Raw genomic sequence first — 57,671 nt, 5'->3', positions numbered from 1 at the left:
CTGATGCTGATTATATCGAGCACGGAATGAGCGATTTATTAGCTGATTCAGGTCCGGCGTATGATATCAATATTAAGATTTTCAATAAATTACAAAATACAATCACGGGTTGGCCAGGCGGAAAGCCAAATGCAGACGATTCTAACCGTCCTGAAAGAGCAGAACCGGCCAGAAAACGTGTATTAATTTTTAGCCCGCATCCTGATGATGATATCATTAGTATGGGAGGAACTTTTATGCGTTTGCAAGAGCAAGGACATGAAGTGCACGTGGCATACCAAACCTCAGGAAATATAGCTGTAGCAGATGATGAAGCATTGCGTTTTGCAAGATTCGTAATTGATTACAATGAAAAATTCGGAATCAAAAGTGCTGAGGCAGACAATATTTACCAAAAAGCACAAACCTTTTTAGAGAATAAAAAGAACAGTGAAATTGATATTCCTGAAGTTCGTTATATCAAAGGATTAATAAGAAAAGGTGAGGCGAGAGCAACAAGTCATTTTGTTGGTTTAACAGATGATCAGATTCATTTTATGGAATTGCCTTTCTACGAAACCGGAACAATCGAGAAAAAACCAATCGGACAGGAAGACATTCAACTAACGATGGATTTAATCGAAAAAATCAAACCACACCAAATATACGCGGCTGGAGATTTAGCAGATCCACACGGAACGCACAAAGTTTGTCTTGATGCTATTTTTGAAGCGGTAAAAGCTTTAAAACCAAAATCGTTTATGAATGATTGCTGGTTATGGTTGTACCGTGGAGCTTGGCAGGAATGGGGAATCGACGAAGTTGAAATGGCGGTACCAATGAGTCCTGATCAGGTTTTGGCAAAACGTCACGGAATCTTCAAACACCAATCGCAAAAAGATGGTGTTGTTTTTCAGGGAACTGATGCCCGGGAATTCTGGCAAAGAGCCGAAGACAGAAATGCCGAAACTGCCGCTTTGTACCAGGAATTAGGTCTGGCAACGTACGCGGCTATGGAAGCTTTTGTGAGATGGCATTACTAAGTCTCAGTTTTCAGTGCCAGTAAACAGTAAGTTGTAAACTGAAAACTGTGACTGAAAACTTTGTTTTAATCTGTGGCAAAAGAATAAAAATAATAATAGCTTTGCATTCAATAGAAGCAAGAAGAAAGAATGAGTCTATATTCTTTCCTCTTGCTTCTTTTTTTCTTTAAAAAAATGGAACCAGACAAAAAACTTCTCATAAAATTAGCCCACACCAAAATGCCTTTCGGGAAATACGAAGGACGATTTTTAATCGATTTACCGGAATATTATGTTGTTTGGTATCATAATAAAGGGTTTCCTAATGGTGAGTTAGGGCAACAGCTGGCACTTGTTTACGAATTGAAATTGAATGGGCTGGAGGAATTGATTCGAAACATTAAAAAGCAGTATCCTAAGCCTTTAAAATAAAATAGTAAGAAAAACCTTTTGGTATTTCGATTTTTTTATTTAAGTTTGATATATAAAAATATTACAATTTTTAAAAACTAATTGATACCACAGAATTCAAGACTGAATTTACAAATGTGTACAAGTCAATATTTTGAAATTATAATATTTACTAAATAAAAAATATTATAATTTTTAAAAACAAATTGGCACCACAGAATTCAAGACTGAATTTTTAAATGTGTACAAGCCGATGTTTTAAAATTATAATATTTTTTTTATGTCAAAAATTACTTCAATTGCAAGTATTCAGCAAGTTTTTATGCCTAATGTTCCAATCTTTTAAATAACTGGAAATCCTTTTTGATTTTTTTGTTAGTAATTTTCAAGTATTCTCTATTACTCCCCCTGAGTGTTTTTCTATTTTTGTAAAAATTAACATGAAGAACTAAATGGAAAACAGTTTTAAAACCTCAAACTCAGGTGAAAATTTTAGTATTGCGGCTTTAGTTTTAGGAATAATTTCTATTATAGTAGCTTTCATTCCTTGTATAAATGTGGTGGCGCTAGTTACTTCACTTCTAACTGTAATTTTTGCGGCAATTGGTTTGTTTAGGGCAAAAAATGCAAATTGTCCAACTTTATTAGCTAAAATAAGTTTGATTTTGGGAATCGTTGCATTGGTGTTCTCAGTAATTCTCGTATTAGTTTATGGTCTTATTATTGGAGCTTTGTCATTTTGGGATTAGTAAAAAGACTTTGATTATTAAAAATAACAAGAAATTCCTTTTTAATTTATTTGTTAATAACTTTGAAGTATTGTTCGTTGTTCGCATAAGTGTTTTTCTATTTTTGTAATAATTAACATAAAACACTATATGGAAGATTATAAACAACCGTCAAATGCAGGTCAGGGCATGGGTATTGCAGCCTTAGTTTTAGGAATCGTAGGTCTTATTGCAGCATTTATTCCTTGCTTTGGTTTTGTTGCCGTAATTTTTGGAGTACTTGCAATAATTTTTGGAGCAATTGGTCTGTCTCAGGCAAAAAGGGAACAAGCTTCAACTACAATGCCATTAGCAGGTTTGATTTTAGGGTGCGCAGCAACAGTTTTTGTTATTATATGGGTATTAGTTGTAGTAGGTTCTATAGGATCTGCTGTAATGTCTCATAAAGATGAAATTACTAATGCCATCGATTCTGCAACTATAGAGTCTGTAAAAATACAAGATTCACTAAATGATGTAGAAATAGCAACTGATACTATAAAAGTAGAAGAAACAAAATAACAAATCTCTTTTGTGGAAATAAAATCTTCTTACGAAATTGATTCTTATAAAAAGATAAACATGATTTTTATTGTAATAATCATGTTTATCTTTTTTTATTGCTTTACAATGCCATTTCTAAACTTTGGTTTCCATTCCACCTGCGAAGGAATGCCGTTGGCTTATTGTAAAAGCCGCGGTTTAACAAGAGCCTTTGCTCAAATATTAAGATTGAACTTTAATGAGGCAATCCTTTACAATCCTTATAGTATAAAAATCTTTTCATTTTTTCTGATTCAGTTAGTTATGCGTTTTGTTATCAATAAGATAATACGTTTGTCTAATTGTAAAAGAATACTGATTGGTGATATTTTCTTGAGTATTATGATGTTTATCTTTTCATTTTATAATCTTGTCATCATCTGAAAACTTAAAATTAACAGGGTAATATTCAAAAAAACATCCAATTCAAAGTTAAAATTATCGATTACGAAATCATCTAATCGTTCTAATTAAAATTTTGCAAATTATCTCATTCTCTAATTGGCAAAATATCTAATTAAATTTGTACTTTTGCCAAGTTTTTTACACAACTACATACAAACAACAACAGAATGAATCAAACAAAATATATTTTTGTTACAGGCGGTGTGACTTCTTCACTAGGAAAAGGAATTATCGCGGCATCTTTAGCAAAATTGTTACAAGGCAGAGGGTATCGTACAACTATTCAAAAATTTGATCCGTATATCAATGTGGATCCGGGTACGTTGAATCCGTACGAACACGGAGAATGTTATGTAACAGATGATGGTGCAGAAACAGATTTAGATTTAGGACACTACGAGCGTTTCCTGAATGTTCCTACTTCTCAGGCGAATAACGTTACTACAGGAAGAGTTTATCTTTCGGTAATTGAAAAAGAAAGAAGAGGAGAATTTTTAGGAAAAACGGTTCAGGTTGTTCCTCATATTACAAACGAAATCAAAGACAGAATGCAATTGTTGGGTAAATCCGGCGATTATGATATTGTAATTACTGAAATTGGTGGAACTGTAGGTGATATTGAATCTCTACCTTATATAGAGTCTGTTCGTCAGTTGGTTTGGGAATTAGGAGAAAATAACGGAATTGTTATTCATTTAACTTTAGTTCCTTATTTGGCTGCTGCAGGTGAGTTAAAAACAAAACCTACGCAACACTCTGTAAAAACATTGATGGAAAGCGGAATCAAAGCTGATATCTTGGTTTGTAGAACTGAGCATGAGCTTTCTGATGAATTGCGTAATAAATTAGCGTTGTTTTGCAACGTAAAAAGAGAAGCGGTCATTCAGTCTATTGATGCTTCAACAATATATGAAGTTCCAAATTTAATGCTTGAAGAAGGATTAGATGTTGTGGCTTTAAAGAAATTAGATTTACCTAAAAAAGCAGCGCCGGATTTGAAAAACTGGAATACTTTTTTACGCAGATTGAAAAATCCAAAACATACCGTAAATATTGGTTTGATTGGGAAATATGTAGAAATGCAGGATTGTTACAAATCTATTTTAGAAGCGTTTATTCATGCCGGAGCTTCAAACGAAACCAAAGTAAACGTAATTTCTATACATTCAGAGCATATTAACAGTGATAATGTTGAAGAGAAATTAGGACCTCTTGACGGAGTTTTAGTAGCCCCTGGTTTTGGAGAAAGAGGAATCGAAGGAAAAATCGAGGCAGTTCGTTTTGCACGTGAAAACAATATTCCGTTTTTCGGAATTTGTTTAGGAATGCAAATGTCAGTTATCGAATATTCCAGAAATATCTTAGGTTATGCTGATGCCAATTCTACAGAGATGAACGAGAAAACTCCTCATCCGGTGGTTAATTTAATGGAAGAGCAAAAAACAGTTACAGATAAAGGTGGAACAATGCGTCTTGGTGCTTGGAAATGTGATATTAAACCAAACACTTTAGCGCACAAAATATACGGACAAACGACTATTTCAGAGCGTCACCGTCACCGTTATGAGTACAATAATAAATATGCCGATGAATTGCAAAAAGCTGGATTAAAGGCTTCAGGAGTGAATCCGGATACAGGTTTGGTAGAAATTGTAGAACTTGAAAATCACCCGTTTTTTATTGGTGTACAATACCATCCTGAATATAAAAGTACAGTTGCAAACCCACATCCAATTTTTGTAAATTTTGTGGCTGCTGCGGTAAATACGCATAAAAAATAATAATTAATATTCTAAAGGCTGTAACTTTTGAGTTTAACTCATTACTAATAGCTTTAACGAATAACCTTTTTTAAATTATAATGGAAGAAAAAAAATTTGATCTTAATTCAATCATTGGTTTTGTATTGATATTTGGAATTTTGGTTTGGATTATGTACCAAAACCAACCTTCTGATAAAGAAATTGCTGCCGAAAAAGCCAAGAAAGAATTAGTTGCCAAACAAGAGGCACAAGCAAAAGGTAATAAAACTAAAACAGCTGTTTTGCCAGTTGCTGCAACAACTCCCGGAGACACGGTTCAATTAGCGCAATTGCAAAAAACATTAGGTGGTTTTGCTTATTCAGCTACACTTCCTTCTGCTAAAGAAGGCTTTACAATTATCGAAAACGATAAGATAAAACTAAAAATTGCTAACAAAGGTGGTTATATAGTTGAAGCTACTTTGAAAGAATTTAAAAGATTTGAGAAAAATTCCGGACAATTAGTAGAATTAATCAAAGACAATAATTCTAATTTAAACATTCAGTTACAAACGACAGATAACAGAACTTTAAATTCTAAAGATCTGTATTTTGAGCCAACGCTTACTAAAAACGGTACAGATCAGATATTGACTATGCGTTTGAAAGCTGGTGCTAACGAATTTTTAGAATATAAGTATGTATTAAAATCGAATGAATATTTGGTTGGTTTTGATATTCGTTCTCAAGGATTGAATAAAGTTTTGAATTCTTCTAAACCATTAGATTTACAATGGGATTTAAGAACTTTCAGAAATGAGAAAAGTATCTCTTATGAGAATCGTTATGCTGAAATTTATTACAGCTATCAGGATGGAAAAGAAAGTTATGTAGGTCAAGGTGCTCTTAAAGAAGAAACTCCTGAAAAAGTAGATTATGTTGCTTTTAAACAACATTTTTTCACTACAATTTTACAAACTAATACTTCTTTTGAAAAAGCACATTTGGTTTCTGAGAACTTAGTAAAAGATGAAAAAATTGATACTATTTTTACGAAACAATTTAAAGCAAATGTTCCTTTAGCATTTACTAATGGGGAAGTTGACTATAAAATGAGTTGGTATTTTGGACCTGCTGATTATAAAGTATTAAAATCATACGATAAAAATTTCGAAAAAATTATTCCATTAGGTTGGGGAATTTTCGGATGGATCAACAAATGGATCTTTATTCCTTTGTTTGGATTTTTAGCTTCATTTATACCTTACGGAATTGCGATTATCATCTTTACGATTATCATCAAAATTGCGATGTCGCCAATTACGTATAAATCATTCCTGTCTCAGGCAAAAATGAAAGTTTTACGTCCGGAGATTACAGAGTTGGGAGAAAAATTCAAAAAAGACCCGATGAAGAAACAGCAGGAAACGATGAAATTGTACAACAAAGCAGGGGTAAACCCAATGGCAGGATGTATTCCGGCATTGATTCAGCTTCCGTTTATGTATGCGTCATTCCAGTTCTTCCCGTCGGCTTTTGAGTTAAGACAAAAAAGTTTCCTTTGGGCAGACGATTTATCTTCTTTTGATGCTGTTGTAAAATTACCATTCCACATTCCTTTGTATGGAGATCACATCAGTTTGTTCCCAATTTTGGCAGCAATAGCAATTTTCTTCTATATGAAAATGACTTCGGGAGATCAGCAAATGGCAGCGCCTCAACAAGAAGGTATGCCGGATATGGCAAAAATGATGAAAATCATGATTTATGTTTCGCCATTGATGATGTTAATTTTCTTCAATAGTTACGGTGCAGGTTTGAGTTTGTATAACTTTATTTCCAACTTAATCACAATCGGAATTATGTTTGTAATCAAAAATTATATTGTTGATACAGATAAAATTCACGCTCAGATTCAGGAGAATAAATTAAAAGAGCCTAAAAAGCAAAGCAAGTTTCAGCAACGTCTTCAGGAAGTGATGGAACAACAGGAAGCTGCAAAAAAACAGAATAAAAAATAATAAGTTATTTATAAAAAAAATCTCGATTCGTCGGGATTTTTTTATTTTTGAAATATACTTTATTAAAGTGAATTTCGTTAAAGCTTAAAATTGAATTACAATGATTTATAAAAAAATAATAGTCGGACTACTTTTTTTAAACGCGGTTCTGGTATCTGCACAGGATTTTAATAAAACAGATGCTAACGGAAAAAAAGATGGTGTTTGGAAAGGTACTTACGAAGTTTCTAAACGTCCGCGTTATGAAGGAACTTTCGATCACGGAAAAGAAACCGGTGTATTCAAGTTTTTTGATGATACTAAAAAAGGTGATGTTGTAGCAACACGCGATTTTACTGCTAATGACGGAAGTTCGTATACTATTTTTTATGATCAGAATAAAAATAAAGTAAGCGAAGGAAAAGAAATTGGTAAATCCCGTGAAGGAGAGTGGAAGTACTATCATAAAGCTTCAAAAGTGCTTATGACACTTGAAAACTATAAAAAAGGCAAATTACAAGGTTTAAGAACCGTGTATTATCCGAACTCGAAAATTGCCGAAGAAACAAACTACGTAAATGGTTCGAAAGAAGGAATCTATAAAAAATACGGACAAAATGGAACTCTTTTAGAACAAACGACCTATAAAAATAATGAATACAACGGCGAAGCTGTTTTTTACGACGCAGATGGAGTTGTAGCATCAAAAGGAAAATTTGTAAACGGAAAAAAAGCAAACATGTGGCAGTTTTACTTAAAAGGTAAATTAACCAAAGAAGTCAACATGAGCGATCCAAAAAGTAGTTATCAGGTAGATTCTAAACCTAAAATGAATTAGTTTTTTTTATTTATAAACTTATTTTTTAATTTAAATACTTAAGTTTATGGCCTAAATATTAAAATCTATGAAACTTAAAACTTTACTATTATTTTTATTTATCTCAAGTGCTTATGCACAAAATCAGTCTGATGCAGAAAAACTAATAAATGAAGGTGTTGTCCTTCATGATAAAGGGGACTACAGCGCGGCAATTGATAAATATAGTAAAGCTTTAGAAGTAGATAAAGACAATTTGCTCGCATTATCTGAAAAAGCCATGTCACTAAACTCGGCAGGTAAGTATGTTGAATGTATAGAGGTTTCTAAACATGCTATTTTGACCCATTCGAACGAGGATCTTAAGAATGTATATGTTAGTTATGCTAATGCATTAGATCATCTTAAAAAGACTGATGAGGCACTAGCTATTTATCAGGAAGGAATTCAGAAATATCCAAATTATTATCAATTACAGTTTAATAAAGGAATCTGCTATACTAATAGTAATAGATATAATGAAGCAATTCTTTGTTTTCAAAAATCTCTTCTTATTAATCCCAGACATGCGGGTTCTTTAAATGCTATTGGAATTCTGGAAATGAAAGATAATAGAATTCCTGCAATCCTGGCTTTTTCAAGATTTTTAATAGTGGAACCTCAAACATCGCGATCTACGAAGAACCTTGAAAATATAAAAAAAATATTGGCACAGGGAATTCAACAAACTGGTAAAAAATCGATCACAATAAATATTAATTCTAATGTGCTATCTGATTCTACCAGTTCAAAGAAAGAAAATGATTTTTCACAAGCAGATTTGATTCTGTCAATGGCTTCAGGTTTAGATTTTGATAAAAAAAATGCTAAAAAAACTGAAGTTGAAAATTTTATCAGAAAGTTTGAGGTTATTTGTTCTTCACTTCAAGAGACAAAAAATGATAATTTTGGTTTTTACTGGGAAAATTTTGCGCCCTATTTTATAGAAATGAAAAATAAAAAATTCATTGAGGCCTTTGCTTATATCGCATATGTTGATTCAGGTAGTGAAGATGTTGTGAAATGGCATAAAAAAAAACAATCTGAATTAGATAAGTTTTATAATTGGTCTAAAGATTATAATTGGAAAAATTAATAGATAATATATTTTAGGTTAAAAAAAAGCTGGCAAGATCAATTCGTGAAAATTCGTGCAATTCGTGGCTAACTTTTTTCTAAATTTGATTGACCAATATTTTGATTAAATGGATCTAAACGAGCTTGTAGGACGGTTTTTATTATTGTTTTTCTCAATTCTGGTTTTGTATTTTTTCTCTAACAGAAAAGATAACGAAACCATAAATCCGTTGATGGTTATTGTTGGTCTTTGCACGTTTTCGCTTTGTTATTTATTTACCAAAATCGAAATAGGAGTGGGGATTGGATTTGGATTATTTGCGATTTTCTCCATATTAAGATTTAGGACACAATCATTTACTGTAAATGCTATCATTTTTCTCTTCGCAACGATTACACTTTCGATTTTAGATATCATGTATCCGTATGAAAAGATTGAAGTATTATTGTTTTTTCAATTAATTATTATCGGATTTTATATTGCTGCTTCTATTTTGGTCAGTAAAAAAATATCTAAATATTTGAATGTGGTTGATTTGAAGATTCCTTTAGAAGGCGACTTTTCTTTAAACAATCAAAATATTAGAAAAACTATTCAGCAAAAAATAAACGTAGAAGATTTTGATTTTAAAATTGTTCTGATCAATACAGTTTCTAATGAAATTGATCTTTTAGTTTACTTCTAATTATTCGTTGAAAGGTCTAGCCTGCTTGATGTATAAATCCCTGTTTTCGCCTACAATTTTAAATTCAATATCAACGGGATGAAAGCGGTTTTTTTTCCAGTAACGATACATCTTAGCTTCGATTTTTTGGCTTACAAGAAAAAGCCGGCTCATTTCTTTAAGGCTCAATAGAGGCTCGTTATTATTTAAATTAGAGTTCGAAGTATAATCGACATCAAAATCGTCATCATCAGTTCCCATATTAAAATGATACGCCACAAATTGCTCGCAGACTTCTCCTTTTTCTGGTTTTACAACTGAGTTTTCTCCTCTTTGAATGTTTACCGTAATACCCGGAAAGTTTTTACGGAAAATATTTTTCGTAATTATCACACCATTAGCAAGTTCATCGGGAAAAGAACGATGTACTAAAACTCCCATTGCAATATTTTTTTGATCAATACCAAAAAGTTCTCTTTCGCCATAAGAAGCATCATTCCAAACACTGGCCCAGACTTGTTTAATCGCTTTTTCGAAGGTTTTTATACTATCACCTACAATTCCGGTTTTTGAATCGTATAAACCCGCTCCATTAAAATCATCTAAATCTTCGGCATTGGTCGAAGAGCGAAATCTGAAGTTTTTAAAGGACGCATTTTTAAAAGTCTCATTTAGTTTTGCAATTAATTGAGGATTAATAGGTTGTTTTTTTATCGCATCCCTGATTTTTTTCAATTGTTGTTTTACCCATACAGCAGAATCTTTATGCGTATTCGCTAAAAGTTCATTAATCAAAGGCGAAATCGATTTGCTTTGAACATGTTTTATATAAAAATAAAAAGGAATTGCATGCGCATTTTCCGGTGTTTTGAATTGGATATCTTTAGAAATTGCAATTAAATACGCTAGGTTTTGTGCTTTTGAACCAATATAATTAATTCCGTTTTTAGGTATTTTACTTAAGTCGACAATAGTAGTTATAGTGGTATCAATAGTGAGCTTTTTCTTTTTTGTATTAGTTTTTTGGGTTATTTTTTTATTGGTTTCTTTGATGAAAAAGGTGTCAATTTCAATTTTTAGTTCAACTTTTTTACCCATTAATCTTTTAAGGTTATTGTCTTTTAAAGCATTGGTATAAGCCATAATCGGAATCTTTCTGTTTTTGCCCAAAAGTACCAAATGGCTTAACGGAGTCTGAAGTTCGTTTACAATTATCCCTCTTACGTTAGGCAAAATATCAGGCGTTCCGTCTACAATTATAATTTCGTCAGAATTTGGCTTTGTACTTTCGAGATCTTTCAGTTTGTATTGTTTCAGGATTCCGACATCATTTCCGGAAACGACTTCCTGATAGGTTATTTCATTAAAAATAAAATCAGATTTCACGCACGGAATTTTAAATTTATTCTGTTGAAACCATTCCATTTTTTCAGGATTATTCAAATAGAATTTCAAATTAGGACCTATAAAAGTCGATTGCACGATTAAATTATAAAATCGTTCAATCAGAGCAATTGGCATATGATCTGAAGCGGCCAATTCGAAAATCCATTTGTCGGTTCCTTTAATATGGTTTAGGTTACCTAATAAAAAGGTTCTGTTTTTATCTGTGTCACTGTAATTCTCATTATTGAAAATTTCGACATCCTGACTGTAGCTTAAGTAGTTGCTGACAAAATCATAATGTAGCGGAATCAAGGTACTATCGAAGTAGTACATTTTTTGTTTTTTTAGATCATAGACAATTTTTACCGATTCGATATTCGAAAATTTATCTGATAACGGTTTGCCTCTAAAGGCTTTATAAGCTTCATAATTAGACAAAGTAGCGCTATATCTTTGTGCGCTCAAAGAAGTTATGATAAATAAGAAAATAAAGCTACAGAGGTATCTTTGCATAAAATTTTTATTGATCATTAAAAGTAATTAAAAAAAGCAATAAGTTTTATCTACCACGTCATTATATAAACTAATCAAAACTACCGCTATTATCAAAAATAGGACTTATCTTTGCACTCTTGTAAAAATATAAACGATTTAGAATGAAACGTGTAGTTGTTGGACTTTCCGGTGGAGTAGATTCGAGTGTTGCTGCTTATTTATTGCAACAGCAAGGGTACGAAGTTATTGGCCTTTTTATGAAAAACTGGCATGATGATTCGGTTACTATTTCTAATGAATGTCCTTGGTTAGAAGATAGTAATGATGCTTTATTAGTAGCTGAAAAACTCGGAATACCGTTTCAAACTGTCGATTTAAGCGAAGAGTACAAAGAAAAAATCGTTGATTATATGTTCAACGAATACGAAAAAGGAAGAACTCCAAATCCTGACGTACTTTGTAACCGCGAGATCAAATTTGATGTTTTCATGAAAATTGCTTTAAGTCTTGGTGCAGATTATGTAGCAACAGGACATTATTGTCAAAAAAATGAAATTGAAGTTGACGGTAAACCAGTTTATCAATTGATTGCCGGAGCAGACAACAACAAAGATCAATCGTATTTTTTATGTCAATTGTCGCAAGATCAGTTGGCGAAATCTTTATTCCCAATTGGAGCTTTAACAAAACCTGAAGTGCGTGAAATCGCTGCTGAAATGGACTTGGTAACTGCCGAAAAGAAAGATTCACAAGGATTATGTTTTATCGGGAAAGTTCGTTTGCCGGAATTTCTGCAACAAAAATTGCAGCCAAAAGAGGGTAAAATTGTTCAGATCGATAAAAATGATCCTATTTATGCTATCGAAAAACCTGCCGGATTATCATTGCAGGAAGAATTAAAATTAGAAGCTAAAAAGCGTGATTATCTTCCAACAATGGGTAAAGTTGTTGGTAAACACCAAGGCGCACATTATTTTACGGTAGGACAACGAAAAGGTTTGAATGTAGGCGGAACAACTGATCCGTTATTTATTATCGCTACAGATGTTGTAACCAATACTATTTATAGCGGTCTAACAAGTCAGCATCCAGGTTTGTTTAAAAAAGCGTTGTTTATCGAAAAATCTGAAGTACACTGGATTCGTACTGATCTGGCTTTACAAGTTGGTGAAACTATGGAAGTAATGGCAAGAATTCGTTACCGTCAGCCTTTGCAAAAAGCAACCTTACACCAATTCGAAGACGGAATGTACGTTCAATTTGAGGAGCCACAATCAGCAATTACTGAAGGTCAGTTTGCGGCTTGGTATTTCGATAATGAATTAGTTGGTTCGGGAGTAATTTCATAGCTTTATACTTTTTTACGAAGGTTTTGCCTTTTAAAAAAGTAAATTATGAAATACTATTTTACGTTTCTTTTATTGGTGGTTTCTTCTGTGATGTTTTCGCAAGAAGATGCGTGGATATATTTTAAGGACAAGCCAAGTGCGCAAACGTATTTAGATAATCCATTAACGATGCTTACGCAACGTGCGCTGGATCGAAGAACCAATCAAAATATTCCTTTAAATCTTACCGATGTTCCTTTAGAATTATCCTATATAAATCAGGTAAAAATAAATGCAGGAATTACTGTAATGGCACAATCGAAATGGTTGAATGCGCTGCATATTCGCGGAACTCAAACCAATATTTTATCGCTAGAAGCATTATCATTTGTAGATAAAGTAGTCTTTGCGAATAAAAACCTCAATACGACATCTAAAAAAGTTTCAGAAAACCAGGTTGCTCAATCAAAAGAGAAGCTCAAAACAACGATTAACTATAACTACGGATCTTCTGCAAACCAGATTCAAATGCTCAATGGTCAGATTCTGCACCAGCAGAATTATACAGGTTCAGGAAAAATAATAGCTGTTTTGGATGCTGGTTTTCCGGGTGTAAATACTGCCCAGCCTTTCAAAAAACTTATTGATAATAATCAAATTTTAGGTGGTTATGATTTTGTGAATAGAAGTGTTAATTTCTACACAGGTGATGATCATGGCACAATGGTGCTTTCGACTATGGGAGGTTATCAGGAAAATGCATTAATAGGCACTGCTCCCGATGCGTCTTATTACTTATTTATTACAGAATATGATCCTACAGAAAATCCGGTAGAAGAATCATATTGGGTCGAAGCGGCCGAAGAAGCCGATCGTTTGGGAGTAGATATTATTACAACTTCATTAGGGTATTTTGAGTTTGATAACCCAAATTATAGCCATACATATAGCGATATGAATGGGACTACGAATTTTATTTCGCGTGGTGCAGAAATTGCCTTTAGCAAAGGAATAGTACTAGTGGCTTCGGCAGGAAATGAAGGAAATGCTTCAGAGCCTCATATTGGAGGTCCGGCCGATGCGGTTTCTGTAATTACTGTTGGATCGGTTACAGCTTCAAAAACAAAATCTACTTTTAGTTCTATAGGGCCAAGTTATGACGGAAGAATTAAACCAGATGTTATGGCGCAGGGAACTGGTGCTGTTGTTTCAGGTACTACGGGAAATATTACGACTACAAATGGTACCTCATTTTCTTGCCCGATCCTAGCAGGAATGATAGCTTGTTTGTGGCAGGCTTATCCATCAAAAACAAATAAACAAATTAGGGAAATGGTGCTGCAATCTTCAGATCGATATACCACTCCGGATAATAATTATGGTTACGGAATTCCAAATTTCGGATCGACATTAGGTGTAGAAAATTACCAAACTTCACTTTCTTTTTTTTCTGTATTTCCTAATCCGGCGCAAACTACAGTTTCGTTTTTGTTTGAAAGTAGTATGGCTTCCGTTTCAGTTTACTCTGTTTTAGGGCAGAAAATAATTGAGAAACAAATTACCGATCAAAATCCTATTCTTTCTGTAGAAGCCTTAAAAAGCGGACTCTATTTTTATACTTTTGATGCTGATGGCTTACATAGAACAGGAAAAATAATCAAACAATAATAGCATTTTTTAATGAATAAAATTATACAGCTTTTCAATATAAAATATCCAATTATTCAAGGCGGAATGATTTGGAATAGTGGTTACAAATTAGCTTCGGCAGTGAGTAATGCTGGAGGTTTAGGATTAATTGGCGCCGGATCAATGTATCCGGAAGTGTTAAGGGAACATATCCAAAAATGTAAAAAAGCGACTGATAAACCGTTTGGGGTTAACATTCCGATGTTATATCCCAATATCGAAGAGATCATGAATATTGTGGTCGAAGAAGGGGTGAAAATTGTTTTTACTTCGGCAGGAAATCCTAAAACCTGGACTTCTTTTTTAAAGGAAAAAGGAATTACAGTTATACACGTGGTGAGTAGTAGCGTTTTTGCTTTAAAAGCACAAGAAGCCGGAGTTGACGCCATTGTTGCAGAAGGTTTTGAAGCAGGCGGACACAATGGTCGTGATGAAACCACAACGCTGACTTTAATTCCGATGGTGAAAGAAAAAATCCAGATCCCGATTATTGCTGCCGGCGGAATTGCAACCGGACGCGGAATGCTTGCTACGATGATTTTAGGAGCAGATGGTGTTCAGGTAGGAAGCCGTTTTGCGGCATCGATAGAATCTTCATCACACAATAATTTCAAAGAAACGATAGTTAAGATAAAAGAAGGTGATACACAATTGACATTGAAAGAATTAGCTCCGGTTCGTTTGATTAAAAATAAGTTCTACAATGATATTCAGGAATTGTATGAAAAATGCCCATCCAAAGAAGATTTAGTACAGCTTTTAGGCAGAGCAAGAGCAAAAAAAGGAATGTTTGAAGGCGATCTTGAAGAAGGTGAACTCGAAATTGGACAAATTGCAGGATTAATTCATGAAATATTGCCTGTAGAAAAAATTATTCAACAAATGATCAACGAATTCGAAATTGCTCGTCAGGAAAAGGCTAAATTTGAGTTTTAATTATCTGCATCAAATACAATATGAATTCTATCCGCACCTATATATTACTATTATTTTTAGGACTTTGTTTGCAACAAGCTTACGGTCAGACTTATCAATTTAAAACTTCGGGATTTAGTGTTTTAGAAAAAAATGAAAGGGGAAAATGGGGCGAATGGTCAAATCTTGATCTGGTCAATTTATCAGTAGTTCTGGATACCAATAAACATAGAATTGTAGTATACTCGCAGGAAATACAGCTTTTTAAAATTCTGGATTACATCGAACGCGAAGAAAATGATACTGATATTGTGTATTCTTTTATGTGTAAAGATAATGACGGCAAAGAATGCAAACTTTCAATCATTACCCGCAAAAAGCAAGATTACCGTAAACAGCTTTATATAAACTATGATAATCATATTATTTTGTATAATATTTTTAGTGTTTAGCTAATCATTATTGCTGACTTTTTGTAAACTATGAAGATAAAAAACTACACTACACTTTTATTATTTTTTATTGTATCGTCTGTTTTGTCTCAACAATGGAAACAAAACTTCAAAGTTGTAGAGCCGATTAGGGCAGTAGATAACGGTTTTGGACTTTCGGTAGGAACTTATGATGGATATGCCGCTTACGGTGCTAATCAAGTTGATATTGGCGGTGTTGAAAATGCTGGTAAAGTATACGTAGCAAAACAAGACTGCGATGGATGGACGATGTATCAAGAGCTTTCACATCCTGATGCTAGGAATTATTGCGGCTTTGGATCCAGATTATCTATGAAAGATAAAATTCTAACAATTGCAGGTTGTGATCCTGCTGTTTCTGACGGGAATGCAATCTATATGTATGAGAGAGATAGCAATGATCAATATATTTTCACCCAAAAAATACCAAGAATTGGAAATTCTTTAAATGACAATTTTGGATCTGAAATTGCTATTTCAGGAAATTTTATGGTAGTAGGGGCGTACTATAATAGTACTGATAGTAATTCTAATAATTATTTAGAATATTCCGGAGCGGCTTACATTTTTTTTAAAGGTGATGATGGTGTTTGGAGATTAGTGCAAAAAATTACAGCTAGTGACCGAAAAACAGGAGATAATTTTGGCAATTCTGTTGCTATTTATGAAAACACAATTGTTATTGGAGCCAATAGAGAAGGCTCTAATTGGGCAGGAGCAGCTTACGTATTTGAAAAAAATACAAATGCTAATACGTGGCGGGAAATTAAAAAAATAACAGCATACGATTTTAGAGGATTGCAGGACAGGTTTGGAGAGATTGTAAGAATTAATGAAAACGGAATTATGATCGCAGCCCCGGGTGACGATGATTATGATTCAATTTTAAGTGGAGACGGGGGCGGACCTTTAACGATGCTGGGTTCTGTATATATTTTCAGGAAAAATACAAACGCAGAATGGACAGGTCATCAGAAAATAAGAGCCGCAGATGGTTCTGCTAAAATTTTTAATTTTGGTAACAGAATGGAAATTTATAACGATCAGATAGCCGTGAGAACTACTGAATATGAGTATGATATCAACGGGAATTTATCAAAATCTTTTGGGCGTGTGTATATGTTTAAAAAAGATGCAGACAATGTCTGGGATGAGTATCAAACTGTGCAATCGAATATCAAACGTAATAGTGATTGGTTTGCTTGCTCAATTTCTTTATATAAAGATGATTTATTTATAGGAGCATTTTGGGATGCTTTAGATTCAAATGGTGAAAATTATGTGGGTTATGCTGGAGCGACATATATTTTTAACCCCTATGATTATTTAAATACACAAAAGCCAATATTAAATATTATTCCGGCTTTAACATCTTGTGCTGATTTAGGAAATGGTTTTTCTTCGGGTTTTGATGTGTCGGGAATTGAGAATGACTTAGTTCAAAATCCTAATAATTTTGTCTTCTCTTATAAGGATCAGTTAGGAAATCTTCTTCCGTCTCCTTTGCCAGCTAATTATGCGAATAAATATCCTTTTAATGAAATAATTAATGTTAAGGTTGGAAATAAAAATAATCCGGGTTGCTACGAAGAAACTAGTATTGAATTGAAAACTAAACTTGGATTTAGTTTGAATACAATTCCGGATTTTAATGAATGTGATTCTGATGGTACGGGCTATGCTACCTTCAATTTGTCGAAGATTAGTTCTTTTTTAGTTGTGAATCCATCCCTTTATAGTTTTGTATATTTTGATAAGAATGGAAATGATATTACTTATAAAATAAATGAAACCTATACGAATTTAACTAGGAATCATGAAGAAATAAGGGTTAGAGTTACAGATGTTAATACGTTATGTACAGTTAATTCTATGATACATTTGAATGTTTCTAATAATAGTTTAGATTGCGAATTAAAAGAAGATTATGTTATACCAAAGTTTTTTACGCCAAATGGAGATGGATACAATGACACTTGGGAAATTACGGGATTAGAAGACCAAAACTATAGCATCCATATTTTTGATAGATACGGTAAACTTGTGAAAACATTAGGAAAAAATGGCAGTTGGGATGGAAATTATAATCAAAAACCGTTGCCTTCTTCAGATTACTGGTTTCAATTGATATTAGAAAATGGCATCATAAAAAAAGGGCATTTCTCATTAAAGAGATAGAAAACAAACCCGACAGGTTTCAAAAAACTGTCGGGTTTGCTATATAAAAACTTAGTGTCTTAGTATCTCAGTATCTTAGTAACTTTTAAGATTCAATATCCTTAATGAAATCATCATATTCCAGGTAAAACATTTCCAGAGCATTCATTTTTTCGAAAAAGAAATCAAAAATAGTATCCCAATTGTTGCGGTTGCTGAAACCTACTCCTTGTATTTCGGTCCAGATTCGGCTGATGGTTTTACCGCTTTCAAGCGTGTAGTTTTTTTCGAAAACTAAATCTTTAATAAATTCTTCTTCGAGAATATTCCTTAAAGCTTCTAATTTTTCAAAATAAGCATTACGTTTCTCGTCGCTTCTTTGTTCGATATCAATTAAAACCTGGGCTTTTTTATTGTCTACAAAAAACTTAAAAGAGAAATCTTTAATCTTGGTATCATACAATACCCATTTACGAGGATATTTTTCGGCGAAAGCCACCCAAAATTCTCTTTTTATTCTTTGTGATTCTTCTTTACTGTACATTTTTATGGCTTTGATTTTAGAAAGCTTGTAGAAACGCGTTTTCTAAACTATATTTATATTTTATTTGAAAATACAAAAATAAACTTTGAATATGGATTTTCAAGATTTTTTGCAATATGTTCCTAATTTAATTCCAGTACCACTACCGGCAGTTGCCTCACATGTAAAAATGGCTCCAAAAGAGCGCATAGAAGCCTTAAAGAATTTAGATTTAAAAATAGAAAATCCGCGCATTGCCGCCGTAATGATGCTGTTTTATCCAAAAAACGAAAAAACTCATTTGATATTAATTGTTCGTAATGCTTATAACGGAGTTCATTCTTCGCAAATTGCTTTCCCAGGAGGAAAATACGAAACGACCGATTCAGATTACCAGGAAACAGCGTTGAGAGAAACTCAAGAAGAAGTGGGGGTTTCTCCCGAGAAAATAGAGATAGTAAAGCATTTTACCCCAATGTATATTCCGCCAAGCAATTTTTTGGTGCATCCTTTTTTGGGCATTGCCAAAGAAGAGCTTTTATTTTATCCCGATATTAGGGAAGTAGCTGATATTATAGAATTACCTTTATCTGTATTTTTAAATGACGAAATTATTGTCGAAGCCACATTGTCAACTTCTTATGCCAATAACATTTTAGTTCCGGCATTTAATATTCAAAATCATATTGTTTGGGGAGCAACCGCTATGATTTTAAGTGAATTGAGGGATGTTTTGAAAATTGCTTTTGAATTAAAATCGGAAAAGTAGAAATTTAACAATTTGATATTCATTGTAATAACAATTTATTTCCGAAATTGCTTTATAGTTCTGCTAAAAGAATAATTTTTGTATGTTTGCGTTCTACATAAAAATACAATAAACAGCTATGGGATTGTTTAAACGAAATCCTTTTGGACATATATTATTCATCAAGAAATGGTTAATCCGTATTTTGGGTACCATGACTCATAGAAGGTATAGGGGTTTTAATGACTTACAGATTGAAGGATCTGAAATCATTAAAACGCTTCCGGATACAAATGTTTTGTTTATATCAAACCATCAAACTTATTTTGCCGATGTTGTGGCGATGTTTCATGTGTTTAACGCAAGTTTAAGCGGACGTCAGGATACTATTAAGAACATTGGCTATCTGTGGCAACCCAAGATGAATATTTACTACGTGGCAGCCAAAGAAACCATGCAAGCTGGTTTATTACCAAGAATTTTAGCGTATGTTGGCGCAATTACGGTCGAACGAACATGGCGCTCGAAAGGTGTTGATGTTACAGAAAAACGTGAGGTTAACCCAAATGATACAGAAAATATAAGGATTGCACTTGAAGATGGCTGGGTAATTACGTTTCCCCAAGGAACTACCAAATCGTTTAAACCAGTTCGTAAAGGAACTGCACATATCATTAAACAACATAAACCTATTGTAATTCCTATTGTTATTGACGGCTTCCGCCGTTCATTTGATAAAAAAGGATTACGAATGAAGAAGAAAGGGATTCTGCAATCTTTTATCATCAAAGAACCTCTCGATATTGATTATGAAAACGATACAATTGATGAAATTGTTGAAAAAGTAGAATACGCTATCGAACAGCATCCATCATTCTTAAAAGTTATTCCAGCCGAAGAAATCAAAGTAGAGGAAGAACTTAACGAAATGAGAAGATGGAGCTACAAAGCTTCTGAAAGCGAACATTAAAAAAATGTTTCAGGTTTATAAAGTTTCAGGTTTTAGGTTTTAAAAAAAAAACTTAAGAGCCTTAACAACTTAGAATCTTAGGAACTTTAAAAAAAAACTTTGCCCCTTTGTCCCTCTGCAGCTTTGTCCCTTTCCTAGAAATCAATTTTCTTCAACTCCTTATAATTAGCATATAATTTACGCAATAAGGTTCCGTAAAGTAATCTGTAAATACACCAGAATATACCCAGTAATCCTAGTATTGTCAAAATTAAAATTCCCACAGTAAAGAACATCGCTTTCCCGTCTGCAGCTAATTTTTCTCTTAAAAATGCCATGTCCGGATTGTACACAAAGGTGATAAAATAGCTAAATATACAAATGATAACAAGCATTCCTAAGTTGTACCATACGTAATACTGAACTATTTTTCGAGTTCTTAAAATAGCACTCATTAGTGTTTTTGTAGCGACGGTTGTTGAAATCGTTTTATAGTTTTTGTAAAAATTAATTACAAAAAACAGCACCACTACATAATTGAAATAAGTTAAAATGTCAAGGGCTAAGACAATTTCCGGATGATTCATTTTTCGTAACAAATCATCAGTATTTATAAATAAATTAGAGAAAGTCCAAAATGAAAATTCCAAAATACTGATAACCAAAATCCACTTCACGGTTGAAGAAGATTGTTTATGAATCATCTTGTAGATTTCTGTTTCAGAAATTTGTTGAAAAGAATCCGAGTTCTTTTTCCAGTCTTTTTTTAATAAATCCAGTTCTTTCATAATAATTTTTAAGGATTTAGTATTTTTTTAAGTTTCCCTTTAATTCTGTTCATTTTCACACGTGCATTCACTTCGCTGATTCCGAGGGTTTCGGCTATTTCTTGATAATCTTTGTCTTCCAAATACATAAAAACTAATGCTTTTTCGATGTCATTAAGCTGATAAACGGCTTTGTACATCAATTTAATCTGTTCTTCTTCTTCATAATTGTAATCGACATCTTTTATAAAATGCTGATGACTCTCGTACTCTACAGTCGATACGGTTCGTTTGGTTTTTCGATATAAGGTAATGGCGGTATTTAAGGCAACGCGATACGTCCAGGTCGAAAATTTACTATCGCCCCTAAATTTAGGATAAGCTTTCCATAACTGAATGGTAATTTCCTGAAACAAGTCTTTATGAGCATCTTCGCCGGCAGTATATAACCTACAAATCTTGTGGATTATATTCTGATTTGCCTGCAATTGCGCAACAAATGACTGTTCTAGATTTTCGCTCATAATCTATTAGTAGTGTTGAAATCACTTTTGTTACAATAATTTTCTTTTTTTTAGTCACGAATTTCACAAATTTCTCGAATTATGACTAAGTTATTAATTAGAAGAATATTTAAAATTTGTTTTTAAATGATAAAAATTCGTGATAATTTGTGTAATTGTTTCGCCTGTTCGCTAACGCTCGGGTCGTGGTAAACTTTTATAATTCTCGCGTTTTGTAATAATTCACCATCAGGTCTACAAATTTGCTGTAGCCTTCCATTCCGTCCTTTTGATTGTTTGTTTTTAGAAAATTATCGTAAAAAGCATGAAAACCTTTATCTATAAAAGTATCATATTGTTTCCAGAAATCCTGACTTTCCTGATAGTTTTTTAAAATACCAACGTGAACGGTTTTCTTTAATTGTTTAAATATTTTTTCATCTTTTGCTTGCCAGATGCCTAAACAATAACGCAAGGCAAAACTATATCCTGAGTATTGATAATATAAATTCTGATTTTTTACCGAAGCCAAAACGCCAATAAAATTACATTCACTTTCGCTGGCATACCCCATTTGGTGCGCCATTTCGTGACAGCTTGTAACAGGGAAATTGTACATTGGCAGTAAATCATTTACCTGGGCTTCATTGGTAAACGGATTCAAATATCCGCCAAAACCCATGTAGGTAAGAGGTAAGCTAAAAAGTGATTTTTTGACGCTTAAAATCTCGTATTTGAAATAAGGATATTCATTGGCCAGATTTTCATAACCAGTTAAATTCATGTGGAAAGCCTGATTTTGAGAATACGGAAAAATTACTTTGGCACTGTCATTTTTAGTAATTTGAAGCTGAATTTCATTTGTTTTGGTAATTAGTTTTTTGGTAAATACCAATAATTCAGCATCAGTATATTCTCTTTGAATTTTCATTTTTTTGAAAAGAGGCTCGCGATAATAGTTAAATGCCCAAAGTAAATGAAAGAAAAAGTAGAATATAGATAATACACTTAAAGCTTTTAGAACATTATCTTTCCACTGAACCTTCCAGGTTTTTCTGGTTTTCCAGATCCATCGAATTAAAAATAAAATCAAAACAGAGTAAATGCAATCTCCAACCGAAAATGGAATTCTGCCTAAAATGATCCTCGAAAAGTAAGAGGTTTTTAAATACAATCCGTTGCTATAAAATTGTTCTATAAATTCAGGGAAAAAGCGAAGAATCTTTAATAGGATAATTTGCAAAAGAAGAAATAAAGGTAAGATGTATTTTGATTTCAAAGTATAAATTTTGGATGGGTAAATATAAATACAATATTGATTGATAAAAAAAGTTAGCCACAAATTCCATGAACTTTCACTAATTAAACGTTTGTAATTTTGGAAAACAGGATAGTATTTGTGAAATTGTATTTTAATTTCAATAAGATTAGTGCTAATTCGTGAAATTCGTGGCGAAAAAAAATATAAACTTTGTAACTTTGGAACTCTTAATTGTTAAACTTCAAACAAAATATAATGAGTCAGGAAATAAGAAATCTGGAACCTAAAGCGCTATGGAATAAATTCGCTGATTTAAATGCAGTTCCACGTCCGTCAAAGAAGGAAGAACGTGTGATCGAGTTTATGAAAAACTTTGGAAACAGCTTAGGTTTAGAAACTTTTGAAGACGAAATTCGAAATGTAATTATCAGAAAACCAGCAACACCAGGAATGGAAAACCGCAAAGCAATCGTTATGCAGGGACATCTTGATATGGTGCACCAAAAAAATGCAGACACTGTTTTTGATTTCGATACACAAGGAATCGATATGTATGTAGACGGTGACTGGGTTCGTGCGCGTGGTACAACACTTGGTGCTGATAATGGGTTGGGAGTAGCGACAATTATGGCTATTCTTGAAAGTAAAGATATTCCGCATCCTGCAATCGAAGCTTTGTTTACTATAGACGAAGAAACTGGAATGACAGGAGCTTTAAACTTAAAAGGAGGAATCCTTCAGGGGCAGATTCTTTTGAATTTAGACACAGAAGAGGATGATGAGATTGATATAGGTTGTGCTGGTGGAATCGATGTAACAGCTACAAGAAGCTATAATGAAGAAGAAGTTCCGGAAGGATCGGTTGGACATATTATTACCGTAAAAGGACTTAATGGAGGCCATTCAGGAATGGATATTCATAAAGGTTTGGGTAATGCCAATAAAATTATGAACCGTTTGTTATTTGATGCATTTGAAAACTTTGGTTTGCAAGTTGCTGAAATTAACGGAGGAAGTTTAAGAAATGCAATTCCGAGAGAAAGTGTTGCAAAAGTAATTATTTCTGAAATGTTTGATGAAGCGTATATTTTTGATATGCAGGAAATCATCAATGATATCAAAGCTGAATACAAAACGACTGAGCCTAATTTATCGATCGAAATCGTGAAATGCGATTTACCGGAAAAAGTAATGGATTTAGGTGTTCAGGAAGGAATTATTCGCGCTATTTATGCAGCTCACAATGGAGTTTACAGAATGAGTGCTGATATGGAAGATTTAGTTGAAACTTCAAATAATATTGCCCGTGTTATCGTAAAAGATGGAGAAATCTCTATTGGATGTTTAACGCGTTCATCTGTAGAAACTTCAAAATTTGATTTGGCGAATGCATTACGTTCTGCTTTTGAATTGGTAGGTTGTGAAGTTGAATTATCTGGTTCTTATCCAGGATGGACGCCAAATGTAAATTCTGAAATATTAGATACTTTGGTTGGAATCTACGAAAAACAAAATAATGAAAAGCCTAAAGTGGTAGCTTGTCATGCTGGTTTAGAATGTGGAATTTTAGGAACAAATTATCCAGATATGGATATGATTTCTTTTGGTCCAACAATTCACGGAGCGCATTCTCCGGATGAAAGAGCTAGTATTTCTTCGGCTCAAAAATATTGGAAATTTGTGTTAGAAATTCTTTCTAATATTCCGGTTAAGTAATGAGTCTCAGTCTTCAGTCGCAGTTTTCAGTTTCGTTTGAGACTGAAAACTGTGACCGCGACTGAAAACTAAAATTAATCTCTTTTAGGATTGTTTTTCTTGTCTCTTTTTTCTTCTTTCTTTTCTTTGGCCGTTTTTAACGGTTCTTTTTTTGCTGTTTTCTTAGCATCCTGACTCTTAGCCATAATATGTTGATTTTGTTTGTGTTATTATTTTAATAGTAAATGTAAGGTTTTTAAAATCCTAAATGCATAAAAAAATCCCCAATTTATAAAATTGAGGATTTAGATATTGTTTTAAGTAGACGGTTTAATTTCTCTTCAATACTTTATATTGTTCGTAACAGCCATTAATAGCATCCATAATTTGTAAATCGTTTGCTGATTGTATAAAAGCTTCTGAATAGTTACAACGCTGTAAAATTTCAGGAATTTCGTCTTTGCTAATGCCTAATAATACTGAGACAGTTTCGCGATCGTATTTTGATTCTAAGAGATTTCGAACAGTGTCATCTTTTCTCATTTCCTTTAACTTCTTGAGTTCTTTTCCGTTTTTTCCAAAGAAACCATAGAGTACGTCGGCGGGGTTAAAAATAGATCCTAAAACTTTTCCAAAAGCATTTGGGGAATATTCGCCTGCTTCATAACCTTGTGTAAGACCTGAAATACTATAACGATAGTTTTCTTTTGTCGGAATTAATTTTGAATCGACCTCAAGATATCCTGTTAAATTAAAAGGAGCAATAATAACTTCTTCAAGAGCAATTGCTTTTTCAGTAAGCTGAATTCGGGTTACTTTATTTTTTATCCAGTCATTCGTTACCCTGATTCTTAGAGATTGAAATCCCAGAATCGAAAAGTGAATCGTATCGTTTAGCTGAACATCTATCTCAAAATATCCTTTGGCATCAGATTTTGCGCCACGAACTTTGTTGGTGTTGATAATATTAACATTGGCAAGTGGTTGTTTGCTATTATCGTTAATAATATAACCAGATACTCTTTGGGGTACAGTAGACTCACTGTCTTGTGCAAAACCAATTGTAGATAGTAGTGTAAAAAAGAAAACTGCGAAATATTTCATATCCTGATTTAAAGCACTAAAAGTACTAAATAGGGATTAAATATTTCGCAGTCTTCGAAGATAATTATCAGAAAATTAACAAAGGTAGTAGTGGTGCTTTTTATATTTAAATAAAATAGGATAGAGAAGATTCGATTACATTGTTTTGGATGCTAAAAGAATATATATATATGGGAAGTGGAATTCTTAAAACAAAAAAAAATCCCAAATTCCAGTTATGTTTGGGATTTGGGATTTTATATTTTAAGATATTGACTTATTAGTCTCTTCTTGGTCTTCTTGGTCTTGGTGAATCACCAAAGCTTTCAGAACGTCTTGGAGCTCTGTCTGAACTACCTTCGCTTCTTGGAGCTGAACTTCTGAAACCACCTTCTCTTTTTGGAGCAGATGAGTTTCTGTCGCTTCTGAAACCACCTTCTCTAGGAGCAGAGTTTCTGTCGCTTCTGAATCCTCCACCAGAACCTTCACGTCTTGGTCCGAAGCTTCCTCCGCCAGAACCTTCTCTTCTTGGTCCTCCAGAACTTCTTCCGCCACCAGAACGCCCGTTATGGTCACGTCTTCCACCACCATCATTTTTAGAAATTTCAACATTAATACGACGTCCTTCTAATTGTACGTTGTTTAATACTTCCATTACTTTTTCAGTGTGCTCAGGATCAGTGTTAAAGAAAGAGAAACCTTCTTTTACATCTACTTTGAAAACGTCATCACGACCTAAGTCTAATGTTTCTTTCAAATAATCTTTAAGAGACATCCAGTCGAAGTTGTCTCTTGAACCAATGTTTACAAAGTAACGAACTGCTCCGTTGTTATTGAATTCTCTTGGCTCAGAATCACTTCTTTCACGTCTTTCTCCAGATTGAGCAGAGATATCTCTGTTCTTTTTATAGTAAGCGATAAAACGATTAAATTCTACAGATACCATTTTCTTAATCAATTCCTCTTTAGATAAATCTTCAAGAACATTGTTAATTGCTGGTAAATAGTTGTCAATTTCATGATCAACTTCAGTATCCTTAATTTTAGTTGCTAAGTGCAACAATTGAATTTCGCAAATTTCGATTCCGGATGGAATAGTTTTTTCTTCAAATTTTTGTTTGATGATTCTTTCGATAGAAGAAATTTTACGCAACTCACTTTTTGTAACAATTACAATAGAAGTTCCTAATTTTCCAGCTCTACCAGTACGTCCAGAACGGTGATTGTAAGTTTCAATTTCGTCAGGAAGTTGGTAATTTACTACGTGAGTAATATTATCAACGTCAATACCACGTGCAGCAACGTCAGTAGCAACAAGCATCTGAATTTGTCTTCCACGGAAAGATTTCATTACACCATCACGTTGCGCCTGAGATAAATCTCCGTGCAATGCAGCAGCGCTGTATCCATCTTCAATTAATTTTTCAGCTACAGCTTGTGTGTCTCTTTTAGTACGACAGAAAACCACAGAGAAAATATCTGGATTTGCATCGGCTAAACGTTTTAAAGCTTCGTAACGATCACGTGCATTTACTAAATAAAATTCGTGAGAAACTGTTGCAGAACCTGAGTTCTTAGCTCCAACAGTAATTTCAACCGGTTCGCTCATGAATTGTTTTGCAATTCTGGCAACCTCTTGTGGCATAGTTGCAGAGAACAACCATGTACTTTTTTGATCTGGAGTATCTGATAAAATCGATACGATATCCTCATAAAATCCCATGTTCAGCATTTCGTCAGCCTCATCAAGAATACAGTAATCTATATTTTTAATGTTAACCAAACCTCTGTTGATCATGTCTTGCATTCTCCCCGGAGTAGCCACAATAATCTGTGCTCCTCTTTTAATGTCTCTAGCTTGCTCTGTAATACTAGCCCCGCCGTAAACTGCTACCACATTAATACCTTTCTCGTATTTTGAGTAGTTTTTAAGTTCGTTGGTAATCTGTAAACAAAGTTCTCGTGTTGGCGATAAAACTAATGCTTGTGTATTTTTGTTGTCAGCATCAATTTTTTGAATTAGCGGAAAACCGAAAGCTGCCGTTTTCCCTGTCCCTGTCTGAGCCAACGCAACCATATCCGTGTCTTTTTCCAATAATAGGGGAATCGCTTTTTCCTGTACTTCTGACGGATTCTCAAATCCTAGATCTAAAATCGCCTTCAGTAACGATTCATTCAATCCTAATTGTTCAAATTTATTCATATATGTATTTAAAATAGGGTGCAAAATTACTGTTAATTATTCAGATAAACTAATGCTATTTTAAGAATTATGTATTTGTTATGATTTGATTATCAAAAAGTTATGTTTACTGTAGCACGATTTCTGTCTGACAATCCAGAAAATTCGGGAAAAATACGTCGTGAAATATAAATTTTGGGCTGTAAAATGTTGTATTCTAAACAATTATTTTGCTGCATTCAGAAAATCAATTAGTTGGTGAGTTGCTTTTGCACGATGACTGATTTTATTTTTAACGTCTGAGGCCAGTTCAGCAAAAGTCTCAGTATAATTTTCCGGTTGAAAAATAGGGTCATAACCAAAGCCGTGATTTCCTGTTTTATCAAGAATAATGCTTCCTTTTGCAATTCCGGTAAATAAATGCTGTTTTCCTTTTAAATTTAATGCGATAACAGTCTTAAATTGTGCACTTCGATCTTCTTTATTGGCTAAAGCTTCCAGAAGTTTATTCATATTATCATCAGCATTGCGTTGTTCTCCCGCGTAACGTGCTGAATACACGCCTGGTTCTCCGTTTAAAGCGGTAACTTCTAAACCGGTATCATCAGCAAAACAATCGTAACCATACTTTTCAGTTACATAATTGGCTTTCAAAATGGCGTTTCCTTCAATTGTTTCGGCAGTTTCAGGAATCTCTTCGTGACAGCCAATTTCCTCTAAACTTAATAATTGAATCGATCCGTTTAGAATACTTTGAATTTCTTTGATTTTATTAAGATTGTTTGAGGCGAAAACCAATTGCATGACGATATATTTTAAAGTTGATTATTGAGGGTAATTCCAAAAACACAAATTTAGAATTCTTATATTTGATATGCGACATGAAATACAAATAAATGCAGATATCATTATTATACAAAAAAATAACTCCTTTTGTTAAGCCTTACAAAAAGATGGTTATTGCTACTTTATTGCTTACTTTTTTAGGATCGTTTGCCGCTCAGGTAAATGCATTAATATTAAAGTACACAGTAGATTCAATTAGTGATCTTATGGTGGCGCACGAACCTTTGTCAAAAGGGTTTCATTTATTAGGTATAATAAGTATCGTTTTACTTTCTAAAGAATTGATTTATTCCGTGGTGCAATTTGGTCAGAAGTTTTATGGCGAAAAACTACGCATCTTTATAACACGTGATATATCGCAGGCAATTGTCGAAAAAATCCTGAGTTATCGAATGGAATTTTATACTTCTAATGAAAATGAAAGCGGAAAACTTCAAACCAGGATTGATCTCGGAATTAGCAGCCTGACAAGATTGGTCCAGAATTTCTTCATTGATATTCTGCCTTTGTTTGCAAATGCTTTCGTAGCGCTGGGGATTATGTTTTATGCCAATGTTTATGTGGGTTTGGTGAGTTTATGTATTATTCCGATTTATTTTTATATCAGTCAATTGCAAGCCACTAAACTAAGTGGTTTTAGACGAAGAATGCGTAATTATCGCGAAACCAAAAATAACGGAATCATAAGTTTAATCGAATCTATAACGGTTATAAAATCGTTTGTTCGGGAACCTATGGAGGCGGATCGTCATAAAGATATTCAGTTCGAAATGACCGAAAATCAACTCGAGACCAGAAAAACCAGTTTTATTTTTGAAAGTGTAAAAGGTTTTGTAGAACAAATAGGCGTAGTAATTATCATTATTCTAACGGCTTATTTTGTACTGAATAATACAATGACAATTGGTGCAATCATGTTTCATATTATGTTGTTTAATAATGTATCTGCACCCATCAGACAATTGCACCGTATTTATGATGAAGTAAATGATGCCCTGATTTATTCTGAAGGATTCTTTGATATTTTAGAATCGGATAATGAAAAAGAAGTCACGGGCGATTATATTCCGGAAAAAATAATAGGTCTTATAGAAGTTAAAAACGTTGATTTTGTTTATCCAAACGGAACAAAAGCCCTTTTTGATATCAATTTTGCCATTAAACCCAATGAAACAACTGCTTTGGTTGGTTTAAGCGGAGCCGGAAAGAGTACTATCATTAATTTACTGGATAAGTTTTACCTGCCTTCATCCGGAAAAATATACCTGGATGGAGTAGATTTAAATGACTACAATACTGACTTTCTTCGTAAAAACATTGGATTGGTATTGCAGAAGAATCATATTTTTAAAGGCACGATCGCCGAAAATATTTTATACGGAAAACCAGATGCTTCACAAGATGAAATTATTGAAGCTGCAAAACAAGCTTATATTCATGATCAGGTTATTCAATTGCCAAAAGGGTATGACTCTGATGCACATTTACTTTCAGGAGGTCAGCAACAGCGAATTGCAATTGCGAGATTGTTTTTGAAAAATCCGCCAATTATTTTCCTAGATGAACCAACTGCAAGTTTGGATGCTATTGCCACAGAGCAAATAAAAAAATCACTCGATGCGATTAAAAAAGACAGAACCGTAATTATTATTTCGCACAGTATTTCTCAAATTATCGATGCGGCGAACATAATAGTTTTAGAACAAGGAAGGTGTGTCGAAAAAGGAACTCATGACGAATTGTATGATAATAAATCAGTGTACTATCAAATATTTACCGCAATGGCAAATAGCCTGAATATTGATAAAATTACACAGACGCTTGATTAATTTCTGTTTCTTAAAACGATTCTTTCTGTAGTAAAAGCAATCAAAGCTCCAAAAGTATAAGCCAGAATATCGCTCCATAGAAAACCCAGTCCCAAGGTATATCTTCCTAAAAGAGTATTTCTAAATTCGTTTATCCAATCCGCCTGATAAAGTTGGGAAAACTCAATGGTGTAACAAATCAACAAAGAAAAAAACAGGATTTGGTTTGCTTTTTTTTCGATCAATAGTATTCTAATCAAAACATACATCATTACCGCGTACAGGAAATCTCCGGTACACAATGGTATTGTATCAAATTTTCTGGAGAAGATTCCAAGAAAAATAATCAATAAAAGAATGATGAAATAATAGATTCTGGATTTTTTCAAGCTTAGTTAGATTTGGAAGCAAATTTATATTAAATCTTTTATTTGTAAATGATGGTGATTTCTCTTTGTCAAAGTCCCAAGCTTTGACAAAGAGAAACAAAGAAAAAAAGGGCTTTGATAGTACATTTTTAGGGAACGAAAAATACAAACCGTTAAATAAGTTTACTTTATTTTATAAATTTATCGATTCAAAAAAAAACTAATAATTTTTCTATTTAATTAAATAACCACATGAATACAAGATTTACAGCTTTGTTTTTGACCTTATTTTTATTTGCAAGTAACGGCTACTCTCAAAAAAAGAATTCGTTTAATGTGAAAAAGCAACTCGAATATTGCGCAGAACAGGCATCGAAAACTTTAAAAGTAATTCCGGATGACGGAACTTCGCCAAGAACGGTTCCTAACGGAAGTAAGGATTGGAAATTTGTTAATTATAAAGATTGGACAAGCGGATTCTGGCCAGGGGAATTATGGTATTTGTACGAAGCAACGGGAGATAAAAAATGGGAAAAAGAAGCAGACAAGTTCAGTCAGTTTTTAAAACCTTTGTCGGTTAGCAAAGCTAACGATCATGATTTGGGTTTTCAGATTTTCAATAGTTTTGGAAACGGGTATCGGTTGACAAAAAATCCAGAATACAAAGATGTTATCCTGAAAACGGCAGATACTTTGGCAACACTTTTTAATCCAAAAGTAGGTACTATATTATCATGGCCTCACAATAAAATGGGTGGTCACAATACGATTATCGATAATATGATGAATTTAGAATTGCTTTTTTGGGCTTCTAAAAATGGCGGGAATAAAAAGTTGTATGACATTGCGGTAAAACATGCCGAAACTACGATGAACAATCATTTTAGGCCAGATTACACTTCGTATCATGTTATTATCTACGATTATGAAACTGGTAAAAAAATAAAAGGAAGAACCGCACAAGGTTATAGCGATGATAGTATGTGGGCGAGAGGCCAGGCGTGGGCTATTTATGGTTTTACGATGGTTTATAGAGAAACAAAAGATCCTAAGTTTTTAGATTTTGCACATAAACTGGCACGTGTTTATTTAGACAGATTAACGACAGAAGATTTAATTCCGTATTGGGATTTTAATGCGCCGGGAATACCTAATGAACCTAGGGATGCTTCGGCTGCAGCTATTGTTTCTTCGGCACTTATGGAGTTAAGTTTGTATACAAAAGATGCCAATCTTAAGAAAGAATTTTTAACAAAGTCCAAAAAGATGATTGTGTCACTTTCAGAAAATTACCAAAGTCATGACGTAAATTCGGCATTTTTACTTCATTCAACAGGACATAAACCTGCCGGAAGTGAAATAGATTGTTCGATAAATTATGCAGATTATTATTATCTTGAAGCACTTTTAAGACTTCAAAAATTAAAAAACTAATGCTATGATTAAAAGAATTATCCAAATTTCGTTTACCATTGCTCTTGTTGTAGTACTGGTAAGCTGTAAAAATGCAAAACAAAAACTTCAGGAATATGTCAAGACTTATAATAGTACGGCTGCAGGTTTTAAGGCTGATGATGTTACGCTTACAACCGCGAGAGGTTATATAAATGATGATAAAATCGAATTGCGTTTTGAAACCAATCTAGAGCAAAATGAATCTAATAAAGTAGAAGCGAATACATCATTTCCTAAGTTACTGAAAGAAATGATCAGTAAAAATCAAATTCCTAAAGAACTTGTTGAAGAAGGGATTCAGTTTGATGCTTATTTTTTGGCTGATGATAATACAGTTCTTGTAAAAGAGATTATAAACAAAGAATCCATAAATGAATTATTGCAGTAATAGTTTATTTTATAATGGTAAAGAAGCCGCTTTAATTGTTTTTAAAGCGGCTTCTTTATTTGTTTTAAGTAGTCAATTTGATAAAATGAGGTCTCGGTTTTATTGTAAATGTTTATTTATTTTATGATAATTTATTTGTAGTCAAATAATTACATACTTTATTTTTATGAAATGATGTTGCTTTTGTTTGAAAAGTTCATTATGTTTGAGTTAAAAAATAACCTAAAACATAAAAATTTATGAAAAAAATTACCCAAATCGCATTTACTGTTATGATTGCTTTATTATTGGTAAGTTGTAAAAATACCAAACAAAAAATTCAGGAACATGTAAGTACTTATAATAATTCGTCATCAATAAAAGGAAGTGGGATTACCAGTACAACCGCAAAAGCATTTTTGAATGACAATAAAATTGAAATTAGAATTGAAACCAATTTAGAAGAAAACGACGCAAATAAATTGACTTACAAAGAGTCGTTTCCTGATTTGCTGAAAGAAATGATCAAAAATGATCAAATTTCAAAAACATTAATCGAAGAAGGAGTAAAATTTGATGTGTATTTTTTAGCGTATAATAATGCGATTCTTGCGCAGCGAGTAGTCGATAAAGAAGAATTAGCTGTTTTAGAAAACGGAGATTCTAAAGAAAAGGTAACTGCCAAACTATAGTTTTAAGAAAATAATAAAAGAAAAAGCCTCTTTGTTCAGATTACAAAGAGGCTTTATTTTTTTATCGTTTAGTAACATTGGTTAGAATATCCGGGAAATAAGAATCTGATAAATGACCAAACTCATCGCCGCGCATGAAGATATTAATATCAACATCAGCAAAGCTCTTTTTGCCTGCTGCTGCTAAAAGTTCATTGGCAGCATGTAAGGTATTTTTGTGGAAATGATATACACGATCTGATTTATCAGTGACAACCAAACCTTTCATCAGCATTTTATTTTGGGTGGCAACTCCGGTAGGACATTCGTTATTATGACAACGTAAAGCCTGAATACAGCCTAGTGAAAACATAAAACCACGAGCGCTGTTACACATGTCGGCACCTAACGCAATTGCATGTAAAATAGAGTAACCCGAAATGATTTTTCCGCTGCCAATAATGCGTATTTTATCACGAATATTTAAACCTACTAAAGTTTTATTTACAAATATCAGGGCAGGTTCAAAAGGCATTCCGACACCATCGGCAAATTCTAACGGTGCAGCTCCGGTTCCGCCTTCTGCACCATCAATCGTGATGAAATCAGGGTAAGTATCCTCAGCAATCATTTCGTGACAAATAGCTTCAAATTCGGCTGTGTTTCCTATACATAATTTAAAACCAATAGGTTTTCCGTTTGATAATTCACGCAGTTGTGCAACAAAATGAATAAGCCCTTTTACATCTGAAAAAGCATGGTGACCAGGAGGAGAAAGAATCATTGTATGTGGCTCAACTCCTCTTATTTTAGCAATTTGTACGGTATTTTTAGCCGCTGGAAGTACACCTCCGTGACCAGGTTTTGCTCCTTGCGAAAGCTTAATCTCGATCATTTTAACATTAGGAAGATTGGCTTTTTCTGAAAATTTTTCAGGGCTGAAATTTCCCTCAGCATCACGGCATCCAAAATATCCTGTACCAATTTGCCAGGTAATATCTCCGCCGCCTTCAAGATGATAATCTGTTAAACCACCTTCTCCTGTATTTTGATAAAAGTTTCCTTTTTTCGCACCAATGTTGATGGCGCGAACTGCATTTTCGCTTAACGAACCAAAACTCATGGCCGAAACATTAAATATAGAAGCTAGATAAGGTTGCTTGCAATCTTTTCCTCCAACCAGTACACGAGGTAATTCTTCGTTGACCTTTGCCGGAAAAATAGAATGTTTTATCCCTTCATAACTATCATGATTTAGGTTTTGTTGCGTTCCAAAAGGTGTATTCGAATCGATATTTTTCGCCCTTTGATATACTAAGGAACGCTGATTTCTTGAAAAAGGTTTTCCGTCAGTAGATCTTTCGATAAAATATTGCTGAATTTCTGGCGCTATCATTTCAAATAAATACCTGAAATAACCCAAAACAGGAAAGTTTCTTAAAATAGCATGCTTTTTTTGTAGCGTATTATAAACACCAATAACTAATAATATCGGAATAATAATAACGAGTAAAAAACCGCGCTTGGTGTAAAAATAAATTGTAACAACAATTATAAACAATAAGAATCCGTAAATAAAGAATTTTTTTCTCATGTTCGTAAAAAATTAATGGGTAATAGTTTAATAATTAATTGAATCGCAGGCGCACATAAACGTGTTTTATGCCTTTTTTATCTGATTCTCTTTCGTCGATTTCAAGAATATCAGTCAGCGATTTTAACATTGGTGTAAGTTTAGAAAATCCATAATTTCTTGGGTCAAATTCTGGTTTTTTCTTTACAATTAAATTTCCAACATCTCCTAAAAATGCCCAGCCATCATCATCCTCAATATCTTCGATCGTAGCTTCGATAAGTTCGATGGTGGGAGCGTCAATTTTATGTAATGCTTTTTCAGCAGGTTTTTCTACCGGTTTTTTAGCATCGGCTGCGGCTGTTGTTTTTGGCTTTTTCTTCTGGATCGCACCGTCAAGAACTTCGATGTAAATAAATCGGTCGCAGGCAACAATAAAAGAATTTGGAGTCTTTTTTTCTCCAATACCAATTACTTTCATCCCGGACTCCCTTAGCCTTATGGCCAAACGGGTAAAATCACTATCACTGGAAACAATGCAAAATCCGTCAAGTTTTCCTGAATAGAGCAAATCCATGGCATCGATAATTAAAGCAGAATCTGATGAATTTTTACCTACCGTATAACTATATTGTTGGATGGGTGTAATGGCATGTTCTAATAAAACAGCTTTCCATCCATTAGAATTTGGTTTGGTCCAATCTGCATAAATACGTTTTGTGGTTGGTGTGCCAAATTTTGTTATTTCTTCCATCATGCCTTTTACATTACTGTAAGGCACATTATCGGCATCAATAAGAACGGCTAATTTGAGATCTTTTGAGTTGCTTAAAGCCATTTTTTAGGTGTTAGGAAAATTAGTACTTCCAAAGGTAAAACTAAAATTGGTTTTTATTAGAATTTGATCCCGAATAAGTGTTTTGTGGTATATTAATTATTTTGGTTATAAATAAGAGTTTTTTTATAATTAAAACTATTAAAGACAAACTTGTCTTTTATATTGAATTTGAATATATTTGTAGTTCAATCAACAAATTTTTCTATGTTTTCAAAAGCCTGCGAGTACGGAATCAGAGCTTCTATATTTATTGCTACTAAATCTTCAAAAGGAATTAGGGTTGGAATAAAAGATGTTGCCAAAGAAATTGATTCGCCAGAACCTTTTACGGCCAAGATAATGCAGATTTTAACTAAAAACGGAATCATCGAATCATCAAAAGGAGTAGGAGGAGGATTTGAAGTTTCTGATAGTGCTGTAAAATCGATTAAATTAATCCAGATTGTTGATGCGATAGATGGCGATACTATATATAAAGGTTGTGGTATAGGATTAAAAGAATGTTCAGAAACAAAACCGTGTCCGGTGCATAAAGAGTTTAAAAAAGTGCGCGAATTGCTTTTAGAGATGCTGACTAATACCACTTTAGAACAGCTTGCTTCAGGAGTAAAAAAGGGCGATTTTTTTCTTAGAATAAATGATAGAGAATAATATAAAAAATTAAAATAATTAGAAATGAATAAAAAAATTAAAATTTCGATTTTATTGCTAATGGGATGTTTGGCAATAACTTCTTGTGGAAAAAAAGATGCTGCAACAACAGACGAATCAACAGAAATAAACGAAAATACATCTGATGAAGGACATCCTGCAGCAGCGAGTAATGTTTTGGTTATTACAGGGGATGATCAAATGCAGTTTAATACGACAGAATTAAGAGCTGAAGCCGGAAAACCAATTACCTTAACGCTAAAACATATTGGTAAAATTCCTAAGCAGGCAATGGGACACAATATTGTGATTTTGCAGGAAGGTACCAATGAAGCAGATTTTGCTGTTAAAGCTGCAGCGGCTCAGGAAACAGATTATATCCCCGCCTCAGAAAAAGCGTCGATTATTGCTCATACCAAATTACTTGGCGGTGGAGAACAAGATACAGTCGAATTTACTATTGATAAAAAAGGAAGATATAATTTTTTATGTTCGTTTCCAGGACACTTTGCTATGATGAAGGGTGTTTTGATTGTAGAATAAATAAAAGGACTCTAATCCTCTTTTGGGTTAGGGTTTTTTCTTTAACTAATAAAAGATTAATTTGTCTTTTATTGAAGAGATATAGATATCAAAGAAAAAAAATAATAATGATTATGGAAAATTTAAGGGATAAAACAGTTGGGGCTTTTGTTGCAGAGGATTTTAGAACTGCAGCAGTGTTTTCAAAATATAAAATTGATTTTTGCTGTAAAGGACATAAAACAATTAATGAAGTTTGTATCAAGCAAAATGTAGATACAAGGGTTTTGCTTAAAAAGATCAACGAAGTCTTACTTGCTGAAGATTCGAATGCTATCGATTTTAACTCGTGGCCTTTGGATCTATTGGCAGATTATATCGAAAAAACGCATCATCGATATGTGGTAGATAAATCGGTGATTATAATTCAGTTTTTAAACAAACTTTGTAATGTTCATGGAGGCCGACATCCTGAATTGTTCAGGATAAATGAGTTGTTTAATCAATGTGTTACTGAATTATCACAACACATGAAAAAAGAAGAAGCCATTTTGTTTCCTTTTATTAAAAACATGGTAAAAGCTAAAGAAAGAGATGAAGCTGTTCTTCAGCCAGGTTTTGGATCAGTGACTAATCCAATTGCCATGATGATGCATGAACATGAAGTAGAAGGGGAGCGATTTGGTGAAATTTCTGATCTGACGAATGATTACACAGCGCCAAGCGAGGGCTGTACAACTTATAAAGTAACATTTGCAATGCTAAGAGAGTTTGAAGAAAACCTGCATACACATATTCATTTAGAAAATAATATATTGTTTCCTAAAGCTATTATTTTGGAAAAAGAATTTTCTTAAAATCATTTTTCTAAAAAAAAATGCACTGGCAGGTTGTTACAACTTTTCAGTGCATTTTCTACTAATTAAAAATTGATTACGTTTTTCTGAAATATTTTTAATCTCATTAAAAAATGAAATTCCTAACTAAAATAAGCGTACAAAAGAGCTGGATAATAGTTTGTCTTTTTAATTTTCTGATAGCTTCACTTAATGCATTTTTTTTATTTCCTGTAAATAATGTCAATTACAGCTTTTTGCTTTGCTTATTATTTCAACAATAGCAACAGTAGCCTTTCCGGTAAGTTGGTATGTCAAAAATGATTTAATAGGTATTGTTAATGGTATGAGTGTTATATTGCAACTTGTTGCCTTTATGTATTTTTATAAAATGCTAAAACCGCAGATTTCCTGGTTCAAAGCGGGTTTAAATACTACTGCAAAAAGCATTTATAGTTTTGCAATTTGTTCCTTATTTCTTAAAGTTATTGTTCAGTTACTGCTTTTATTTTCTGATATAGCTACATTGTCTCATTAAATTAGGGGGCTGGTAATAGGTTTTATTCATTTGACTACTTTAGGAATTATTACCGGATTTTTGCTTGGAATTCTGTTTCAGAACAATTTACTTTCGGATAAATCTTCTTTAGTTCAATCAGGAGTACAGTGTTTTATTTTTGGATATGTTTTTACAGAGATAATTCTGTTTCTGCATGGAGGACTTTTTTACTTTGGTAAAGGATTATTGCCAGGATATTATGAAGCTATTTTTGGAGCAAGTGTATTAATTGTTTTGGGTTTGGTATTGATTATTACATCAGAAATTAAAATAAAAAAATAAGGGCCGATTAATTAAAATCGCCCTTATCTCTTACTAATGAATCAATCTATTTAAAATGCGTAATTTTTTAGTTTATGGTTGTTGTTAATTGTTGATATAAAATGTTTTTTTAAAGTCAATTTAGCTTTGTTTTTAATACAATGTAAAATTAAGGGACGGTTTTGTCTTTTATAATGATAAAAGTCATGTTGCAGAATATCATTGTTTAAATTTGAAATTCTCTGTGATTCTAAAATTAATTTATAGTCGGGAAGCGTTAAAAATAAATACGATTTGATCGATGTTACCTGATTTTTTTAATAAAAATAAAGGGCAAACTCGATTTTAGAATAATAATCATTATTTTTGCACCCTGTTAAATGAAAATTATTACTTCAAAATATATTTATGGTAAAAGATTTATTCGAAAGAATTCAGAACAATAAAGGACCATTAGGAAAATGGGCTTCACAAGCTGAGGGATATTTTGTATTCCCTAAATTAGAAGGGGAACTTGGTCCAAGAATGAAATTTGGTGGAAAAGATATTTTAAATTGGAGTTTGAATGACTATTTAGGTCTTGCGAATCATCCGGAGGTTCGTCAGGCGGATATTGATGCTGCAACTCAGTTTGGAGCGGCTTACCCAATGGGAGCTCGTATGATGTCAGGACATACTAAATATCATGAGCAATTAGAAAACGAATTAGCTGAGTTCGTAATGAAACCGGCTGCATATTTATTGAATTTTGGTTATCAAGGAATGGTATCTATCATTGATGCTTTGGTAACTAAAAACGATATTATTGTTTACGATGTAGATTCTCATGCTTGTATCATTGATGGTGTTCGTTTGCATATGGGTAAACGTTTTACTTACAAGCACAATGATCTTGAAAGTATGGAGAAAAACCTGCAGCGTGCTACTAAAATGGCAACAGAAACAGGCGGAGGTATTTTATTTATTACCGAAGGTGTTTTTGGAATGCGAGGACAACAGGGTAAACTAAAAGAAATTGTAGCTCTAAAAGAAAAATATAATTTCCGTTTATTAGTAGATGATGCACACGGTTTTGGTACTCTTGGTAAAACAGGAGCCGGAGCAGGTGAGGAGCAGGGAGTTCAGGACGGTATCGATGTTTACTTTTCTACTTTTGCAAAATCAATGGCTAATATTGGAGCTTTTGTAGCTGCTGATCAGGATATTATTGATTATTTAAAATACAACTTACGTTCTCAAATGTTTGCAAAAGCATTGCCAATGATTCAAACCATTGGCTCATTGAAACGTTTAGAATTATTGCGTAATCACCCTGAGTTGAAAGACAAACTTTGGGAAAACGTAAATGCATTACAAAACGGATTACGTTCAAGAAACTTCAATATTGGAGATACAAATACTTGTGTAACACCAGTTTATTTAGAAGGAAGTGTTCCGGAAGCAATGGTAATGGTAAACGATTTAAGAGAAAACTACGGTATTTTCTTGTCGATTGTAATTTATCCGGTAATCCCAAAAGGAATTATTTTGTTAAGGATGATTCCAACAACTTCACATACTTTGGCTGATATCGATGAAACGTTAACAGCATTTGAAGCAATACGTGAAAAATTAGAGAACGGTACTTATAAAGAAATTGCAAGCAGAACCACAGTAGATCTGGATGCTTAATTTCTAGAAAATAAATTCCTGATATGGGAATTATGTAAAAAAATCCATTCGTTATGCGAATGGATTTTTTTTATTTAAAGTAATTTTATATCAACTAATTTTAAAAACAAAAGAACATGAAGAAAATACTAGCCGTTACAATTATTACTTTAAGTGTTTTTGCTTCTTGTAAAAAAGATCAAGTTGCAGAACCGGTAGAAATTACACCAAAAGCACCAAAAGAAGCTCAAATCGTTGAGCCATCAGGAGATCAATGTTATGCATCAACAGGTGCCAGTAAAATTGAACTGAGTTATAATGTTAACTCACATCAGGAAGTAAATGGAAAATTAAGCTATAATATAGCCGGAAAAGATAAAAATGAAGGGACTGTGATAGGGAATATGAAAGGTGATACTTTGATTGCCGATTATACTTTTATGTCAGAAGGAGTTTCATCTATCAGAGAGGTTGCTTTTATTGAAAGAGAAGGGATTCTTTATGAAGGATATGGTGATGTTGTAGAAGCAAATGGTAAAGTTTCCTTTAAGGATAAAAAACTACTAAAATTTGATCAAAAAAATACATTGACAAAAGTTGATTGTAAAGCAGAATAATCTCTTTATTCCGCTATTATTAAAAAATCCATTCTTTAGGGAGAATGGATTTTTTAGTTTTATATTTTGCTATGGTTTTATTTTATTTACGTAATCACTTGAATTTCCGTTCCAATAACATTTTTTGCATCGGTGATTTACAAATTCATGCTGGCAATTTTTATATCCGTACAAAACACTTGCGCATTCAGGACATAAATTTTCCATTATGGAAGATTGTTTATAAAACTCACTTTCGCATTCATTACAAATTTTAATGATTGGCATTTAATATTTTTAATGTTTAAACTCAAAACTAAAGATATTTCAGATATGTTTTTCTTTGGCAATGAATTTTTGGATCAAAGTTTTTCCAAAGTAAATGAATAGCTGTATTTTCGGCTAATTCAGGAGTTCTAATGCAATTTTGAATTCCTTTTTCTGAAAATGTTTTATAGTATTCATCAAAAATGATAGCTGTAACTCCTTTGTTTTGGTAATCCGGATGAACTCCGATAAGGTAAAAAACAACATCTTTACTTTGTTTTCGTGCTTTTAATAGATGAATAAATCCAAACGGAAATAGTTTTCCTTTTGCTTTTTGCAAAGCCTCAGAAAAACTTGGCATTACAATACTAAAAGCCACCAGATTATCTTCTTTATCCACAACAAATTTAATATATTCAGGATTGATGAAACTGATGTATTTCTTCTTGAAATATTCTTTCTGAACATCTGAGATCGCTACAAACGAAGCCAATTTAGCATAAGATTCATTAAACAAATCAAACATTTTATCCACGTGTGGCATAATGTCTTTTGTTTTGGTAAAGGTTAGTGATCTTAAACCGTATCTTTTTTTGATTAATTCCTGTGCTTTGAGAAAAAATTCAGGTTTAACATTCGAAAACGGAAAAATACTTTCGATATATTCCTTTTCTACCTGAAAGCCCAATTGTTCAAAATGGGTCACATAATAAGGATTGTTGTACCATGTAATCATGGTTCCCATCTGGTTATAACCTTCTGTAAGAACACCAACTTTGTCCAGGTTCGAAAATCCCATTGGACCTTCAACGTGTTCCAGACTATGTTGTCTTCCTAATTCGTATACTTTTTCTAATAAAGCTTTTGTTACTTCGATATCATCGATAACATCAAACCATCCAAAACGAACCTTTCTTTTGTGCTGATTATTGACTTCAGCCCAATTGATGATGGCTGTGATTCTTCCCACAATTTGATTGTCTTTGTAGGCCAGATAAAAATAGGCTTCGGCATTATCAAAAGCAGGATTTTTTGTTTTGTCAAAAGACTCTAGTTCATCTGCAATAATAGGCGGAACCCAATACGGATTGTCTTTATAGAGAGAAAACGGAAATTTCACATAGTCGGTTAATTCCTTTTTGGTTTTGGCTTCTTTAATTGTAATCATTAAGATTCAGTATGTAAATTGTCTCTTTATTTAGAGAAGTTGGTTATTAAAATTATTCGTATTTCGCTTTACGCTTTCTTTCTTTTGCCTGGTAATCGATTTCTCTTTGTTCCATCTGATTGTCCTTGTTCTTTTTTGCTTTTTCTTTACCTTTAAACTCCATTTGTTTTTCTTTGTAACTTCCGTCATAACGCCACGAAACACCAACTCCGCCATATAAAACTGAAGGTGTGTTTTTGAAATTGGTACTAACAGAAGCATCAACCTGAAGATTAGAATTGATTAAATAAGCAGCTCCGCCACGAACAATGGCATCACTGTAGAAATCGCTTTTATAACCTTGATTTTCAACAAAACCAGACCATTTGTCATTAAATCCGTGTGTTAGTGTTAATACGTAACCATAACTAGGATAATCGGTTGTAATATAATCGGCAATAATATTGGTTACAAATACCCATTTTCCTCCTCCAAATAAATTTTGCGTAATCAAAGCCACTTTAGGGGATATTGCAGATTGCGGAGAAAAGTAATACGGATTGTCAGCTCCGGTAAAATTGGCTCCTGCAAAAATAGAAACTGCAGGAATTAGTTCATGCCAGTTAAAACTATGATTGGCTTTGTAACTGTATATATTGGCTTCTTTTTTGTAATTTTTATAAGGATCGTAAACTAAATATTTCGCTCCTAAAACGGTTTGTCTGAAATTATTCTTTTTATAGCTGGTGTATGGAGTATCAAAATTTTCCATTTGATATTGTATGTCCAGAATCAATTCTAATTTTTCTAAAAATGCACCATAGCGCAGGGTTAAATCTGTACCAAAACCACTTGCATCATAATTTAATAAATCGTGTTTTTCTTTGATGCCGTAAACACCAAGTTCTGCCTGAATTACAGATTTTCCAACTGCATACGCAGACATTGTTTCACCCGGACGATTAGAGTTAATAACATCAGTATATTGCGCGAAAAATAATTGAGGAACTAAACAAAGAGTTGCAATAAATAAGTTTTTATTTTTTAACATAAACGTTTTTTTTGATTAAAAAGTAATAACGCATTTCAAATGTACTATATTTTATTATTTATTTAAGATTGATATTTTAATTTTAAACAATGGATTTATTAATTTTGGAAAAAAATTATATGATCATGCAAGAAGCATCTTTTACAAATTTGTTTAAAACGATAATGTGGATTATTGCGTTTTATTATATTTTTAAATTTTTAGCTAAAATCTTTTTGCCGGTATTGGTAAAGAAAGCGGTTGAAAAAGCAGGAGAGAATTTTCAGAGACAACAACAATATAGTCAGGATACTACATGGCAAAAAACACGTTCGAATAATGATGAAATTATTATCGATACGGCCAATGCAAAAAAGCCACGCGAAACCAAAAAGGTGGGCGATTATGTTGATTACGAAGAAATAGATTAAGTTTGTGTCCTAGAGTTATAGGATTCATCATTTAACCCAAACCAGTTTCAATTGAAAATAGTAAATAAGTTCTATCCGCATGCCCTTGTTATATTGGGCTTTATTATCGTTTCTTTAATTTATTTTTACCCGGTTTTACAGGGAAAACAAATCTTCCAATCGGATATTGCTCAATATACCGGAATGGCCAAAGAGCAAAATGATTTTAGAGCTACAGAGCATTCTGAGCCTTATTGGACCAATTCAGCATTTGGTGGTATGCCAACTTATCAGTTAGGAGCAAATTATCCTAACGATTTTATTGGACATTTAGATGATGTTTTACGTTTTTTACCTCGTCCAGCAGATTATCTGTTTTTATATTTCTTGGGTTTTTACGGCTTATTATTAGTTTTAAAAACAGATCCTTTAAAAGCCTTTATTGGCGCCATTGCCTTTGGTTTTTCTACCTATTTAATCATTATTCTGGGAGTAGGACATAATGCAAAAGCACATGCAATTGCTTATATGCCGCTTGTTATTGCCGGATTTATATTGGTTTTTCAGAAAAAATATATTTGGGGAGGTTTGCTCACCATGTTTGCTGTTGCATTAGAAATTAATGCAAACCACTTTCAAATGACTTATTATTTATTGATATTCTTGTTGATATTATCAGGTTATTTTGCTTTTAATTTTATTAAAGAAAAAGAATATAAACCGCTCTTAACTGCTATGGGTGTTTTGGCTGTAGCAGGAATTTTTGCTATTGGTGCCAATTCTACCAATTTAATGGCAACAAGCGAGTATGCTAAATTTAGTACCCGTAGCAACAGCGAATTGACTTTTAATCCTGACGGATCCAAAAAGACCAACGAAAATGCTTTAAGCCGCGAATATATTACAGAATACAGTTACGGAATTCCTGAAAGTTTTAACTTAATTGCTCCACGACTTTTTGGAGGTTCTAATCACGAAAATGTTGGAAGCGACAGTCGTATGTATTCGTTTATGATCGAACAGGGAGTTCCTTCAGAACAGGCTCAGGATTTTGTATCAGGAATGCCAACATATTGGGGAGATCAGCCTATCGTTGCTGCTCCTGCATATATTGGGGTTGTTGTTTTCTTTTTAGCAGTTTTGGCATTATTTATTGATGATAGAAAAATAAAATACGTATTCCTTTGCGGAGCATTGGTAGCATTGGTACTTTCATGGGGTAAAAATTTCTCTTTATTGACAGACTTTTTTATCGATTATGTGCCTATGTACGATAAGTTTAGAGCAGTTTCATCGATTCAGGTTATTCTTGAGTTGTGTTTTCCTGTCTTAGCTATTATGGGATTACAATCTTTCTTTAAAGCAAAAGATGAACCTAAACTACAACAGAAAGCCCTTGTGCAAACAGGTGTTTTTGGTCTTGGGATAATTGTGATTTTAGTATTTGCTAAAAGCATGTTCCATTTTACAGGAAGCAGTGATAATTATTTCTTAGAAAGTTACGGACCGGCTTTTGTTGATGCCTTAAAAGAAGACAGAATGACGCTTTACTCTGCAGATTTATTGCGTTCAGGATTTTTTATAGTACTGACTTTTGGAATTTTATGGTTGTTCATTAAAAATAAATTAGCTCAAAATACTACGCTAATTATCGTTGGTCTTTTAATGATTTTCGATTTGTTTTTTGTCGATAAAAAGTATGTTTCGGCTAAAGATTTTGTGAGTCCTGCTCAAATTGCAGCTCCGTTTCAGGAAACACCATCTGATGCTCAGATTTTAAAAGATACAACACATTACAGGGTTTTTGAAGTAAACGGCAATATGTCTAGCGCACGTGCCTCTTATTTCCACCATTCCTTAGGTGGATATCATGCTGCAAAACCTAGAAGAATGCAACAGTTATTCGATTATCAGATTGCAAAAAACAATATGGAAGTTTTGGATATGCTGAATGTAAAATACATTATCCAAACAGATAAGGAAGGAAAAGAATTTCCAACTATCAACCCTAATACAAACGGAAATGCCTGGTTTGTTAGTACCGTAAAATTGGTCAATAAACCGGACGATGTGATGAAAGCTCTAGATCATATCGATACTAAAAAAGTAGCTATTTTTAATGTTCGTGAACACGAAGGTAAATTTAGAAGCGCGCGTTTAAAGAAACAGTGGGATACTACAGGAACGATTAAAGTTGTAGAATATAAACCAAATTATATCAAATATAAGTCTGATAATAAAAAAGACGGTTTAGCTGTTTTCTCTGAGGTGTATTATAAAAATGGCTGGAACGCTTATATTGATGGTGAGTTAACGACACATTTTCCTGTTGATTATGTTTTAAGAGCTATGGAAGTTCCTGGCGGAAAACATACTATCGAGTTTAAATTTGAACCTCAGGTTGTTAAAACAGGAAGTATAATAACTTTGGCCAGTTCAATTGGAATGTTATTATTGCTGATTGGCGGAATTTATTTCGAAAAATTCTACCGCAAAGATTCACAAAGAAATCACGGAGATACTCAAAAATAACCTTAAAAGCTTTGTGAAACTTAGTGAAAGCTTTGTGTATCTCTGTGAAACAGACTAAACCTGATGGAACAAAAAAAACTCTTAATCATTACTTATTATTTCCCGCCTGCAGGAGGTCCGGGAGTACAGCGTTGGTTAAAATTTGTAAAATATTTACCTGAATTTGATGTTCAGCCCATTGTTTACATTCCTGAAAATCCAACTTACCCTATAATTGATGAAGGTTTAGTTGATCAGATTTCTGATAAGGTAATTGTTCTGAAAAATAAAATTTGGGAGCCTTATCAATTGGCGTCTGTTTTTTCGAAGAATAAAACCAAGAAAATTAGTTCGGGAATTTTTCCGCATAAGAAAAAACAAACTTTTTTAGATAAAACATTTCTTTGGATTCGCGGAAATCTTTTTATTCCCGATGCACGTGTTTTTTGGGTAAAACCTTCAGTGGCTTATCTTGAAAAGTATATTAAGGAAAATAATATAGATACCATTGTAACTTCTGGGCCACCGCATAGTTTGCATTTGGTAGGTTTAGAATTAAAAGAAAAATTAAACGTAAAATGGTTTGCAGATTTTCGTGATCCCTGGACTACAATCGGCTATCATAAAGCATTGCGTTTATCAGCTTATGCTGCAAAAAAACATAAAAGTCTAGAGCATAAAGTACTTAATGCTGCAGATACGATTATTGTAACAAGTAAAACTACAAAAACCGAGTTTCAGGCGATTACCAATAAGCCAATTTCGGTAATTACGAATGGTTATGATATCGAGAATGTAGAAAAACAAACTCTGGATACTAAATTTACTCTGGCACATATCGGCTCATTTTTGTCTGATAGAAATCCGAAGTTTTTATGGGAATGTCTGGTAGAGTTGCTTCAGCAAATACCTGATTTTAAAACACATTTAGAAATTAAACTCATAGGAGCAGTAAGTCAGGAAGTTTTAGATGCTATTGGAGAATTTAATTTAAATGACTATCTGAATCTTTTAGGATATGTTTCGCATCACGAAGCCATTGCACATCAAAAAAAGTCTCAGGTTTTACTTTTAATCGAGATTAATTCTGAAGATACTAAAAGTATTATTCCGGGTAAATTGTTCGAATATATGGTATCAAATCGCCCTATAATTGCTATTGGTCCAAACGGATCAGATTTTGCCGATATTATTAAAGAGACCAATACAGGAGTATTTTTTGATTATTCTGAAAAAGCGAAATTAAAAAGTGTAATTTTGGACTTTTATAATCAATTTTTGGAAGGCAAATTACAATCTCATGGTGTTGGTTTACAACAATATTCAAGAAAAAGCCTAACTAAACAATTGGCACAATTGATTAGCAAATCATAAGATTGCAATAATCTAAAATCTAAAAATCTAAAATCCAAACATGGGTATTGTTTTAAATCAGTCTTTCAAAAATACAATTATTACTTATATCGGTTTCGCTATTGGAGCCATCAATACACTTTATTTATACCCGGTTTATTTAGGAGCAACTTATTATGGTTTGACTAATTATGTGACGTCTTGTGCGAATGTGATTATGCCATTGTTTGCGATTGGAATGCAAAATACTTTGGTTAAATTTTATTCACAATATCAAACTGAAGAAGAAAAATCCCGTTTTTTATCCTTTACTGTTTTGTTTCCTTTGCTATTAATAATTCCACTTTTACTGATTGGACTTATTTTTTATGATGATATTCTGTTCTTTTTGTCAAAAAAGAATGCGATTGTAAAAAGCTATATTTGGCTAATACCTTTTATAGGGTTATGTATGGCATATTTTGAAATTTTTTATGCTTGGCTGCGAGTAAATATGCATTCGGTTTTTGGAAACTTTGTTAAGGAAGTAGGTTTACGATTATTTTCATTATTTCTATTAGTAGGTGTTTACTACGATTGGCTTAGTGTAGAAGGTTTTGTGTACGCAACAGCAATTTTATATTTCTTTGCATTCCTGATAACCATGTTATATGCATTTAGCATTCAGAAGCCTACTTTTCAGTTTACAATACCAACAAATACAAAAGATATATTAGTATATACTTTTTATATTATTCTATCAGGAAGTGTGGCTAATTTACTTTTGGACGGTGATAAAATGATATTAAATCAATATATGCAGATTGAAAATATCGCTTTCTATTCTGTGGCTACTTATATTGCCTTGGTAATTTCTGTTCCAAGCCGTGCCATGCACCAAATTGTATATCCAATTACGGCAAAATTAATGCATGAGAACAAGCACGATGAGTTAAATCAACTATACAAAAAGACCTCAATAAATTTGCAGATGGTAGGTGGTTTTGTAATGCTTTGCATATTTGTAAATATTAATCAGCTCTACGAATTGGTTCCAAAAGAATACAGCGGAGGAATTGCCGTTGTATTTATGATAGGATTATCGAAGTATTTCGACTTGATTTTAGGAAACAATAATGCTATTATTTTTAATACCAAATACTATCGAATGGTATTGTATTTAGGATTAATGCTTGTGGTTTTAACCGTAGTTCTAAACATGATTTTTATTCCGATTTTCGGAATCTTTGGATCTGCTTTTGCTACTTTATTGTCTATTACTTTATACAGTTTGGCAAAGCTTCTTTTTGTGGTAAAAAAACTTAATTTATATCCGTTTACCAAGCAAACGATATATTCGATGTTGCTTACGTTCGCTTTGTTTTTATTATTTTATTTCTGGGAGTTTCCTTTTTTCCAATTGATTAGTATTGCTTTAAAATCTATTTTGGTAACAATTTTATACGTTTACCTGAATTACAAGTTTAATATCTCTCCTGATATTAATAAAGTAATCGACATGCTTTTTCGAAAAATAGGAATTAAAATTTAGTAAGATTTTATTGGGAAAACAGAAAGTAATTTAAATTTGAATCTATTTTGTTTTTATATTTGTTAGAAGGATAACCAACTTATTGCTAATAAAATATGAAAAAGAAATTAATTTGTTTTTTAGCGTTCTTTATTGTTTTATTTTCTTCACTGGCTTTTGCTCAAAAAGATAGTTTACAAGCGTCAAAAATAGTCACACCTGAATTAAAACTAAAAGGATATCCTGTTAGCCCTTTTAAGGATACGCTTTTTTATGTTTATAATAAAGTGGGTTCTTTTTCTGCCGAAAACAGAGCAAATGCCATTACAGAAAAAATCAGAAAACTATATGAAGATTCTTTTTTTGAAAAAGATTCTATTGTAGTTGTTCCTTCGGATATTTCTCAGGATATCGTCTATAAAAATGATTTCATCATCATGTCAATTCTTGATGGTGATGCAAAGGCCGAAAATCAAACTACAGGTTTTATTGCCAAAAGAAATTTGAAGGCGATAAAAAAAGCAATCATTTATCAAAACGAAAATTATTCGATGCTTCCTAAAAGGCTTGGATATACGGCATTGCTTATCCTTATCATCGGAATTGTTTTGTATTTTGTAGGTATGATTTTCAATAGAATAAGATTGCATATTCTTAAAAATAGCGATAAATATTTTAAAGGTTTTACTTATAACAATATCAGTATTCTTTCTCCACAAAAGCAACAATCGATACTTATGCGATTGTATAGCTTTGTAAAAGGTTTTACTTTGGTTTTGATTGTTTATTTTTCATTGCCATTATTGTTTAGCATTTTTCCGGCTACAGAAGCATATACAACAACATTATTGCGATGGATTCTTACGCCTGCAAAATTGGCCATTATGGGATTTGTTGATTTTTTGCCAAGTTTTGTTACCATAGTAGTTATTGTTTTTATTTTTAAATATACCATAAAAGTAATCCGGTTCTTTTTTGATGAGATAAAAAAAGAGAATATAAAAATAGATGGTTTTTACAGTGACTGGGCAATGCCTACATTTAATATTATCAGGTTTCTATTGCTGGCATTCATGGTGGTTATTATATTTCCGTATTTGCCGGGATCAGATTCTCCCATTTTCAAAGGTGTTTCCGTTTTTGTGGGGATTCTATTTTCTTTAGGTTCCTCAAATGCTATTGCCAATATGGTAGCGGGATTGGTGATTACCTATATGCGTCCGTTTAAGATTGGGGATTTTATAAAAATAGGTGATGTTAGCGGAGAAGTTATCGAAAAAACAGCCTTGGTAACCCGAATCAGAACACCAAAATTCGAAGATATTACAATACCAAATTCCACGGTATTATCGAGTACTTCTACAAATTATTCTTCTAATACAAAACATGTTAATAATGGGTTGCTAATTCATACTACTGTTTCAATTGGTTATGATGTACCCTGGAAAGATATTCATAAAGCTTTGATTGAAGCAGCATTAAAAACCGAAATGATCGAGCAGACTCCGTCGCCTTTTGTACTGCAAACCAGCCTTGATGACTTTTATGTTTCGTATCAAATTAATGTATATACGAAACAACCTACAAAGCAACCGATGATCTATTCTTCATTGCATCAAAATATTCAGGATTCGTTTAACGCGGCCGGAATCGAAATTATGTCACCACATTATAGTGCCTTACGCGACGGAAACAATACTACTATTCCTGAAAGCTATTTGAAAAATGATTATGAAGCTCCTTCTTTTAATGTTAAGGATAAAAGCTAATAAATTGATAATGTGCTATTAATCTTAAAATTTTAACAGTGATTTATTTTGAAGTTAATTTTATAAAAATTAACTTTAGCTAAGAATTTAGCAACACTTCCCTTAGTAGGATAAAAAAGATCTCATTTAAGACAATAAAAGTGTGTGTTATTATGTTTATTAAATTGAATTACTACGCTGAAAAATGTTAAAGCGTGAAGTAATTTTTGCAGTATTTGGATTAATTTTTTTACGTAATGATTATGAAGAACAATGGACTTAGTCAGGAGCAGAGCTTACAAGTGTTTTCTAATATGATATCAAACAAAGTTCATAACGGATTTACATTAGAAGAGAGAAATGATGAATTCCTTTTTGCAGTCCTTTCTAAAGGCGGAAAAGTAGTAAATCATGGTTTAAATTTCATTATTTTTTGTCTAACCTTAGGATTGTGGTCATTTGCTTGGCTTTACTTGACAATTGAGGCATCAAAACAAAAAAAAGTATTAGTTGCCATCGACGAAGATGGTTTCCCTTTTGAAGAACGATGTTTAGTCGCTTAACAAATTTAAATCGCAAAATTAAAAAATTCCAAATTCCAAATGATTAACTCATTGGAATTTGGATTTTTTTTTTTTTTTTATTTGTCAGGCTGAGGCGAAGTCGAAGCCTTAGATAATGTTCTTCTATTTCTTGGGGGTAAAGTATTGAGTTTTCTAAAATAAAAAGTAAAAACCTTTGTTCCTTTGCACCTCAACACCTTTCCTCTATAATTTATCTTTTAAATAAATTCCCGTAACAGATTTCTTTTCTTTTACGATATCTTCCGGAGTTCCCGAAGCTAATAAATACCCTCCGTTTTCTCCTCCTTCAGGACCTAAATCAATAATCCAGTCGGCACATTTTATAAGATCAAGATTATGTTCGATTACAATTATCGAATGGCCTTTTTCTATTAATGCATCAAAAGAAGCTAATAATTTTTTGATATCGTGAAAATGCAGACCGGTTGTAGGTTCATCAAAAACAAATAATGCTTTGTCCTTTGTAGCCCCTTTTACTAAAAACGAAGCTAATTTAATACGTTGTGCTTCTCCACCGGAAAGAGTAGAAGAAGACTGTCCTAATTGCACATAGCCTAAACCAACATCCTGAAGTGGCTGAAGCTTCTGTGTAATTTTGGTTTGTTTATTTTTATCGAAAAACGCAATTGAATCATCAATAGTCATGGTTAGAATATCGTTGATGTTTTTATTGTCGAAAGTGATTTCTAAAATTTCCTTTTTAAAACGTTTGCCTCCGCAGGTTTCACATGGTAAAGAAACATCGGCCATAAAGACCATCTCGACGTTTATTGAGCCTTCTCCTTTACAAGTTTCGCATCGCCCACCATCTACGTTAAAAGAAAAATGTTTGGCCTGATAACCTCTTATTTTAGATAATTTCTCTTTAGCATATAAATCCCTGATGTCATCGTAAGCTTTTATATACGTTACAGGATTTGATCTGGAACTTCTTCCAATAGGATTTTGATCAACATATTCGATATGTTTTATCTGAGAGAAAGAACCTTTTATGTCGCTAAACTGACCTGCTTTTTCAGAAGCATTTTCCAGTTTTTTCTGCATGGCCGGAAACAAAATCTTTTTGATCAAAGTACTTTTTCCACTTCCTGAAACGCCGGTAATTACCGTTAGGACATCCAGAGGAAAAGTAACATTTATATTTTTTAAGTTGTTTTCTCGTGCTCCAACAATATCAATATGATTTTTGAATTTTCGTCTCTTTTTAGGAACCGAAATTTCTAAATCTCCATTCAGGTATTTAGCCGTTAAGGAATCTGATTTTAGAATTTCATCATAAGTGCCCTGAGCAACAAGATGACCTCCAAAAGTTCCTGCTTCCGGACCAATATCAATAATCATATCAGCAGCTTTCATGATATCTTCATCGTGCTCGACTACAATTACAGTATTACCTAAATCACGAAGCGACAATAAAACTTTGATCAGTCGTTCCGAATCTTTAGGGTGCAGACCAATACTTGGCTCATCAAGAATATACATTGATCCCACCAAGCTGCTTCCTAATGAAGTGGCCAGATTAATACGCTGCGATTCTCCACCGGAAAGTGTTGCAGAATTTCTGTTTAAAGTCAGATAATCTAAACCAACTTCTGTTAAAAATGATAAACGATTGTTGATTTCGATCATTAAACGCTTTGCAATTTGCTGCTCATAAACATTTAGATCAATGTTTTTGAAAAAAGTAACCAAATGTTTAATTGGTAAATCGACTAAATCAGAAACCGTTTTACCATTAATTTTCACATAAGAAGCCTCTTCGCGTAAACGTTTTCCGCGGCAAGCATGACATTTTGTTTTTCCGCGGTAACGCGATAACATCACACGGTTTTGAATTTTATAATTTTTTTCTTCAAGTTCTTTAAAGAAACCGTTCAGACCCTGAAAATACTGATTTCCTTTCCAGATTAAATCTTTTTGATCTTCGCTTAATTCAAAGAAAGGTTTATGAATAGGAAAATCAAATTTATAAGCGTGTTTAACGAGTTCGTCTTTATACCAGCTCATACTATCTCCCCGCCACGGATAAATAGCATTTTCAAAAACCGATAAGGAAGTATTTGGCACTACTAAATCAGCATCGATGCCAATAATATTTCCGTAACCTTCGCAAACCGGACAAGCTCCGTAAGGATTATTAAAACTGAATAAATGAACGTTAGGTTCTAAGAACGTAATGCCGTCTAATTCAAAATTATTCGAATACGTAAATCTTTTATCTGAACCTGCTTCCTGAAGATAACAAATTCCTTTTCCTTCAAAAAAAGCGGTTTGTACGGCATCGGCCAATCGATTATAAAACTCTTCTTCGTCTTTTACAACGATTCTGTCAATAATCAATAAAATATCTTTATTGTCTAATTTATGAATTTCTTTAGGGGTAAATTCATCTAAACGAACCATTTCGTTATCAACCAGAATACGCGCAAAACCTTGTTGCAGCAATACTTTTAGTTTGTCTTCGAGTTTCCTTCCTTCTTCAAGATGAATAGGAGACAGAAGCATCCATTTGCTGTCCAATGGCATACTTTTTACATCGGCAACAACATCGCTAACAGTATTTTTTTTGACTTCAAGTCCGGAAATAGGGGAATAAGTACGGCCAATTCTTGCGAATAAAAGCTTTACATAATCATAGATTTCAGTCGAAGTTCCTACAGTCGAACGCGCGTTTGTTGTATTTACTTTTTGTTCAATGGCAATTGCAGGAGCAATACCTTTTATATATTCTACTTTTGGTTTGTCTAATCGCCCAAGAAACTGACGCGCATAAGAGGATAAACTCTCTACATAGCGGCGTTGTCCTTCGGCATATAAAGTATCAAAAGCTAAACTTGATTTACCTGATCCTGAAAGACCTGTGATTACAACAAGTTTATTTCTGGGAATAGCAACATCTACATTTTTTAAATTATGTACCTGTGCTCCTTTAATTATAATATTATGTTTTGGGTCGAGTGTAGAAAGATCAATCTGCATACAAAAAGTCAATTTTTACAAAAGTAATCAATTTTGAATTGAGTTTTGTTAATGCCATTGTTCCAAATTCTAACATAATTATCATGTTTATAAAATAGTTACTTATGAGAAGAATGGCTTTAAATTCTTTTTGCAAGATCGTTATTCTGCGGTTTTCTCAAAGTTGAAACCTGAGGTTATGGTAAATTATGAATAGAGATATATTTAATAGTTTAAATTATTGATGTTTTGAGATTGAAAGTGTAATTATATCCGATATACTAAATCTTGTTTTATTTTATTAAAAACTTGTAGTTTCAATATAAAATAAGCTATTTTAGAACTGTTTTAATAATAATTAATACCACGGCTCAATTTGAAAACTAAATTTACTTTTCTGCTTTTTTCAATCAGTTTTCTCTTGTTTTCGCAGGAGTTTCCGCCCATTATCAAATATTCATCTTCTGTTTATGGTGCCGGAAATCAAAGTTGGATGATCGCTCAGGACGATCAGAACTATTTGTATTTTGCCAACAATGAAGGTCTCTTAGAATATAACGGCACAAATTGGCAATTGTATCCTACTCCCAATGAAACCATAATGCGATCTGTAAAAGTAATTGGAAATAAAATCTATACCGGTTGCTATATGAATTTTGGCTACTGGACAAGGCGGACAAATGGTAAATTAAAGTATACTTCGCTCAGCGATACCATCAAAAATAAAATTTTAGATGATGAACAATTCTGGAATATTCTTAAATACGATCAGTGGATTTTATTTCAATCCTTAAACCGAATTTATATTTATGATACCAAAATAGGGAAATTTAAAATTATTGCACCAAAAAATGGCGTGGTTAAATCATTCGCAAATAAAAATGCCATTTATTTCCAAACGATAAAAGAGGGGCTTTTTGAAATAGAAAGCGGCAAAGCCAAATTAGTTTCGGATCATCCAATTCTTAAAAAATTCACGATGGTAAATATATTTACCACAGAAGATGGTTTGCTGATTCAGACGCAATTAGATGGTATTTATAAATTATCAGGAAATACTCTAACGCGTTTTATAACAGATGTAGATGCTGAACTAAAATCAAGTTTTGTGTATAGCAGTCAGCTTTTGGAAGACGGAAGTTTTGCTTTGGGCACAGTCTCGAACGGGATTTTTATTTTATCAGATGCAGGAAAACTAAAATATCATATTTCGCAAAGCAAAGGACTGAGTAATAATACCGCTTTATCCCTTTTTGAAGATAAGGACCGCAATTTATGGGCAGGACTCGATAACGGAATTAATTGCATCAATATCAACTCGCCTGTACATAGTTTTACAGATGATACCGGAGTTCTGGGAACGGTTTATGCGTCGGGTACTTTTAATGGTTTGCTGTATGTGGGAACCAATCAGGGATTGTTTTACAAAAATACTCAAAGTAATTCTGAGTTTAAATTCATAAACGGAACAAAAGGTCAGGTTTGGTCTCTTTTTGTATACGATAACACGCTTTTTTGTGGTCACGACTCAGGAACTTTTATTATCACGAATGATTCTGCAAGAAGCATCTTTTCTGCTTCGGGAACCTGGAAATTTGAACCTGTTCCCAATGCCAAGAACAAATTACTTCAGGGGAATTATTACGGAATTTCGGTTTTAGAGAAAGTAAACAATCAGTGGTTTTTTAAAAATAAAATTCAGGGTTTTGATTATTCATCGCGTTATTTTGAAATCAACAATAATTTTGATGTTTATGTAAGTCATGAATATAAAGGAATTTTTCGATTAAAATTAGATCAGACTTTATCAAAAACAAATGCATTTTACACTTATAAATCGCCTAAAAAAGGTAAAAACGCGAGTTTAGTCAAATTTAATAATGCTATTTATTATGCCTACAAAGACGGAATTTTCAAATTAAATCCCATTACAAAACTATTTGAGAAAGATAATTTATTAAGTTCTATTTTCGAAAAAGACGAATATACATCCGGGAAATTAATCGTAGACAATTCCAACAAAATCTGGCTGTTTTCTAAAAACTACATCCATTATTTTTCTGCCAGTAAATTAAGCAATCAGTTAAAGCAGAATATAATTCCCATTCCGTCTTCTTTGACCAATTCGATGCTAGGTTTTGAGAACATTACACAAATTTCCAAATCGACTTATTTAATAGGTACAACAGATGGGTATTATACTTTGAATATTGAGGATTTAAGTTTTAAAAATTATACCGTCTTTATTACTGATATTACAATTAATAAACAAAATGAAACCTTAAAGAACGTTGCAATTCAGAATGAAGGAGAATTTAAATCGAATGAAAATAACATCACTTTAAACTACACAGTTCCGGAATATAATAAGTACATCAACTCAGAATATCAGTATTTACTAGAAGGTTTCCAGAACGATTGGAGCGAATGGAGTACAAAAGCTACGGTGAACTTTAAAAACTTAGCACCGGGAAAATACACTTTTAAAGTAAGGGCAAAATATGCCAATACCATTTTACAAAATACGGCTACCTATACATTTGTGGTTTTAAAACCCTGGTATTTGACCAATTTGGCGTGGTTTATTTATTTTCTTTTAATGATGGTGCTGGCGTATTTTGTAAACAAGGCATATCTCAATTATTATCACAAGCAAAAAGAGAAGCTGATAGAAGAAAATAATTTGTTATTGGAGATTAAAGAACTCGAAAATGAGCAGCAATTAATGAAGCTTAGAAACGAGCAGCTTTCTCAGGATGTTGACAATAAAAATAGAGAACTGGCGGTTTCGACCATGAGTTTAAACAGTAAAAATGAGTTGCTGGCATTTATAAAAGAAGATTTAAAAAAGACCAGTCAAAACGATAGCAGTAATATAAAATCGGTCATAAGTACGATAAACAAAAACATTACCGAGGAAGATTCCTGGAACGTATTCAAAGAAGCTTTTGATAACGCCGATAAGGATTTTCTAAAAAGAATCAAACAGCTGCATCCTGTACTTACTCCAAATGATTTACGTCTTTGCGCTTATTTACGTTTGAATCTTTCATCAAAAGAAATTGCTCCATTGTTTAATATTTCTGTTCGCAGCGTAGAAATAAAAAGGTATCGTTTGCGTAAAAAAATGGATTTACAGCACGAAAACGGTTTAGTCGAGTATATTTTGGCTGTATAGTACATCAAAAAATGCTTCTAAAAAACTATACATTACCTCAACATTAACGATTTGTTGTGATTTTGTAGTGTTAATGTTAAAGAAATTAACATTCGTAAATTATAGTTAAATAAGGGTGTATTTTGAGATATATTGAATTTACCTGTTATTTTTTTATGATGTATGTTTTTTGTTGAGGTTAAAATTGTCGTTTTCCTAAATGGATAAGATAAATTTATCTTTCAATAAAAACTAACTAATTATGAAATCTAGATTATTACTAACCGTACTAATGCTGTTTACATCTTATGCGTTTTCGCAGTCTTTTGATGTAAGCGGTACAGTATTAGATGGCTCGGGTTTATCACTACCGG

Annotated in this window: 50 protein-coding genes (2 of these 50 only partly in view); 36 read left to right on the top strand and 14 right to left on the bottom strand. The window is 32.9% G+C overall.

Annotated elements, in window-relative coordinates; genetic code table 11:
- The 9 genes from nagB to GIY83_RS12985 form a co-directional block, all read left to right on the top strand.
- Positions 1-1,022, top strand: partial view of a glucosamine-6-phosphate deaminase gene (nagB, locus tag GIY83_RS13030; protein WP_208681686.1) — the 3' portion only. Its footprint begins 907 nt before the window's first position; only the last 1,022 of its 1,929 coding nucleotides appear in the window; the start codon falls outside the window, past its left edge; it ends in the stop codon at positions 1,020-1,022.
- A 174-nt stretch (positions 1,023-1,196) separates the two neighbouring features.
- Positions 1,197-1,433 carry a DUF3820 family protein gene (locus tag GIY83_RS13025; RefSeq protein WP_039117105.1) on the top strand — a complete coding sequence of 79 codons (237 nt, stop codon included), beginning with the start codon at positions 1,197-1,199 and terminating at the stop codon, positions 1,431-1,433.
- Between the two features lie 431 nt (positions 1,434-1,864).
- Positions 1,865-2,161, top strand: a complete 297-nt coding sequence (locus GIY83_RS13020; RefSeq protein ID WP_208681684.1) for a hypothetical protein — start codon at positions 1,865-1,867, stop codon at positions 2,159-2,161.
- Positions 2,162-2,290: 129 nt separating this feature from the next.
- Positions 2,291-2,701, top strand: coding sequence for a DUF4190 domain-containing protein (locus GIY83_RS13015; protein ID WP_208681682.1), 411 nt, complete (start codon positions 2,291-2,293; stop codon positions 2,699-2,701).
- A gap of 593 nt (positions 2,702-3,294) precedes the next feature.
- Positions 3,295-4,908 (top strand): CTP synthase, encoded by a 1,614-nt coding sequence (locus tag GIY83_RS13005; RefSeq protein ID WP_208681678.1) that lies wholly within the window; start codon positions 3,295-3,297, stop codon positions 4,906-4,908.
- A gap of 80 nt (positions 4,909-4,988) precedes the next feature.
- On the top strand, positions 4,989-6,890 hold the full coding sequence (gene yidC, locus GIY83_RS13000; RefSeq protein WP_208681676.1) for a membrane protein insertase YidC: 1,902 nt from the start codon (positions 4,989-4,991) through the stop codon (positions 6,888-6,890).
- A gap of 100 nt (positions 6,891-6,990) precedes the next feature.
- The gene (locus GIY83_RS12995) at positions 6,991-7,707 is read left to right on the top strand and encodes a toxin-antitoxin system YwqK family antitoxin (protein WP_208681674.1); all 717 of its coding nucleotides are present in this window, start codon (positions 6,991-6,993) and stop codon (positions 7,705-7,707) included.
- 67 nt (positions 7,708-7,774) lie between these two features.
- A complete protein-coding gene (locus tag GIY83_RS12990) occupies positions 7,775-8,821 on the top strand; it encodes a tetratricopeptide repeat protein (protein ID WP_208681673.1) in 1,047 nt (348 codons plus the stop codon).
- Positions 8,822-8,930: 109 nt separating this feature from the next.
- Complete coding sequence (locus GIY83_RS12985; protein WP_208681671.1) at positions 8,931-9,488, top strand: DUF4956 domain-containing protein; 558 nt, start codon at positions 8,931-8,933, stop codon at positions 9,486-9,488.
- On the opposite strand, the gene GIY83_RS12980 is transcribed toward GIY83_RS12985, so the two are convergent.
- A complete protein-coding gene (locus GIY83_RS12980; protein ID WP_208681669.1) occupies positions 9,489-11,366 on the bottom strand; it encodes a PEP/pyruvate-binding domain-containing protein in 1,878 nt (625 codons plus the stop codon).
- A 143-nt stretch (positions 11,367-11,509) separates the two neighbouring features.
- Between GIY83_RS12980 and mnmA the strand changes: the two genes are divergently transcribed.
- Genes mnmA through GIY83_RS12955 form a run of 5 tightly spaced genes read left to right on the top strand, consistent with a single transcriptional unit; the run spans position 11,510 to position 17,931 of the window.
- Positions 11,510-12,697, top strand: coding sequence for a tRNA 2-thiouridine(34) synthase MnmA (gene mnmA, locus GIY83_RS12975; protein ID WP_208681668.1), 1,188 nt, complete (start codon positions 11,510-11,512; stop codon positions 12,695-12,697).
- 45 nt (positions 12,698-12,742) lie between these two features.
- On the top strand, positions 12,743-14,344 hold the full coding sequence (locus tag GIY83_RS12970) for a S8 family serine peptidase (RefSeq protein ID WP_208681666.1): 1,602 nt from the start codon (positions 12,743-12,745) through the stop codon (positions 14,342-14,344).
- A 12-nt stretch (positions 14,345-14,356) separates the two neighbouring features.
- Positions 14,357-15,301 carry a nitronate monooxygenase family protein gene (locus GIY83_RS12965; protein ID WP_194615380.1) on the top strand — a complete coding sequence of 315 codons (945 nt, stop codon included), beginning with the start codon at positions 14,357-14,359 and terminating at the stop codon, positions 15,299-15,301.
- A gap of 20 nt (positions 15,302-15,321) precedes the next feature.
- Positions 15,322-15,732: a hypothetical protein gene (locus GIY83_RS12960; protein WP_194615381.1), complete on the top strand. Its 411-nt coding sequence runs from the start codon at positions 15,322-15,324 to the stop codon at positions 15,730-15,732.
- Between the two features lie 30 nt (positions 15,733-15,762).
- Positions 15,763-17,931, top strand: a complete 2,169-nt coding sequence (locus tag GIY83_RS12955; protein ID WP_208681664.1) for a T9SS type B sorting domain-containing protein — start codon at positions 15,763-15,765, stop codon at positions 17,929-17,931.
- Between the two features lie 85 nt (positions 17,932-18,016).
- On the opposite strand, the gene GIY83_RS12950 is transcribed toward GIY83_RS12955, so the two are convergent.
- On the bottom strand, positions 18,017-18,454 hold the full coding sequence (locus tag GIY83_RS12950) for a DUF4268 domain-containing protein (protein ID WP_194615383.1): 438 nt from the start codon (positions 18,452-18,454) through the stop codon (positions 18,017-18,019).
- Positions 18,455-18,545: 91 nt separating this feature from the next.
- On the opposite strand from GIY83_RS12950, the gene GIY83_RS12945 reads away from it, so the two are divergent.
- Together GIY83_RS12945 and GIY83_RS12940 are read left to right on the top strand one after the other, a co-directional pair.
- On the top strand, positions 18,546-19,202 hold the full coding sequence (locus GIY83_RS12945; protein WP_208681659.1) for a CoA pyrophosphatase: 657 nt from the start codon (positions 18,546-18,548) through the stop codon (positions 19,200-19,202).
- Between the two features lie 118 nt (positions 19,203-19,320).
- On the top strand, positions 19,321-20,151 hold the full coding sequence (locus GIY83_RS12940) for a 1-acyl-sn-glycerol-3-phosphate acyltransferase (RefSeq protein WP_194615385.1): 831 nt from the start codon (positions 19,321-19,323) through the stop codon (positions 20,149-20,151).
- A gap of 134 nt (positions 20,152-20,285) precedes the next feature.
- Here the strand turns inward: GIY83_RS12940 and GIY83_RS12935 are convergent, their stop codons facing one another.
- The 3 genes from GIY83_RS12935 to GIY83_RS12925 all read right to left on the bottom strand — a co-directional run bounded on the left by GIY83_RS12935 (position 20,286) and on the right by GIY83_RS12925 (position 22,679).
- A complete protein-coding gene (locus GIY83_RS12935; RefSeq protein WP_194615386.1) occupies positions 20,286-20,918 on the bottom strand; it encodes a hypothetical protein in 633 nt (210 codons plus the stop codon).
- Between the two features lie 8 nt (positions 20,919-20,926).
- The gene (locus tag GIY83_RS12930) at positions 20,927-21,421 is read right to left on the bottom strand and encodes an RNA polymerase sigma factor (RefSeq protein ID WP_089481356.1); all 495 of its coding nucleotides are present in this window, start codon (positions 21,419-21,421) and stop codon (positions 20,927-20,929) included.
- 196 nt (positions 21,422-21,617) lie between these two features.
- Entirely contained in the window at positions 21,618-22,679 is a 1,062-nt protein-coding gene (locus GIY83_RS12925; protein WP_194615387.1) for a DUF3810 domain-containing protein, read from the bottom strand.
- A 237-nt stretch (positions 22,680-22,916) separates the two neighbouring features.
- Here GIY83_RS12925 and GIY83_RS12920 point away from each other — a divergent pair, with 237 nt between their 5' ends.
- On the top strand, positions 22,917-24,377 hold the full coding sequence (locus GIY83_RS12920; protein ID WP_194615388.1) for an aminoacyl-histidine dipeptidase: 1,461 nt from the start codon (positions 22,917-22,919) through the stop codon (positions 24,375-24,377).
- Positions 24,378-24,686: 309 nt separating this feature from the next.
- Here the strand turns inward: GIY83_RS12920 and GIY83_RS12915 are convergent, their stop codons facing one another.
- From GIY83_RS12915 to GIY83_RS12905, 3 genes are all read right to left on the bottom strand, one after another.
- Positions 24,687-25,460, bottom strand: coding sequence for a carboxypeptidase-like regulatory domain-containing protein (locus GIY83_RS12915; protein ID WP_194615389.1), 774 nt, complete (start codon positions 25,458-25,460; stop codon positions 24,687-24,689).
- 259 nt (positions 25,461-25,719) lie between these two features.
- The gene (locus tag GIY83_RS12910) at positions 25,720-27,642 is read right to left on the bottom strand and encodes a DEAD/DEAH box helicase (protein ID WP_194615390.1); all 1,923 of its coding nucleotides are present in this window, start codon (positions 27,640-27,642) and stop codon (positions 25,720-25,722) included.
- A 204-nt stretch (positions 27,643-27,846) separates the two neighbouring features.
- Complete coding sequence (locus tag GIY83_RS12905) at positions 27,847-28,425, bottom strand: non-canonical purine NTP diphosphatase (RefSeq protein ID WP_208681658.1); 579 nt, start codon at positions 28,423-28,425, stop codon at positions 27,847-27,849.
- A gap of 92 nt (positions 28,426-28,517) precedes the next feature.
- On the opposite strand from GIY83_RS12905, the gene GIY83_RS12900 reads away from it, so the two are divergent.
- Positions 28,518-30,296, top strand: a complete 1,779-nt coding sequence (locus tag GIY83_RS12900; RefSeq protein WP_194615392.1) for an ABC transporter ATP-binding protein — start codon at positions 28,518-28,520, stop codon at positions 30,294-30,296.
- Here GIY83_RS12900 and GIY83_RS12895 read toward each other — a convergent pair.
- Positions 30,293-30,664 carry a DUF2809 domain-containing protein gene (locus GIY83_RS12895; protein ID WP_194615393.1) on the bottom strand — a complete coding sequence of 124 codons (372 nt, stop codon included), beginning with the start codon at positions 30,662-30,664 and terminating at the stop codon, positions 30,293-30,295. The genes GIY83_RS12900 and GIY83_RS12895 overlap by 4 nt on opposite strands.
- Positions 30,665-30,895: 231 nt before the next feature.
- Here GIY83_RS12895 and GIY83_RS12890 point away from each other — a divergent pair, with 231 nt between their 5' ends.
- The 3 genes from GIY83_RS12890 to GIY83_RS12880 all read left to right on the top strand — a co-directional run bounded on the left by GIY83_RS12890 (position 30,896) and on the right by GIY83_RS12880 (position 33,157).
- Positions 30,896-32,077, top strand: a complete 1,182-nt coding sequence (locus GIY83_RS12890; RefSeq protein WP_194615394.1) for a glycoside hydrolase family 88 protein — start codon at positions 30,896-30,898, stop codon at positions 32,075-32,077.
- Between the two features lie 4 nt (positions 32,078-32,081).
- Positions 32,082-32,486, top strand: coding sequence for a hypothetical protein (locus GIY83_RS12885; RefSeq protein WP_194615395.1), 405 nt, complete (start codon positions 32,082-32,084; stop codon positions 32,484-32,486).
- 239 nt (positions 32,487-32,725) lie between these two features.
- Positions 32,726-33,157, top strand: a complete 432-nt coding sequence (locus GIY83_RS12880; RefSeq protein WP_194615396.1) for a hypothetical protein — start codon at positions 32,726-32,728, stop codon at positions 33,155-33,157.
- A 61-nt stretch (positions 33,158-33,218) separates the two neighbouring features.
- Here GIY83_RS12880 and GIY83_RS12875 read toward each other — a convergent pair whose 3' ends face one another.
- Together GIY83_RS12875 and GIY83_RS12870 are read right to left on the bottom strand one after the other, a co-directional pair.
- Positions 33,219-34,730 carry an FMN-binding glutamate synthase family protein gene (locus tag GIY83_RS12875; RefSeq protein ID WP_194615397.1) on the bottom strand — a complete coding sequence of 504 codons (1,512 nt, stop codon included), beginning with the start codon at positions 34,728-34,730 and terminating at the stop codon, positions 33,219-33,221.
- Between the two features lie 34 nt (positions 34,731-34,764).
- Positions 34,765-35,547, bottom strand: coding sequence for an NYN domain-containing protein (locus GIY83_RS12870; protein WP_065447804.1), 783 nt, complete (start codon positions 35,545-35,547; stop codon positions 34,765-34,767).
- Positions 35,548-35,751: 204 nt separating this feature from the next.
- Here GIY83_RS12870 and GIY83_RS12865 point away from each other — a divergent pair, with 204 nt between their 5' ends.
- From GIY83_RS12865 to GIY83_RS12840, 7 genes are all read left to right on the top strand, one after another.
- Positions 35,752-36,198, top strand: a complete 447-nt coding sequence (locus tag GIY83_RS12865) for an Rrf2 family transcriptional regulator (RefSeq protein ID WP_194615398.1) — start codon at positions 35,752-35,754, stop codon at positions 36,196-36,198.
- Positions 36,199-36,222: 24 nt separating this feature from the next.
- Positions 36,223-36,741 (top strand): azurin, encoded by a 519-nt coding sequence (azu, locus tag GIY83_RS12860; RefSeq protein ID WP_208681656.1) that lies wholly within the window; start codon positions 36,223-36,225, stop codon positions 36,739-36,741.
- Between the two features lie 113 nt (positions 36,742-36,854).
- Complete coding sequence (gene ric / locus GIY83_RS12855) at positions 36,855-37,577, top strand: iron-sulfur cluster repair di-iron protein (protein ID WP_208681654.1); 723 nt, start codon at positions 36,855-36,857, stop codon at positions 37,575-37,577.
- A gap of 241 nt (positions 37,578-37,818) precedes the next feature.
- Positions 37,819-38,094 carry a hypothetical protein gene (locus GIY83_RS24940; RefSeq protein ID WP_229029094.1) on the top strand — a complete coding sequence of 92 codons (276 nt, stop codon included), beginning with the start codon at positions 37,819-37,821 and terminating at the stop codon, positions 38,092-38,094.
- A gap of 30 nt (positions 38,095-38,124) precedes the next feature.
- A complete protein-coding gene (locus GIY83_RS12850) occupies positions 38,125-38,397 on the top strand; it encodes a hypothetical protein (protein ID WP_208681651.1) in 273 nt (90 codons plus the stop codon).
- A gap of 387 nt (positions 38,398-38,784) precedes the next feature.
- A complete protein-coding gene (locus GIY83_RS12845; RefSeq protein ID WP_194615402.1) occupies positions 38,785-40,047 on the top strand; it encodes a pyridoxal phosphate-dependent aminotransferase family protein in 1,263 nt (420 codons plus the stop codon).
- Between the two features lie 116 nt (positions 40,048-40,163).
- Positions 40,164-40,643 carry a hypothetical protein gene (locus GIY83_RS12840; protein ID WP_208681649.1) on the top strand — a complete coding sequence of 160 codons (480 nt, stop codon included), beginning with the start codon at positions 40,164-40,166 and terminating at the stop codon, positions 40,641-40,643.
- A gap of 295 nt (positions 40,644-40,938) precedes the next feature.
- Here GIY83_RS12840 and GIY83_RS12835 read toward each other — a convergent pair whose 3' ends face one another.
- Both GIY83_RS12835 and GIY83_RS12830 read right to left on the bottom strand, forming a co-directional pair.
- Positions 40,939-42,057, bottom strand: a complete 1,119-nt coding sequence (locus tag GIY83_RS12835; protein ID WP_208681647.1) for a GTP cyclohydrolase — start codon at positions 42,055-42,057, stop codon at positions 40,939-40,941.
- Positions 42,058-42,109: 52 nt separating this feature from the next.
- A complete protein-coding gene (locus GIY83_RS12830) occupies positions 42,110-43,087 on the bottom strand; it encodes a transporter (protein WP_194615405.1) in 978 nt (325 codons plus the stop codon).
- An 89-nt stretch (positions 43,088-43,176) separates the two neighbouring features.
- On the opposite strand from GIY83_RS12830, the gene GIY83_RS12825 reads away from it, so the two are divergent.
- The 6 genes from GIY83_RS12825 (at position 43,177) to GIY83_RS12800 (ending at position 51,161) form a co-directional block, all read left to right on the top strand.
- Complete coding sequence (locus GIY83_RS12825) at positions 43,177-43,497, top strand: DUF4834 family protein (protein WP_228520363.1); 321 nt, start codon at positions 43,177-43,179, stop codon at positions 43,495-43,497.
- A 51-nt stretch (positions 43,498-43,548) separates the two neighbouring features.
- A complete protein-coding gene (locus tag GIY83_RS12820) occupies positions 43,549-46,008 on the top strand; it encodes a YfhO family protein (RefSeq protein WP_208681644.1) in 2,460 nt (819 codons plus the stop codon).
- 63 nt (positions 46,009-46,071) lie between these two features.
- A complete protein-coding gene (locus GIY83_RS12815) occupies positions 46,072-47,361 on the top strand; it encodes a glycosyltransferase family 4 protein (protein ID WP_194615407.1) in 1,290 nt (429 codons plus the stop codon).
- Between the two features lie 40 nt (positions 47,362-47,401).
- Positions 47,402-48,871: a lipopolysaccharide biosynthesis protein gene (locus tag GIY83_RS12810; RefSeq protein ID WP_194615408.1), complete on the top strand. Its 1,470-nt coding sequence runs from the start codon at positions 47,402-47,404 to the stop codon at positions 48,869-48,871.
- 95 nt (positions 48,872-48,966) lie between these two features.
- Positions 48,967-50,619 carry a mechanosensitive ion channel family protein gene (locus tag GIY83_RS12805; protein WP_194615409.1) on the top strand — a complete coding sequence of 551 codons (1,653 nt, stop codon included), beginning with the start codon at positions 48,967-48,969 and terminating at the stop codon, positions 50,617-50,619.
- Between the two features lie 293 nt (positions 50,620-50,912).
- Positions 50,913-51,161, top strand: coding sequence for a hypothetical protein (locus GIY83_RS12800; RefSeq protein WP_228520364.1), 249 nt, complete (start codon positions 50,913-50,915; stop codon positions 51,159-51,161).
- Between the two features lie 204 nt (positions 51,162-51,365).
- Here GIY83_RS12800 and uvrA read toward each other — a convergent pair whose 3' ends face one another.
- Positions 51,366-54,161 carry an excinuclease ABC subunit UvrA gene (gene uvrA / locus GIY83_RS12795; protein ID WP_194615410.1) on the bottom strand — a complete coding sequence of 932 codons (2,796 nt, stop codon included), beginning with the start codon at positions 54,159-54,161 and terminating at the stop codon, positions 51,366-51,368.
- A 355-nt stretch (positions 54,162-54,516) separates the two neighbouring features.
- Here uvrA and GIY83_RS12790 point away from each other — a divergent pair, with 355 nt between their 5' ends.
- Together GIY83_RS12790 and GIY83_RS12785 are read left to right on the top strand one after the other, a co-directional pair.
- Complete coding sequence (locus GIY83_RS12790) at positions 54,517-57,318, top strand: triple tyrosine motif-containing protein (protein WP_370514190.1); 2,802 nt, start codon at positions 54,517-54,519, stop codon at positions 57,316-57,318.
- A 241-nt stretch (positions 57,319-57,559) separates the two neighbouring features.
- Positions 57,560-57,671, top strand: the start of a protein-coding gene (locus tag GIY83_RS12785; protein ID WP_208681642.1) for a TonB-dependent receptor. Its footprint extends 2,960 nt past the window's final position; the window shows 112 of its 3,072 coding nt (coding positions 1-112); its start codon is at positions 57,560-57,562; its stop codon lies off the right edge, out of view.

This window comes from Flavobacterium sp. SLB02 (assembly GCF_009664855.1).
Lineage (GTDB): Bacteria > Bacteroidota > Bacteroidia > Flavobacteriales > Flavobacteriaceae > Flavobacterium.
This window is presented reverse-complemented; position numbering and strand designations above follow the sequence as displayed.

Coding starts and splice junctions, on each gene's coding strand:
- GIY83_RS12940 (WP_194615385.1), top strand. CDS start 19,321: ATGGGATTGTTTAAACGAAATCCTTTTGGACATATATTATTCATCAAG.
- GIY83_RS12930 (WP_089481356.1), bottom strand. CDS start 21,421: ATGAGCGAAAATCTAGAACAGTCATTTGTTGCGCAATTGCAGGCAAAT.
- GIY83_RS12875 (WP_194615397.1), bottom strand. CDS start 34,730: ATGAGAAAAAAATTCTTTATTTACGGATTCTTATTGTTTATAATTGTT.
- GIY83_RS12955 (WP_208681664.1), top strand. CDS start 15,763: ATGAAGATAAAAAACTACACTACACTTTTATTATTTTTTATTGTATCG.
- GIY83_RS12845 (WP_194615402.1), top strand. CDS start 38,785: ATGGTAAAAGATTTATTCGAAAGAATTCAGAACAATAAAGGACCATTA.
- GIY83_RS12980 (WP_208681669.1), bottom strand. CDS start 11,366: ATGCAAAGATACCTCTGTAGCTTTATTTTCTTATTTATCATAACTTCT.
- ric (WP_208681654.1), top strand. CDS start 36,855: ATGGAAAATTTAAGGGATAAAACAGTTGGGGCTTTTGTTGCAGAGGAT.
- azu (WP_208681656.1), top strand. CDS start 36,223: ATGAATAAAAAAATTAAAATTTCGATTTTATTGCTAATGGGATGTTTG.
- GIY83_RS12805 (WP_194615409.1), top strand. CDS start 48,967: ATGAAAAAGAAATTAATTTGTTTTTTAGCGTTCTTTATTGTTTTATTT.
- GIY83_RS12985 (WP_208681671.1), top strand. CDS start 8,931: ATGGATCTAAACGAGCTTGTAGGACGGTTTTTATTATTGTTTTTCTCA.
- GIY83_RS12870 (WP_065447804.1), bottom strand. CDS start 35,547: ATGGCTTTAAGCAACTCAAAAGATCTCAAATTAGCCGTTCTTATTGAT.
- GIY83_RS12935 (WP_194615386.1), bottom strand. CDS start 20,918: ATGAAAGAACTGGATTTATTAAAAAAAGACTGGAAAAAGAACTCGGAT.
- GIY83_RS12905 (WP_208681658.1), bottom strand. CDS start 28,425: ATGCAATTGGTTTTCGCCTCAAACAATCTTAATAAAATCAAAGAAATT.
- uvrA (WP_194615410.1), bottom strand. CDS start 54,161: ATGCAGATTGATCTTTCTACACTCGACCCAAAACATAATATTATAATT.
- GIY83_RS12995 (WP_208681674.1), top strand. CDS start 6,991: ATGATTTATAAAAAAATAATAGTCGGACTACTTTTTTTAAACGCGGTT.
- GIY83_RS13015 (WP_208681682.1), top strand. CDS start 2,291: ATGGAAGATTATAAACAACCGTCAAATGCAGGTCAGGGCATGGGTATT.
- GIY83_RS12835 (WP_208681647.1), bottom strand. CDS start 42,057: ATGATTACAATTAAAGAAGCCAAAACCAAAAAGGAATTAACCGACTAT.
- GIY83_RS12945 (WP_208681659.1), top strand. CDS start 18,546: ATGGATTTTCAAGATTTTTTGCAATATGTTCCTAATTTAATTCCAGTA.
- GIY83_RS12800 (WP_228520364.1), top strand. CDS start 50,913: ATGATATCAAACAAAGTTCATAACGGATTTACATTAGAAGAGAGAAAT.
- GIY83_RS12810 (WP_194615408.1), top strand. CDS start 47,402: ATGGGTATTGTTTTAAATCAGTCTTTCAAAAATACAATTATTACTTAT.
- GIY83_RS13005 (WP_208681678.1), top strand. CDS start 3,295: ATGAATCAAACAAAATATATTTTTGTTACAGGCGGTGTGACTTCTTCA.
- GIY83_RS12865 (WP_194615398.1), top strand. CDS start 35,752: ATGTTTTCAAAAGCCTGCGAGTACGGAATCAGAGCTTCTATATTTATT.
- GIY83_RS12840 (WP_208681649.1), top strand. CDS start 40,164: ATGAAGAAAATACTAGCCGTTACAATTATTACTTTAAGTGTTTTTGCT.
- GIY83_RS12950 (WP_194615383.1), bottom strand. CDS start 18,454: ATGTACAGTAAAGAAGAATCACAAAGAATAAAAAGAGAATTTTGGGTG.
- GIY83_RS12880 (WP_194615396.1), top strand. CDS start 32,726: ATGAAAAAAATTACCCAAATCGCATTTACTGTTATGATTGCTTTATTA.
- GIY83_RS12830 (WP_194615405.1), bottom strand. CDS start 43,087: ATGTTAAAAAATAAAAACTTATTTATTGCAACTCTTTGTTTAGTTCCT.
- yidC (WP_208681676.1), top strand. CDS start 4,989: ATGGAAGAAAAAAAATTTGATCTTAATTCAATCATTGGTTTTGTATTG.
- GIY83_RS12920 (WP_194615388.1), top strand. CDS start 22,917: ATGAGTCAGGAAATAAGAAATCTGGAACCTAAAGCGCTATGGAATAAA.
- GIY83_RS12915 (WP_194615389.1), bottom strand. CDS start 25,460: ATGAAATATTTCGCAGTTTTCTTTTTTACACTACTATCTACAATTGGT.
- GIY83_RS12900 (WP_194615392.1), top strand. CDS start 28,518: ATGCAGATATCATTATTATACAAAAAAATAACTCCTTTTGTTAAGCCT.
- GIY83_RS12825 (WP_228520363.1), top strand. CDS start 43,177: ATGGATTTATTAATTTTGGAAAAAAATTATATGATCATGCAAGAAGCA.
- GIY83_RS12885 (WP_194615395.1), top strand. CDS start 32,082: ATGATTAAAAGAATTATCCAAATTTCGTTTACCATTGCTCTTGTTGTA.
- GIY83_RS13020 (WP_208681684.1), top strand. CDS start 1,865: ATGGAAAACAGTTTTAAAACCTCAAACTCAGGTGAAAATTTTAGTATT.
- GIY83_RS12960 (WP_194615381.1), top strand. CDS start 15,322: ATGAATTCTATCCGCACCTATATATTACTATTATTTTTAGGACTTTGT.
- GIY83_RS12910 (WP_194615390.1), bottom strand. CDS start 27,642: ATGAATAAATTTGAACAATTAGGATTGAATGAATCGTTACTGAAGGCG.
- GIY83_RS12990 (WP_208681673.1), top strand. CDS start 7,775: ATGAAACTTAAAACTTTACTATTATTTTTATTTATCTCAAGTGCTTAT.
- mnmA (WP_208681668.1), top strand. CDS start 11,510: ATGAAACGTGTAGTTGTTGGACTTTCCGGTGGAGTAGATTCGAGTGTT.
- GIY83_RS12890 (WP_194615394.1), top strand. CDS start 30,896: ATGAATACAAGATTTACAGCTTTGTTTTTGACCTTATTTTTATTTGCA.
- GIY83_RS13025 (WP_039117105.1), top strand. CDS start 1,197: ATGGAACCAGACAAAAAACTTCTCATAAAATTAGCCCACACCAAAATG.
- GIY83_RS12970 (WP_208681666.1), top strand. CDS start 12,743: ATGAAATACTATTTTACGTTTCTTTTATTGGTGGTTTCTTCTGTGATG.
- GIY83_RS12965 (WP_194615380.1), top strand. CDS start 14,357: ATGAATAAAATTATACAGCTTTTCAATATAAAATATCCAATTATTCAA.
- GIY83_RS12815 (WP_194615407.1), top strand. CDS start 46,072: ATGGAACAAAAAAAACTCTTAATCATTACTTATTATTTCCCGCCTGCA.